Origin of the sequence: Maribacter sp. PR66, from assembly GCF_028464205.1 — a bacterium.
Classification (GTDB): Bacteria; Bacteroidota; Bacteroidia; order Flavobacteriales; family Flavobacteriaceae; genus Maribacter; species Maribacter flavus.
The window spans coordinates 115,344-173,014 of record NZ_JAQPCH010000003.1; the positions used below are offsets into that span (position 1 = coordinate 115,344).

The window sequence follows — 57,671 nt, forward strand, 5'->3', positions numbered from 1 at the left end:
AAAACAAATAGGTTCTACCGCCGGTAGAATTACCATATTACTATGTTTTCCATTGCTGGATATCATTGCGCTCTCCAAATGCCGTATCTCATGGGCATCTTCCTTGCCGTTAAACCTATGGACAAAACTGGACTCTTTGTTATAGATAATTTCCAATGGTTGCACCAAAGATGGGTTGAGCTCAAAACGAACCTCCTCCTTTAATCGCACATCTAAATCCATCAATGCCACCCCATGGGAAAATGACATGGCCATGATGGTACCTGTACCGGATTCCTTTGGGATATCAATACAAATCTCATTGTTTTCGGTTTCGTAATCAACTTTTAAACGACCTGCAATATCCTTGACAACGTCTACTAGGCTAAGTTCCTTAAGTTCTTTTTTTTCGGCCATTAGTATTATGTGATATGCGTACAAGATAAAACAAATTTTAATCATGATTCGCTTATCAATTCAACTGTAATGAACAAGGTTAAAGGGTGACCAGCTCCAAAATAAATCTCTCAAAACACCAAAATAAACTATTATTTGAATGAGTCAAGGATAACGTTTATACAACAAAGACTATCAGACAATTAGTATCATCTTTGGTTATGGAAAAAGGGAGTGACCTTTTAGTACATTAACCAATAAATACACATATTATGTTAAAATGGACAATTATATTTATAGTACTAGCCATCATAGCAGGAATTTTAGGATTTGGCGGTATTGCGGCAGGAGCCGCGGGTATAGCGAAAGTACTTTTCTTTATTTTCATAGTACTTTTTCTTATTTCACTTATTAGAGGAAAAAAAGTGGTTTAAATTACCTAAAAACAACCTTTAACAGATTAATAACCCAAAATTAAAAACGATGAGAAAGTCATTATTAATGTTCCTGTTCTGTCTAATGACGGTTGGAATTGCATTAAGTTGTCGAGAAGAAAAATCGGCTGGTGAGAAAATTGAAGATGGCGTAGAGGAATTAGGCGAAGATATTGAAGACGGAGCCGAAGAAGTGGAAGATGCCGTAGAAGATGTGGCCGATGACCATTAAAATAAATTCACAAACTTAAAAGAGGGCCATGCCCTCTTTTTTTATGCCCTTTCACTTCCTTTTCCCACTTCCGGTAACCACATCAATTAAACCATCTTCCAAACCGATCCATAAATAATTGAAAAAAGACTTGTTCCGATTTCTTTCCACTTCCATTTTTCCATGTCGATAACCATCGTCATCAACCTTGGAACCGTCATTGATAAACAGATTACCTATAAATGACATAATCTTTTTTACGTGGCTTCGCTCTTTGTTCAAAAGTTCCAGTTTAAAATCCTCGTAGTTCATTTTGATATCGCCCTGTGCCATAAAATCCCCGCCACTTAAGGTAAAAAACATCTGATCTATGGTTCCCTGGGCCCGTAATCTGGCATTTGGCACCAAAAAATCGTTTAAAGTGGAAGTTTCCATATTGCTCAATCCGCCAGAAATGATGAAAGTCTCCTTAGGGTCAAAGACATCAAATTTCCAGTCGAGGTCCAGTTCCCCATTTCCCATAAAGTTGGCGTTGATTCTAATATCCACGGTTTCCCCTTCATTTTCCGTATTTGAAAAATTACTAATATGCGCCCCAAGGTTTTCAAATGTAAGGACACCCGGTCGTACATTGTTTGGGGCATCTTCTTCATAGCTGAGAAACCCGTTGGCCAGTTCAATACCCTTTATTTGAAGTTTTATGGGCAACTGCCGGATAAGTTGGGAATATAATGGCCTTATTTTTGGGTTTTCCATAAGACTTTTGTCCCTATAAACATTAAGAAAGGGCTCATAAGCCACCACGGTATCCATTTGCAATTCCAGTACTTCATCAATGACGGTTAGGTCGTGATTTTCTATTCTTATTTCGGGAACCTTTAATGAAACATGGTCCCTTTCGTAACTGATCTTTTCGCTGAGTTCCCTGCGTGTATATTTCGTTTTGAATTCAAGCTCCATAATTTCTATAGACTCGTTATCCATTTGATAAGACCCCACCTCAAATTCCTCATATTCCCCGGAAGGTCCACTTATCTGATTGAATGAAAATTGGTATTCCCCAAACTCCATAGGGATATAGTCCTTGATTTTTTCTGTATCCGTAGCGACTTCCTTTATTACAAAATCCAGGGTGCCCACGTTCAACAATTGCTTTTCCCCGTTGGAATCCCAAATTTCCATATGGCCATCCTTCAAAGTGATAGTGTTTACGGATATCGGCTTTAATAAATGAATGGGCGTATTCCCTTTGGACGCGGTCGTAGTATCTGCAGGGCAGGTCTTAAATGTAAGATTGGGTTTGGACAAAAGGATTTCGGTCGCATGGATCTCACCCTTATGGAACAAGCGCCAATAACTGAACCCCTTGATGGCTATTTTTTCCATATTCGCTGAAATCTCACAAGAGGAGGTTTGCCTACCCAAATTGTTCACGACCGGATTTTCAAAATCCAGATTTCCCTTTATGAGGCTTATATCCAATTGATCATAGGAATATTGGACATGGGAAGGCACTTTCCGTTCCAAGAATTCTGCAATCGCCTTCTTCATCTGCCATTCAGCGAAAAAATAGAGTCCGATCGAAAGCATTAAAAACCCCAATAGCCAAATACTGATTTTTTTAACGTTCATTCGCTACTGGGTTGAAGATTTAGGCGAAGGAGTAACCGTTCACCCTAATAAATTAAAATAATCAGGATTCCTTTAATCCGGCACTATCCGGAGCAATGAATTTTTTAAAACTCGCCGCATTTTCCAATACTATGTACTTTTCCCCGTTAACCGCAATGGCGTGCTTAAGAAGATGTGGTTCCTTTTGAAGGATTTTTATACAATCGTTTTCATCCAGGTCCTGTCCCTGTTCCCCATAGACATTTAAAAAATCCGGATGGTCCATAGCGATCAAATCCTTGATATCCTTGTTCAGACCATCGGCCAATTCTACCCATTGGGTGCCTGTGACCTCCGTTTTTGAAATATCTACGGCTAGATTCTTTTTTTTCGAAGACTGAACATAAGCGTGTATTTGTTTACCAATAGTATTTTCAGAACTATAGTATAAAGTAATTTGTCTTTTATCCATTGCGATGGTGCCCATTTTCTTTAATTTTTAAATTTAATATCCTATCCCGCCCTTGCTTGACCCATTTCAAATAAAAAGTGTCGGTTATGCTATCAGGGCCAAAAAACACTTAAAAAATACATTATATTGTTGATTCCTTTAAAGATACAAAATGAACACCTTTCTTTGGATAGGCTACTTTACCGTAACCATTTGGAGTATTGTCAACATTATATTCTATGGTCAGCGTTCCACGAAGATGATCAGTTGGTCCCTTGCCGTCATCATACTCCCCTTTTTAGGCCCCATTTTATACTACCTTTTTGGTATAAACCGCAGGAAATTTAAACTGTTCAAGCTTAAGCAGACTGAAAAGCGCAAGCTGTATTCGGAAACATATAAGGAGCTTAAAGGCGGGGAACAGAGTGTTCATGATTTTTCGAATTACAAACATGATAAGATTGCCTCCTTAATAAGAAAGAACAGTTATTTTGCCCCATATGAAAACAACACTATAGAACTCCTGAATGATGGGGAATCGGCATTTGGGGCCATTTTTGATGCTATAGAAAAAGCGGAAAAGTTTATACATATCCAATACTATATTTTGGAAAAAGGAGACCTTTTGGATAGGTTTTATGAACTATTTTCCAAAAAAATAACCGAAGGGGTGGAAATTCGCATACTTTACGATGCTTTGGGAAGCCATTCCATACGCGGGAAGGTCGTTAAGCGATTTAAGGATATAGGGGTCAAGGTTTTCTCTTCTATGCCCATAAGATTTGGCAATCTGCTGTTTACCTTAAACTATCGTAACCATAGAAAAATAGTAGTCATTGATGGAAAGGTAGGTTTTACAGGTGGCTTTAACGTATCGGACAAATACATCAAATCCATATCGGAACTGGGGGTGTGGCAGGACCTACATCTTAAATTACAGGGACCCGTAGTGAATAGCCTGCAACGGGTTTTCATCAAAGATTATCACTTTGCCAGTGATGAGGACCTTTTGTTACAGGACAAATACTTTCCAAAATTTGACGGTAAAGGGGAAAGTATCGCCCAAGTGGTATCCAGTGGTCCGGATTCCAAATATCCCGCTATCATGCAGCAATATCTGGCAATGATCAATAGCGCGAAAAAAAGCATATGCATAGCCAACCCCTATTTCATTCCTGGGATGCCCGTTTTGGAGGCCCTACAAATAGCCTCGCTCAGTGGTGTGGAAGTAAACCTCCTGACCCCCAAGGTTTCTGATTCGTTGTTGGCAAAGTACAGTATGTTCTCCGGTTTCGAGGCACTGCTTAATGTTGGGGCGAACATTTATCTGAGGCCTGATTTCTCCCATAGCAAGGTTATTATCATTGATGGCGAAATCGCATCGGTGGGATCTGGAAATTTTGATTACCGAAGTTTTGAGCATAACTTTGAAACCAATGTCCTAATTTATGATAAGGATATAGCCAAAAAAATCGAGGAAATATTCTTTGGCCATTGCAAAAAGGACATTCAATTGGAATTGGTTTCCTTTAAAAAGCGTTCCATTTTCATCAAGTTTATGGAGGGTCTCGCTAAATTCTTTAGCCCATTACTTTAATACCGAAATTTTGAACTTTATAGCCGCACTAGTACCGATCCTATTTATGCAAGCCACCCAGCCACACATCATACCCGAGGAAATTAAAGAGGAAGCCCTGATAGCCTTGTCACACTATCCAGAACTAGCGAATACACCCATCGAGTTCAAGTTCAAAAAACATATTGAAAAATCTACCATGCAGGCGCAGCCCGCTTTTTGGAGTGTTTTTAGGCAAAAAAAGAAAAGGAAGTACAAAATTTTAATAAGCGAAAAAATCAAAATTGCCGATAGTGTCTATCTCACCAAGGACATTCCCTCTAAAATCATGATTGGTTGGCTGGGCCATGAATTGGGCCACATCATGGATTTTAGAAATCGCAGTGGACTCAATCTCATTGGTTTTGGTATCAGATACCTATCATCCAAAAGATACATTCGGAAGGCGGAGCGTAGGGCGGATTCCTTTGCCGTAATCCATGGTATGGAGGATTATATATTGGCGACCAAGGAGTTTATTCTGGAAAAGGCCGGACTCACTGAAAGGTATGTTAATAGGATCAAACGCCTGTACTTAAGTCCGGAAGAAATCATGCTATTGGTTGAGGAGCGGGATGCCGTTGTTGATTAAATCGAAAACTATCGTTCTTTTTGGACAAAGTCCTCCCATTCTTGGAATTTGTCCTCGTCCATGACACGCTCCATTTTAACCTGTCCGCCCTTTTTCTTGTTCCGGTCGTTCCATTCATAAAAAACATCGGGTTTCACGACAAATACCTTGACCCCTTGCAAGGCCTTTGAGCGTGCCACCTTATAGTTTTTGTTCGCATTTTTTAAAGACTCGTCCAGGGTAGCTGCCGCTTTCTTAGGGTCCAGTTGGGCATCGGTTCCCAAATACCACGTATGATAAAATCCGTCGTCGTACTTTTTTGCACAAAGCGTATATTCCGGTACCTCCACATCAAATGCATCCTCCAGTTCCTGCAGGGCATCGTCCAATTTATTAACCGATAGTTGGGAACCAACGGTATTTAGAAAAAACTTGGTCCGGCCCGTAATCTTGATTTCGGCCCGTTCCACATCGGTAAATTCTATAGTATCCCCAATAAGATAACGCCAAGCACCGCTAACGGTACTAATGATCAACACATAATTTTGACCTTTTTCCACCTCAGCAAGCGTCACCGATTTCGCTTCTTGGCTTAGTGACCCATCTTCTTGTATCAAATCTGGGTCAAAGGGAACAAACTCGAAATAGATACCGTTGTCCGTCACCAACTTCATGGCATCCGTTTCCGGTCTCGCCTGGAAAGCGATAAACCCTTCAGACGCTAAATACGTATCAATAACCGTTATTGGGCGACCCATTAAGGCATTGAAACTCTTCTCATAAGGACCAAAAGCGACACCCCCAGAAGTGTAGACCTCCAGATTGGGCCAAATCTCATGGATGTTTTTGAGATTATGGGCCTTTATGACCTCTTTCAACATCAACTCTATCCAGGAAGGGATACCGCTAAGTCCTCCAATATCCCAATTGGGAGCCTCGGCTACTATTTTTTCCACGCGTTCGTCCCAATCTTCTATCTTGGCGATTTCCTCACCAGGTTTGTAATAGCCCCGGAACCATGAAGGGATATTACTGGCACTTATGCCACTGATTTCACCTTCCAAATGGTCCTTTTGTTCAATAAGGTCTGTGGAGCTACCCAGCATCAAAATACCCTTTTCAAAAAAATCAGATGGAAAATCAAAATTACTCAGGGCCAATACCTGCTTGATACCGGCCCAACGAATTGCTTTGATCATTTCTTCCGTTACGGGAATCCGCTTACTGGTCTTTCCCGTGGTTCCGGAGCTTAGTGCGAAGTAATCCGGATTGCCGGGCCAAGTGACGTTTTCCGCGCCTTTATGGAGCTTTTCCCACCAATTGGCACTAATGGAATTGTAGTCAAAATAGGGAACGGTTTCCGCAAAAGTGCGCTGAATGTCCTCGGAGGAAAGGATTTCAGGAAATTTATAGGCGGTTCCAAATTGCGTTTCGGCTGCAGACTCCAATAGGGATTTAAGAACTTCCTTTTGTTCCGCAACAGGATCGGATTCTCCAGAAATTGTACCGGTAACATCTATAATACCTTTAATAACACTTCCAATGATTGGCATAACGTATACTTTTGGTTATTGATAAAATTAACACTCCTCCATCATCGAGCTTCCTCAAAAGGACTTTTGTTTGACTGCTTTGAAAGTTTGTTTTTTATTCATTATGAATCACCCTACTTGACAAAACGTTGATTATGTAAGCCCTTAAAGGAATACCATACAATCTTTTAAAAACTAGACCCCAAAGGTTTTTGAAACCTTTGGGGTCTTTTATATCAATGGATTATCCCGCTACCTACGGATTATGAACTATATCCCTACTGAATACACAAAAGCGCCAGGGCCTCCTCTGTCCGATTCTCGTCCAGCCATTGCTGGGCCAACTTATGGATTTTTACGGTATCCATGGAGCTTTCCAACAGTTCCTTGATTTTGGGTAAAGCCGCAATCCTATCGATGGATTCCTGTGTGGGAAGGGCCTCCAGGTTCCCCAATCGGCCTAAATTATTTCCCGTTAAAACGGTACTGTTCCGTACTTTTTCGGGTAGTTGATCCACGCCGATTCCTTGGTTTCTGATAGGTTTTGGAATCTCAAAAAGCGATGTCCCACTGGAACGTGTATACCAATTACCGCCCATGCGGCCCACAAGATCCAATTTTTGGGTATCCAATTGGGCGTCCTTGTCCAGATAGGCCTCGTTAATATGCACCAATTCCACTTTTGCCAAAATCAGGTTTCCGGCTCCCGGGGTATCGGCCAGTTCAATGACTTCCGTGACCGAACATTCAATGGCCACCGGCGCCTCCCCTACCCTGGGCGGTTTCACCTTTTCGCTGGGGACCTCCGTAAATCCCGCCTTCACAAATTCATTGACGCCCTTGTCGTACGAAGTACTGGCCAAGGACATTTGCTCCACCATGGGGTAGTTGACAATATTGATCACCACCTCCGGCACTTCCAGTACATTCTGATGGGAATGCTTCATGGATCCGTCACGTCCGCTTCGATTGGGTGAAAAAATCATGATGGGCGGATTGATACTGAAAATATTGAAATAACTATAGGGGCTTAAATTGACATTGCCATCTTTATCCACCGTACTGGCAAAACAAATGGGACGTGGCGCTACGGCCGATAAAAGATAGGCATGTAGTTCCTGTTGGGAAACCTTATTTGGATCTATGGTCTTTATCATATATTATTTTTTAGCGGGAAGAATTTTTCCCGAAACTTCACCGAAACCTACCTTAAGAAAATCCCTTTCCGCACCCCCTTTTAGGGTAATGGTGTCGTTGTCCTCCAAAAAGGTTCGGGTGTGTCCGTTTGTTAGTTGAATTGTTTTTGTGCCGCCCCAGGAAAGTTCCAAAAGCGAGCCGTAGGCCGTTTCGTCCTTCCCGGAAATGGTACCCGAGGCCATCATATCGCCCACTTTCACATTACATCCGTTTATGGTGTGATGCGCCAACTGCTGGGCCATGTTCCAATACATGTATTTGAAATTGGAACAGCAGATGGTTTGGGTTTCCGAATGTTCAGGCGTGAGGGTCACTTCCAAATCGATATCATAATTATGGGCACCCTCGATTTTTAAATAGGGAAGCACTTCCGGGTCTTGTTCGGGTCCCGATACCTTAAAGGGTTCCAAGGCCTCTAAGGTCACGATCCACGGGGAAATGGACGAAGCAAAACTTTTGCCCAAAAAAGGTCCCAAGGGAACATATTCCCATTTCTGGATATCGCGGGCGGACCAATCGTTGAACAACACCATGCCAAAGATATAGTTCGATGCCTTATCCACAGGAATGGATTCCCCCAATTGGGTTTCCTTGCCAACGATAAATGCCATTTCCAGTTCAAAATCCAACCGACCGGAAGGTTTAAAAACGGGTGTTTCTGCTCCTCTTGGCAATACTTGGCCTTTGGGTCGATGTATGTCAGTACCGCTTACCACAATGGACGATGCCCTACCGTGATAGCCCACAGGAAGGTGTTTCCAATTGGGAAGCAGCGCATTTTCCGGGTCACGGAACATTTTGCCTACATTAGTAGCGTGCTCCAAACTGCTATAAAAATCGGTATAATCCCCAATATGGACGGGAAGATGCATTGTCGATTTGTCTTGGGGCACGAAGGTATCGGGCCTATTTTTTAGGGGAGAATCCTCCTCCATCAGCAACCTTTGTACATCCAACCGAACCTTGTTGGTAATCGGTTTGCCGAGGGCAATAAAATCGTTCAGAGTAGATTGCAAGAAATAGCGCGGTTCCACCGCCAATAAATTGGCCTTGGCCAATACGGAAAGGTCCACGATCTGTTCGCCTATGGCCATACCGGCCCTAGGGTTTTTTCCATCGGCAGAAAATATCCCGAAGGGCAAATTATAAATAGTGAAATCCGAATTTTGTGGTACGTGTACCCAAGTGGTCAACGGCTTCATGTACGTGCTGTATTTATGAATTCAACCAAGAACGGTAGTAATCCCCGTCGTCCAGTTTTAGGGCATTTTCCGTAACCATCAAGGGCCTGAAGGTGTCTATCATTACGGCAAGCTCCCCAGAACCTTTTTGGCCGATGCTTCGCTCCACGGCACCAGGATGCGGACCGTGGGGAATACCGGCCGGATGCAAGGAAATATTGCCCGGGGCCACCCCGTTACGGCTCATGAAATCACCGTCAACATAGTACAGCACCTCATCAGAATCTATGTTGGAATGGTTGTAGGGAGCCGGAATGGATTTTGGATGATAGTCGTACAATCTGGGCACAAAGGAACATATCACAAACGCCGATGTTTCAAAGGTCTGATGCACCGGTGGCGGCTGGTGAATCCTGCCCGTAATCGGTTCAAAATTATGGATCGAAAAACCGTAGGGATAATTGTAACCGTCCCATCCCACGACATCAAAAGGATGCCCTTCGTAGATCATTTCATGCAGCGTTCCCTGCTTTTTGACCTTTATGAAATGATCCTCCAAATCCGTGAACGTTTCCAAGTCTTGGGGGAGTTTATAGTCCCGCTCGCAGTATGGGGAATGTTCCAACAACTGCCCAAACCAGTTTCTATACCTTTTTGGGGTGTAAATGGGCGTGAAGGACTCCGCGTAAAATATCCGGTTGTCCTCAGAATCAAAATCGATTTGATAAATAACCCCTCTAGGAATGATCAGATAATCGCCATATTCAAAAGGAATGTTGCCAAAAATGGTTCGCAGCGTACCCGTACCTTTGTGAATGAACAACATCTCGTCCGCATCGGCATTTTTATAGAAATAATCAGTAATGGATTTCCGTGGTGCCGCTACGCCTATATGCACATCGTTATTGACCAACAGGGGTTCCCGTGCCTCCAGAAAGTCGTCCTTGGGTTCCACATTAAAACTCACCAATTTTAGCGAACGAATGTGTTTTTCCAGGGCGATTTTCGGGGCCATATCCGTGCTCTTTACAATTTCCTTGACCATAGTGGGCCTATTGTGGTGATAGAGCAGCGAGGACATGCCATCAAAACCTATGGTGCCGAACAATTGCTCCGAATACAGTTCCCCATCCGGCCTACGGAACTGCGTGTGCCGTTTTGGGGGTATGTTTCCTTGTTTATGATATATGGGCATCGAATTTTATTTTAATTGTTCCTTACTTTTAAAGTTAGTCATTTTAGTACATGTGGCATAAAAGCGGCAAAAGCCGTAAATCAGGACTTTACCACGATTCACTTTGTACTGAATGTTGTGCCGACGAAGTCGGTATGGCTTTTGCGCCGGATAAGCGATGCCAAAGCCCCGAAATTCAGCCAGGCATTGGCATGGCGTGGGGTTTGGCGAGCGGTTTTTGACTTGCTTAAAGTCAAAAATCCCACTCAAAAGTGTCGTTTGTTTTGGTTCGTTTTCTTTGGACAAGCAAAGAAAATGAACAATTTTATACTATGACCTTCACACTTACAACCACAATACTTTTATCCCGAGCATTGGTTTTACAAAGTACCCCTCAACTCTTGCTCCCGCTCAATGGCCTCGAACAATGCCTTAAAGTTTCCTTTTCCAAAGGAAGTAGCTCCTTTTCTTTGAATGATTTCAAAGAACATGGTGGGCCTTGCCTGTACCGTTTTGGTGAAAATCTGTAACAAATAACCTTCATCGTCACGATCCACCAAAATTCCCAGTTTTCGCAGGGAATCTATATCCTCGTCTATTTTACCCACCCTTTCGGTTAGCACATCATAATAGGTGGTGGGAACGGTCAAAAATTCCACCCCCCTACTTTTAAGGTCGGATACCGTTTTCACGATATCGTCCGTAGCTACAGCAATATGCTGTACCCCTTCGCCTTCGTAAAATTCGAGATATTCGTCCACTTGGGATTTTTTCTTTCCGGGAGCCGGTTCGTTAATAGGGAATTTGATACGCCCGTTACCGTTACTCATCACCTTGCTCATGAGGGCCGTGTATTCTGTAGAAATATCCTTATCATCAAAGGAAAGAATCTGTTTGAAGCCCATGACATCCTCGTAGAACTTCACCCAATAGTTCATTTTTCCCTCTTCCACATTTCCTACCATGTGGTCCACAAATTTGAGTCCGGCGGACTCTGGCTTATAGTCTGATTCCCATTTCCGATATCCGGGCAAAAAGACCCCGTTATAATCCTTTCGTTCCACAAAGATATGGACTACCTCTCCGTAAGTGTGAATTCCGGAACGCACCACTTTTCCGTGATCATCTTCCTCCACTTGGGGTTTCATAAAGCTTTTGGCACCGCGTTTCACCGCCTCCTCAAATGCATAGGTAGCATCATCTACCCAAAGGGCCGTTACCTTAACGCCATCACCGTGTTTATCGATATGCTTACCTACTTCCGTACCACTCTTTAAAGGGGATGTTAATACCAACCGAATTTTGTCCTGTTGGACGACATAGGACTCAAACTCCCTACTCCCGGTCTCCAAGCCTTTGTAGGCCAAGGATTCGAACCCGAAGGCGGTTTTATAAAAATGGGCCGCTTGTTTGGAGTTGCTCACATAGAGTTCCAAATAATCCGTGCCATTAATGGGCATAAAATCAGTTGCTTTATCCTGCTTTTTCTCTGCTGCTATGGTTGTTGACATATGTTTCTATTTTATTGTTATTAATGCAACATAGTTGCTTAATTTTTTACGTTGTTACTTCTTTTTGTTTGATGACCGCTTCCAAGGCATCCAACATAGCGTTATTTGCCGCCCGCATACCGAATGAGATACGGACTTTACCAGGGGCACCAAAATTACCCACAGGCCGTACCATAATTCCTTTTTGTTCCATCTGTTTTACCAACTCGGTGTCCGATATTGGGGGTTGGATCATGACAAAGTTTCCCTGGGTGGGCCAATATTTAATATGTAATTCCTTCAATCCATGCAACACAAAAGCTCGTTCCTTTCGAACCAAATCCACGGTCTCTTGTACGAATTCCCCATCTTCTAATGCGGCTATAGCCCCTTCCAAGGCCAAGGTGGACAATAAAAAAGGTTTACATATTTTTCGGATGTAACTGCTGATGTGTAACGGTGCATAGCAATACCCTATACGAAGTCCGGCCAACCCGTAGGTCTTGGAAAAACTGTTGATTGCGATGATATTTTTGTTCTGTTTTACAAAGGGAAGCCCTGTCACATAATCCGGGACCTCGGCAAAATGCCGATACACCTCATCCAGAACCACGATTACATGTTCCGGAACTTTGTTCATAAAATCCTCTAAAACGTCTTTTGGAATATAGGTTCCCGAGGGATTGTTGGGCGAAGCCAAAAAGACCAATTTGGTACTATCGGAAATAGCCTTCAAAATACCCTCAAAATCATATTCAAAATTCATGGTCATAGGTACATTGATTGCCGTTGCTCCCATCCACCTTGTAAACGCAGTATAGGGTAGAAAGCACGGCTGACTCACAATGACGGTATCCCCTTCCCCAAGAAAGGCCTTTGAAATTAGGTCGATAATTTCCGAACCGCTGTTCGTCGTTATAAAATGATCTTCAGAAAGTGCTTGGTCAAAATCCTTTACCAAGGCCTGGCGCAAACGAATATCCGTATTGTCCGGATATTGGCTCAAATCATCAAGCGAAGCCATGAGGGCTTGTCTCACCTTTGGCGAATACCCCAGTGGATTTTCGTTGGAGGACAATTTATGGACTTCAATACCTTGGGGCATTACAATTTTCTTGCTGCCACCTTTATAGGTGCTGTCTTCTAAAATATATGTTTTGAATTGTATCGACATGATGTTTACTTGGTTCATCAATCCAGTCTAAATCTACAAAAAAAATTCCATTTTGTTGCATTAACAACAATTTTAACGATTTTCTATGTATTTTTGTTCGACGAAAGGCGAAATATGGACCGTACCGAAGGATTTGGCGTGTACATTGACCGTACCCTTAAAAAGGTGCAAAGTACTTTTTTACAAGTGTTCGATGATAATGATATTGACCTGACCATTGAACAGTGGGTCATTCTCCAACGGGTGCATTTAGAAGGTACCGATGCTTCCCAGGCAGACATTGCCAAATCCAATTTTAGAAATAGGGCGACGACCTCCCGCGTCATCAGCGGACTTTGCAAAAAGGGTTTGTTGAAAAAATCCCGATTTAGGGACGATCAAAAGCGCTACAAATTGGTGATGACAGAAGAGGGCCAAAAGCTCATGAAAAAAGTACTTCCCTTAATTCAGGATTTAAGGCGGGTCAGTACCATTCATATTTCAGAAGAAGCCTTTGAAACCTTCTATCAGGTCCTGGACCAGTTATACGATAACTTTGATAAATACGACGGATACAAAAAAACTTGACCCAACCCTTCACCATTACCGTATTATCTTTTATTGATTTTGGTTTTAACAATATGGATTTTTTACTAAATTTGCACCCACATTTAAAAAACCCATTCTTTTAAATGTTCTATGGTCGCGTAGCTCAGCTGGATAGAGCATCTGCCTTCTAAGCAGACGGTCACACGTTCGAATCGTGTCGCGATCACTACACTCGAGAACCACGCCAATTGGCGTGGTTCTTTATTTTTAGGAGAAATGCAAACCTTGTTGCCAGTTCGGACAAAAATAAGGGCCCGCAGCGGTAGCTGCTAGGTTTTGTATTGGCAACTTTGAATGCAATCGTGTCGCGATCACGAGTAAATCTAAACAAGGTTGTAAACAAAGTAAGCTAAAACATAGCTTGCCTTTATTTTTTTGTAAGGATATTATAGCTAGCCACACTTGATTTTATAAATATTCATCAAAAGAAATGCAAAGACCGTTCCCGAGAAGAATTCTTACTCGAAACGGACACTTTTAACCAAAAATTGTTGAATTTAGAGCTATATTAAATTGGGGAAGGTGTAATAAAGGTAAGTCCGTCTTTTAGGGAGTATTATCCTATAAGCACCCAAAAAAATTGTAGAGACTTGAAAAAATATGTTTTATTTTTTTTAACGTGCTTTTTTTGGCAAAGTTCTATCCTAGCTCAAATAAAGGACAATAAGGGAATTTCAGAGCTAATTTCAAAACTAAAGCAAGACATTCGTGGTCCCTATAAAGATATCCGTTGGTTCTGTACCGATGGGAGCATTCGCCAGCCGAAAGATCCCTGCCCTGATGAAATAGGCCCAGGCTGGCAACATGCCAGATATCGCGATGATGTTGTGGAGTTGGGCAAGTCAAACCATATTTATTTAGGTCAAATTCTTGCCTACACAGACCCAAAGGATTTTTGGGATGCTGAAAATGACCATGCCAGATTAAAACAATATCAGTTGGAGCAATACCTTAAAGGTGTCGATGATGGCTGGATTCTGCAAAAAGGACAGTATTACAGGGGTGCCGTTCAATCAGAAGACGAAGAGACTTGGGGAATTGATTTCTATAAAGATTTATTAAAAGATGATAAAAGTCTAGAGAAAAAATTCTTTTTGATTCGACAGTCATTAAAGGATGTGCCTCACAATGGCGATAGTAATATCGCTCAAAAAATGCGAAGTGAATCAAAGGTGTTGTCAGATGAATATGTCCCCTTTATGGAACTTCGCATCAAAATTCATGGACGTCCTGAACCTTCTGATATTCAAAAAGTGGAGCGGTTCATAATTAAACATCAAGATAAATTGACAGGTACCTTGAACGCTCAATTTAGGGAATTGCTTTCTACCATGCGTGAGTTTCACAGGCCTATTGATTTGGGCTCTCTTACCAAAAATATTGGTAACCTTCAGAATCCAGAACTGGAAACTTTCCTCAACCAATTCGCGAACAATGTTAATCTGGCCAATAATCCGACCGAATTGATTCGTGAGGCATCCGATTTATTGTTAAAACTTAGAGAGGGAATTTTATTGGAGACAGATTCACAAGTTCGCTTGGAACTTTTGGATGTTTCACTAAAACTGGAAGGTTTGGTCTTTAAAAATGCATTGAATTGGGAAACCGATAGCTTACAATCCCTCTTGGAAAAAATATGTCACTTAGGTATGGCTTCCGCTGGTGCGGGATTTTTGGAGATATGGGAATGGAATCAGCTGCAGGGCTATCTTTCAAACTACGAATCGGAATCCCTTTCATTGGCCGAATTGACCGAAACCCTGCAACAAGCGCGAAGTGGGGTGGAGTGGAGTGCCAGCATGGTAAAGGCCAATTATGACGATGTTGTCGAAACCTACGTAGGATTTGAGCCCATGGCGTCCGGTTTTATCGATGATAAAATCAGGGGTTCCGTAGCTCTACACTTGGGTAATGCCGTGGGTGAGCTTGGTAGTTTTATCGCTTCGGAATCCTCATTGACCAATCAGGTTATGGACGTTTCCAACCAAAGTACCGTTCGGGGGTTAAATCCTGGCTATGCTTTTGGAGAATTGGTCGTAATCGGAGGCAGTTCAGATGATATCGAAGTATCTTCGGATAAAATCTATGTGTTTCAAAGTCCCCCTTCCGACTTGAAGCCTGTGGCAGGAATTGCAACGGTAGCCGAAGGAAATATGGTTTCACATGTGCAATTATTGGCCCGCAATTTGGCAATTCCGAATGCGGCCCTATCCGATGAAAACCTACAACAATTGAAAAAGTATGACGGGCAACGGGTGTTCTTCGCAGTTTCTAACAAAGGAAATGTGATATTAAAACCCGAAGCGCAAATGAGCGAAATTGAAATAAACCTCTTTACGAAAAAAGAGCGAAAGGATGAACGGATCGAAGTGCCCGTAGGTCAAATTCGTTTGGATGAAAAGGGAGTTTTGGATATGCGAAGCGTAAATGCCGATGACTCAGGGAAACTATGCGGCCCTAAGGCAGCAAATTTGGGACAGTTGAAAAAAATTTTTCCAGATTATGTGGTCGAAGGGTTGGTCATTCCCTTCGGGATTTTTAGGGAACATATGGATCAGACTATGTCTGGGCAAACCGTGAGTTACTGGACTTTTCTGAATAATGTGTTCATTGAGGCGGACCGAATGCGTTCAAACTCCATGGGAGAAAAAGAGGTGGAAAACTACCAATTACGCCAGTTGGAAATACTTCGTGAATCAATCAAGACAATGCCTCTTAAAACAAAATTTGTAGAAGCCTTGAAGTTGGGATTTAAAAATGTTCTTGGTTCAGATATAGGTGAGGTTCCGGTTTTTCTACGGAGCGATACGAATATGGAAGATTTAAAGGATTTTACCGGGGCAGGACTCAACCTTACCCTTTTCAACGTGGTCGAGGAGGAAAAGATTTTGGATGGCGTTCGTGCCGTCTGGGCTTCCCCGTATACAGAGCGCAGCTTCAAATGGAGACAAAAGTATTTGTTGAACCCAGAAAATGTCTTCCCTTCCATTTTGGTGATTCCCAGTGTCGATGTAGATTATTCTGGAGTTTTGATTACCAAGGGAATCGTTTCGGGCAACGAAAATGATTTGACCATTGCCTTTAGCCGTGGCGCAGGTGGTGCGGTGGATGGGCAGGCTGCCGAACAATACCTTTTGAAGGAAAACGGTCAAAATATGTTGCTGGCTCCTGCCCGAGAACCGGATTACAACAGCTTGCCCAAAACTGGGGGAACGCTAAAAAAAAGTACCACTTTTGAAACGCCCGTGCTCAACTCCAAAAATCTCAAAGATATTCGTAGCATGGCCAAAACAATTCAAGAACGCATTCCAAAGGAAACCAAATCCGATTATCTGGGGGCATATGATGTAGAACTTGGTTTCAAGGATGATAAATTGTGGTTGTTTCAAATTCGTCCCTTTGTAGAAAATAAAAAGGCCCTGAGCTCGGATTACTTGGAATCGATTACCCCAAAAGTGGACTTGAACAAAATGATACCTGTTACAAAAAATCCCCGGCCATGAAAAAAATACTTGTTTTAATATCGATTAGTTTTCTAGTGATGGCCTTTGCTATAACGCCCTATCCTATTGACGGCTACGAACGAACCGGCATAAAACGGTTAAAACGGTTGGAACTCATTCAAAGTGGTGAACTAAAAGATGCGACAGCCCTCCCGTTGGGAGCTTTAAAATCCTGGGAAGCTATTTCGTTGAACCTGGCCTCAAGAAAAGATGATAGCCTGGAAACATTTTTTCATGTCGATCATGGACTCCAAAGGGAAATAGGTGGAATGTTTCGCGGACTTGACAGAAGCTATTCCATTGCAGTGCTTGATATTTCGAACCCTGACAGTACACGTTACGCACAGCGAAATGAAACCTTGGGCTACCAACCGGGAAGTGTTGGTAAGTTGGCAGTTTTGAATGCCCTTTTCCATCAATTGTCCAAGATATACCCTGACTCCTTTGAGCAGCGAATTGAGCTCCTAAAAAATAAATCTGTAAAGGCAGGGGTTTGGGGCCTTACCGACGAACACACCGTACCTATATTCAATATTGAGAAAAATACCTTAGTTAAAAGGCAGGTCATCGCCAGTGATGTCTTTTCGCTTTTTGAATGGGCGGATCACATGCTTTCGGTCAGTAATAATGGTGCGGCAAGTATCGTTTGGCGTGAGGCCTTGTTGATGTCTGTCTTTTGCGAAAAATATCCGGAATTGACCAAGGAGGAGGCTGATGCATATTTTAAGGAAACCCCAAAAAAGCTATTGACCGATATGGCAAATGATATTGTCAACCTTCCTTTACGGCAATTGGGTATCACCCATGAAGAATGGCGTCTGGGCAGTTTTTTTACCGGAGGGGCCAATACTTATGTTGGTGACAAAGGGGGCAGTATTGGCACCCCATTAGGATTGATGAAATTTTTGGTCCAGTTGGAACAGGGCAAAGTGATTGATGAGGCATCAAGTCTTGAAATGAAGCGGTTGATGTATATGACCGATAGGCGTATTCGATATGCACAATCACCGTCTTTAAAAGAAGCTGCGGTATATTTTAAGTCGGGCAGCCTGTACAAATGCGATCGAAGCAAAGGAGAGGAATGTGGTAAATACATGGGCAATGTAATGAATTACATGAACTCGATAATCATCGTCGAACATCCCGATAATTGTAAATATATAGTCGCCTTGATGAGCAATGTACTAAGGAAGAATTCGGCTTCAGATCATATGTATTTGGCCAATTTAATAGATAGGGCGATACGTAAAGGGTAGTTCGTTCAGCTATTGGTACATTTATAACTGTTCCGAGCCAATTGTTTCCAGCTTTAGACTGTCAGGCTGAATTATCGGACCACCGATACTGTCGAAGAAAACCTTCCGATTGATTGAATCTTGAATAATCGAATCTTTTATAAAAAGTTCTTTTAAATAAACAGAATCCGTAGAATAATGTGCCATGGCAGAAGCTGCATCCAACTCAGAGTACGAGGGGCAACCAAAATGTTCCTGATCAAACTCAAAGTTCGTTAGCATGGGTCTTTTCCAACTACTAAGACTCCTAAACACGGAAGCGACCATGGGCATGGCCGTTCTTGCTCCGGAACCATAGCCCATTTGTACCCTTTTGTCCAAGGTACCCACCCAAGAACCGATTACAAGTTCCGGTGAGCATCCAATGAACCAACCATCGGAGTTGTTCTGGGTGGTTCCTGTTTTCCCGATTATGTTAAAGGGTACCCCGTATGCCTGAAAACCTTTCCCCGTGCCCTCTTGGGTAACCTCGAGCATCATTTTTTGTAGCGTTTTTACATTTTCCGTTGCGGAAACCCGATTCCCTATATTTTTTTTATCTGCGGTAAAAAGGACCGTACCATCTTCCTGTTCTATTCGTTCAATGATATAGGGCGTAACCGAACGCCCCCCATTTGATAGGGAGGCATAGGCTTTAACCATTTCAAAAAGCGAAATTTCGGCCGTACCCAAAACAATAGATGGTACATCTGGTATTTCAGTATCGATTCCCATTTTTTTGGCCAGCGCAATGACATTTTGGTTACCCGTTTTCAACTGAAGTTCGACCGAAACGGTATTGATTGAATTTGCCAATGCGCCATGCATGCTATAACTGCCCCCATACCTGTGGTCTGCGTTCCTTGGTGTCCAATCTTCAAACTTGGAGTATTTTCTTAAAATGTTGTCGTAGAACGTACAGGCATTTTCGTGGGAGTTCAGGGCAGCGAGATACGTAATGGGCTTAAAAACCGACCCCACTTGTTTCGGTTCTTGAATATGGTCTTTTTGCGAAAAGCCGTAATCAAAACCCCCAAGATAGCCCATAATCTCGCCGCTCCCGCTGTTCAAGGCCAAAATACCCGTATGCAATCTGGTCACCGCCTTGATTATGGAATCTTTTAAAGATTGGTCCACGTCGACCCATCCCAAGCCAAGCTCCCAGTACTTTCGATTTTGAATTGAATTTACAAATTCATTCAACTCAGCCTCGGTCTTCCCCTGCTGCCTTAATTTTTTTACCTGCGGATGGTCGGCCAATAGTCGTTTTACCAAACCCTCTTTACCCCCTTCAACTGTGGCACTGGTCCAAGCCCTATCCATATCGGCCTGCAACCGTTTCATTTGTCGGGTCATGGCATTTTCAAGGTATCTCTGTATATTGGGATTGAGCGTGGTATATATTTTTAGACCATCCAACTCTACATCGTACTGTCCACCGTTACTTTTTGGATTTTCAAGTGCCCATTTATTAAATTCTCGGCGTATAAATTCTTTATAGTACGATGCAAAAGAGGATTGTTTTACAGGCGGCTGATAATTAAGTGCTAGGGGTTTTTTGGCCAAATTGGCTAAACTATCGTCGATATAACCATATTTAATCATTTGCTCAAGAACGATATTTCTTCTTTTTTCGGCTCTCTCGGGATGATTCCTTGGGTTGTAGAACGTTGGTGCCTTTAAAAGACCTACCAAAGTGGCACTCTCCGAAAGATCAAGATCTGTTGTAGATTTATTGAAAAACCGATGCGCCGCCTTTTCCAGGCCATATAGATTCTCACCAAAAGAAACCGTGTTGAAATAAAGCAATACCAATTCATCCTTGGTATAAATAGACTCCAGTCGTTTTGCAATTATGATCTCTCTCATCTTATTGATCGGAGTGGTCAAAAATCTTTGTTTTTTACGTCCGAACAAATTCTTCGCAATCTGTTGGGTTATGGTACTGCCGCCCCCTGCATCTTGACCTAGCAAAACCGACTTGATCAGAACCCGGACGTAGCTTCTATAATCGATGCCGCCATGGGAGAAAAAACGGACGTCCTCAGTTGCTACTAAGGCATTGATGATTTCATTTGTTAGCTCGACTTGCTCAATATTCGACCTATTTTGAAAAAAAAAGACACCTATCGGCTGTTCGTCTTTACCATAAATAGTAGAAGTTACCGGATTCTGAAGTGCTTTCAGTTCCTGTTTTGTAGGGATATGGCCAAATGCGCCAAAATAGGTTAACAGAAAAAATGATAATACAGCGCCAAGGCAAGATATAAAAAGGTATAGGGTAAATTTGATGGGGTGCTTTATAATAAATCCTAGGGAACTTAAAATTAATTTTTTGGATTTTCGCAACAAAATTATGACCTGAATCATTAATCTGTGGATGATATGTTCCACCCGTTCCTTCATTCGCTGCAAAAGATTAGTTTTCTGCATTTATCTCTGAAATGGCATTCAACGCAAAAGTCCTGATTTTTAAATCGTCTTGTTTTGACAAAGGCTCCAAAATAGGCAAATATTTTTTATCACCTTGTTTTCCAATAAGATAAAGTACTGCCAACTTCACCTTTAAATCGGGCATATTCAAAAGCAGTTTAAAACATTCCTTTTCAGAGGGGATTTTTGGTTTGATGCGCTGAATAGACTCTTCGGAAGAAAAATCCCTCATTACTTCTTCAATGATTGGAAAAAGCTGCTGTTTGAGGCTTCCGGTCAACAGATTGTCCAAAAAATCAATGGCAGTGGATCGAAGCTCTTCTTCATTACTTGTCAATCTTTCAAAGGCCAATAGGATATCCTCTTGGGTATATTTAAGCCCCAATAACTTAAAAATACGCTCCAAACCAGCATCCAGACGCCGTTCCAACAATTCTAAAAGTGAAGTTCTGGCATCCCGTTCCTTTTGCTGAACTTCTTGCCGGGGCCTTTTACGATTTCGGTACGAGATTATAATTTGGGTATGCATTGCGTTGAGGGTCTGGTGAAAAAGTTTACACTCTTCATAAATCTTGGAAGCCACTTCAAAACGGTTGAACTTTATTTCAGGATGCGATGAACGCAGGTTACTTAGTGAACGGATACTTTCCAATCGAACGCTAAGATCTACGTCATTGAACAATTGAAATAGATACTGTATGGATTCTTGGTTGCCAAACGTTTCAATAACCCTTGGTATGAACCTACGCGCTTCCAAGCTTACCTTTTGTTCTTTTACCATCCATACCAAAACTGGCATTACTCCAAGTCCATAATTCCTTAGGGAAGCTATTACTGGTCCTCGATAGATTTTTTTTGGAAGCAATTCCACTAAATTGGGAACAAAAGATGATTCCATGCTTAACCCCATTGCTTCGATGGCTTCCATCTGTAAATCCACATTATGGCCATTCAAGATTTGGGTGAGTAGGGAGTGGAATTTTGTCAACCCGGCAATACCTATGGTCTTTATTAAATAAGGAGACAAATTTTTATCCGATTCTTCCACAGCTTTTTGAATACGCTTTTCCAAATGATATCGGTTTCGCATCCTTTGGTTGTTTATAGACTCCCTAGCCAAAGAAAAAAGTGCTGCACCAGCGATATTTTTATCCTTATGGTCAAGATAGTATGAAAATATGGCCTCAGGTTCGTTTCTTGAGTGCAACAGCAAAAAATCCATAGCCGCCAAGTTCAAATCCTCATCACCGATAGAAAGTAATTCGTTCATGTTCCACGGCATGGATACACTATCCAAATAATAAAGATTTTTGATAGCCGATGTCTTTACCTTATTGGAAGGATGGTCCAATAGATTTCGAACATCGGGGGCGAAACGTTTATCATTAATTTCCATCAGCTTATCCAGCATAAAAAGGATTTGGTTTTCATTTCCTTCGGAAAAGACCTTGCGCATACCTTTCAAAACGGAAACCTGCTTGACCACAGGAGCTGCCAATTCTTCGTTGGTTTGTCCCCTCAAGTTGGCCCTGAAGGTTTCATAATAAGTTTTGCGGACTCTAAAGATGAAATAGGCCCATAGTAACACCAATGCGATAACCAACCAAGTGACCTGATAGCTTTGCCACTCAAAACCTTTTATCAAAAACACCAATAAAATTCCCGCAATACCGGTGGCCAAACTATCGATGACGACATCAATGAATGATTTGGTCCTATTTTTTATTTCAAAGGGTAGTGGTAATGCCAGCAATTCAAAAGCACTTTTGTTTATCGATTGTTTTAGAGCACCGTCCATAGCCTTAATGACAACAACCGCTGAAAGCTCTGGCAGAAAAAGGAAAAATATGCTGCCAAGCAAGATCCCCAATGGTAACAATAGTAGGGAAAAACCAACTCCCCAAACACCAACAATACGCTGTGTTAGAAATAACTGTAACGCTAAAGAGACCAGATTAAAGGTCGAGAACCAAAACCCAAAAAAAGAGGACAGTTCATCGGGGTCGGAAATGGCATCGGCGGCATAATCGCTGAACAAGTAATCCACTAGTTTGGCGACCAAAACGCTTATACCCACAAGCATGGCAAGATTTCTTAAATGTGGTTCCTTTTTCACCAGCTGAAAAGGTTTTTCCGAGATTGTCGGATACGTTTTGCTCTTTTTGAATTCATTTAATTTCGTGACGCGAAAGCTCCAGATTCTTTGTAGTAGTGGGAGCAACAGAAGTAGTAAAAAGGCCGCTAGGAGCATCATGGTACCATTTCCAAACCATGGGGCCAATAACGAAGTCAGGTAACCGCCAAAAAGGCCGCCCATGATGGCTCCAGAACCGATAAATCCAAACAACCTTTTGGCGTCCCTCACATTGAAAACCAAGTTTGCCAATACCCAAAATTGGGAGGCCGCCAAAACTCCATAAATGGCTACCCAGGTATAGACGATGTAAAGCATCCATCCTTTTAAAATATCCAAAAACACAAAAATTCCTGCTGAAATCAACACCAAACTTGAAAAAACAAGTGTGTATCGAATGATAGTTTTTAGTCTAAATTTTGAAAGTAATTGCGAGTACCAAAACGAACTCAGAATGGCACCTATGGCAACCAATAGATAACCGAATGGGAGCTGCTCTGGACCAAGTTCTGAAAGGAAAAGTGCACTTACCGTTGGTTTTAGTACTAAAAGTACCGCTACAACGATAAATATGTAGCAGAACATAAAAATAGAAATGCGCAATTCCCCCCTGCGAATATCAAAGAAGTCCGAAATAAATTTTTGGACCATTCGTAAATGTTGGTTACTTGTTCGACTTTATCAAAGAACGGGCTTTTTCAATACTTTCTCCACAGGTTTGACCAAGTCTCGAATAATCTGTTCCCCATTAGCGTCGTCAATCAAGGCAACTAATATATAACGCCTTTCAGGGTCCTTGCCCCAAACCAAAATAGAATCGGAGTGGTAGGTTTTCCAAGAACCTGACTTTCGGAAAAGTCTGGCATTTGGTGCAATCTGATCTAATGTATTGACAAACTTGTGGTGCAGTTCAGGGTTTTCCATAATGTCGAGCATCTGTTTTGAACGTCTTTCATTGACTAATTTACCGTGGGCCAAAAGATAGTAGAACCGGCATACTTGTGATACTGACGCGGCGTGGCTTAAGTTCTTTAACGGTTCACGATGCGTATCACCGCCGCCGCCATAACGCTTTCCTACCCAGAGACCGCCTCCAGTCTCCTCGTCATAAAAGGCATATTTGGAATCCGTCATAACCTCTTCGATTTTGTCATAACCCAAACGGTCAATCATTCGGGTAGAGGCCGCATTATCAGATTTACTGATCATCAGGCGCATATCTTTTTTAACTTCGATAGTTTCCTTTAATTCCCCTTTTTCAATGGCGTCCATTGAAGCCAACAATATGGCAATCTTTGGCAAGCTCGCCGCGTACATCATATGGGTACCATTGACCCTGGCAAATCGTATATCTTCAGGATTACTTAGGTCAACGATACCAACCGCCATTTTTTTTGAATCGATGAGTTGTGCCCAATCCTTATTTTTGGTAAGCTCGTATTCTAGATTATTTTGCAATGATGTATCCACCATTTTATAAAGTGGTTTTATACTCTTTTCCAAGGTTTGTATAGGAAGTTGGGATAGAGCATTGCAACTCCATCCAATAGCCATTACGAAAGTCAATAATCTTATTCTCATCAAGTTAATGCGAATTCAATAAATCTGTGTGAACAAAAAGGACTTAAGGACATGCCATTGAAATTTGGTTATCTAATATATCTTACCAAATAAAAAGTAGGTAAAATTATATAATCCATTTATGTACAATTTGTTAAATGTTGTGAATTGATAATATTTTGATGTGCCTAGTAGGTAACCTTTTAATGTATTAAAGAGTTTTGAAGGTTGTTTTTTTCTATCTCGACCTCCGGTCTTTATTTGAACATTCTATCAGATAAATCTTATAGTTTTCAAAGAAGTCTTTAATTGAAAATGTGATTGTTATTTAACTTTTTAGATAAATATTTAAATACGACCTATTGGATTCAATAATTGGACATACCGTCTAAAAGAGTCAATAAAATGAATGTAAACAATTCAAATGAGTATTTGGGCATCCTATAAAAGGAAAAAATATTCTACCTGAAGTATATCTTAATTTCAAGTCTTTCCTAATACATATCCATAATATGGGCGGGTAAATTCTTAATATAAATCTCCGTGGTCTGTAATTTACTATGTCCAAGCATTTTACTTAGCGCGTTGATTGGTACATCGTTCAGAATTAGATTAGTTGCCATGGAATGACGGCCGTCATAATTTGTTAGTTTTTCTTCAATACCACATAGTTCGGCAATTTCTTTTAACCGTTTATTGTACAGTTTTCGTTCCCATTGCACGTCATAATATTGATTCTGTAGGCTCTCCATTCGTATTTTTGGGAAAATGAAGTCAGATATCTTTTTTCCTTCAAGATAGTATTCAAGAATAGAGGAAAGTTGATTGGTTATTTTAACAACATAAGGCTTGGCTGTTTTTGCCTTTTATATTGGATTCGTGAGTCAATAACATTTTCCATTTTTAGAAATGCCATGTCTATAAATGAAATGCCGTTCATCAAGTATGAACATATAAAATAGGCTTTTGCGTGAATTAATGGAGTGTCCGGCTTAAGCTCCAAATCAAGAATACGTTTGATTTTATCCTTGCTAATGGCTCTTTTTGCCGTTGGTTCGGTTTTTATATTGTACTTCCTAAATGGATAACTGTCTGCCGATACGATTTCCTGACAAATGGCTTTGTTATATATAGCCCTGATGGTACGCATGAATATAGATAATCCATTGATGCTATTTTCCTTTTTAAGCAGGGCGATTTGAAATTTTTTGAGAAATGAATAATTTACATCTTCAAAACGCAAACTTTTCTTTCTATGAAAATTTCTTAAAGCGCCCAATACGCTTTTATAGGCCCTAGCATTTCCAAATTTTTGGGCTTCCTCTATTTCATCTATGAGTTCTTGTGTATATTCAAAAAAGGAAATCTTCTTGGTCGTTTTGGTAAGTATGCGCTTCAAATCAGAAATTCCCAAACCTTTCAACTGAATGTTTTCTTCCAATAGTTTAATACCGTCCCTCAGTTCGGTTTTCTTTTTTGTCTGCATATTGTTCAAACGAGTAATAGAAGATACTCCCTTATATGTTCCTTTTTCCTCTCGTTTTTTCGCATTCCAATATTCAGGGGGAACGGCAAATCCTGTAGAAATAGTAATTGTTTTTCGATAATGGCTCAGTCTAAAAATAATTGGAAATAATCCATCCTTTCTTTTTCGTCTAGTATCAATTGAGAGGGTTTTATTAGTCTTCATAAATTGAAGACATGAAAAATTTGCACTCAATTTGCACTGAAAATCGGGTATTATATGGTTTCATATGAATTCATATATTTTATAAAACATTGATTATCAGTTATTTTTAAATGTTTTTAGATAAACCCTAAAACCATAAATCCACCTTCTTCTAAACAGACGATCAAAGGTTCAAATCCTTCCGCGATCAAGAATGAGAAGTTCAATGAGAAAAAAACTCCTAGCCTGCTTGAGCGTTTTTTTTATTTGGACAATTCTCTATTATGAGTGTGGTATGATTATACATACCTATATCAACCACAACAAATAGAAATACAAATTTGATTTTAATTATTCTTATCATAAATATCCTTAAATACGGCCACTACCCTACCTTCTTCGTACGTTTTTAAATCATAGCGAATCCTTAGCTTTGTTCCATTGGGAGAGTAATAATAGATTATCCACGCATCTGCCTCCCTCGTGCCAATACATCCATTCGAATAGGCCTTTCCTAAAGTTTCAGGATTGGTGGTTGGATGTATCATTTGTCCATTTCTGATCCCGTTTATTTCTGTTTCGATCCAAGGGATTTGAGGCATGATAGTCGTTTTTCCATCATCACGTTTGGTAACATAAAACTGTTTGCCATTTACCGGATTGTAGAATTCAGGGTGCCTGACATAATCAATTATGGTCCCACTTCCTGTTTTGGTGCGCAAATCAGTAATACGGTCCCCAAATTTCAAGTAACGTTCCCTATTTTGTCCTACGCGAACGGGAAATGTATATAACAAAACAGAATCTTGAAATATTCTTAATTTGAATTCAGGAATATTCACATCGATTTCGGTTTTTGCAAATTGTCCTAGTATTTGATTGGCTTTAATCGAATCTGGAATAAAAAGTTGACTTCCTTTTGGGAGTACGGTCAATTGTCGCTGGTCATATACAAAGGAATCTCGGGAAATCATCCTGTAATAATCCGTATTAGCCAAAGTGTCAATTATCCATGGATTATTCCTTACAATAACATGTTCTGACAATTGATAAGATAATAAAGAATCGTAACGAATTACCAAAGAATCAATATAATCAAAATACTCCCCGATGGTAACATTTCTATTTATCGGCACCATTTTTGGCAGTTTGATTTCATCTCCACCGGCATATGAAATAATCTTTTCAGTCTGCCCTTCCTCTAAAGCATGAGAGTTTTTTGCATTACATGACGTCAAAATCAATAGTAGGGACCATATACCAAAGTAAACTAATTTAACCATATCTGTCGTTTTTCAGTAGAATTGTCTCTTTTCCCTTAAATATTTTTATAGTTAAAAGTAGTTCCTGTGACTACATATAAAAATGATCATAATCATGTTCTCTTAGATCTGGTCTCCCCAAACCACCACCTGGTTTCCATAGGCTTTTTAACAAGTCCGAATCTCTTAACAGCATATTCATTAAGGTGTTGTGTCATTTCCTCCACAGAATCAGTAAGAAACAAAAGGTTCATATCCTCCTGCGAAATACTTTCATTTTTGGCCATGGCCTGAATATGGTGATAGAGTTCCTTATGATATTCCTTTCCAAAAATCACAACGGGGAAATGGTGTATCATTTTAGTTTGAATCAGCGTCAATGCCTCAAAGAGTTCATCCAAAGTGCCTATTCCCCCAGGCATGACCACAAATGCATAGGAATATTTCAATAACAAAAACTTACGCACGAAGAAATAAGGGATATTAATCCATTTATGTAGATAAGGATTAGGTTTCTGCTCAAATGGCAATATAATATTACAACCAATGGAAAAACCATTATTGAGATAGGCACCCTTGTTAGCCGCCTCCATGATTCCCGGCCCGCCACCTGTCATAACTGCAAAACCCATTTCTGATAATGCCTTGCCAACCTCCTCCGCTTGTTTGTAATAGATATTGTCCTCCTCAAATCTTGCCGATCCAAATACTGTTACACAAGGTCCTATAAAGTGTAATTTACGAAAGGCCCTAATGAATTGATATTGAACCTTTAGTGTAAACCATAATTCTTTGAATCTACTCCTTGGACCATCTAAAAAAGTACGCTCCTCACTTAGATAAAAAGAATTCGAATCATTTTTTGACTCCTGTTTCATGATAAATTTTTGATCAATAAAAGTAACACCGATCTAAAAAGTAAAAGATGACAATTCTCATTACCAGCATGATATTGGTCATTTTAAAAAAACCCTTTTCAATCTATATTTGAGAATGGCTTACATTGTGAAACCGGTCTTTATTACTTCAAAAATGGTCAGCAGGATAAAGAAATTCTTTATCCAAATAGGAGAACTATCCTATTTTGCAGGTCGACTTTTCAAAGAGACATTTACACTTCCTTTTGAATTCAAGGAACTTTTACGCCAATGTTATCATATGGGAAATAGGTCGTTGGTACTGGTTGTCATGACCAACTTCATTATTGGTTTAGTGTTAACACTGCAATCAAGGCCTACCATGATTCAATTCGGGGCCGTATCAATGATGCCCAATATGGTAGGTATTTCCATAGTAAGGGAAATTGGCCCTGTCATAACGGCTTTGATCTGTGCAGGCAGAATCGCTTCTGGTATTGGGGCCGAATTGGGATCTATGCGGGTAACGGAGCAAATTGATGCCATGGAGGTATCTGGAACCAATCCATTCAAATATTTGGTCGTGACCCGAATTTTGGCTACGACGCTAATGATTCCGCTTCTGGTCATTTTTGGGGATTTGATCGCATTGTATGGTTCCGCCTTGGTTGAGAATTTGAAGGGGCAAGTATCTTTTCAACTATATTTTAATACAGTTTTTGATGCCTTGAGTTTTGGTGATTTGGTCCCAGCAACGATAAAATCCTTTTTTTTCGGTTTTGTAATCGGTTTAGTAGGCTGCTATAAAGGATATTATTGTAAAAAAGGTACGGCCGGTGTTGGTGTAGCGGCCAACACGGCCGTAGTAACGGCATCCCTCTTATTGTTTGTTGTGGATTTTATCGCAGTTTTCGTTTCAGATATTTTTTATGAACTCTAAATAAAAAAAATGCCTTTAATAGCTTCAAAAAACTTAATGGAACCAAAAAATGATAAAGGACGAAAGGTGGTCATCCGTATCGAAGATCTTCGAAAAAGCTTTGGAAGTAACCAAGTATTAAATGGTTTCAATATGGTGCTATATAAAGGTGAAAATTTAGTAGTCATGGGAAAATCGGGCTCGGGCAAGTCTGTAATGATTAAATGCCTTGTTGGATTGATGACACCAGATAGTGGATATATAGAGGTTATGGGTAGGGAGATAGGCGCCCTAGATCGTCAAAACTTGGACGAACTACGTTCAGATATAGGGTTTCTTTTTCAAGGTAGTGCTTTATATGATTCCATGACGGTGCGAGAGAATCTAGAATTTCCAATGCGTAGACACAAAGAGAAACTGGGTGTTGTCCAAGATACTACCCCTCTGGTAATAGAGGCATTGGAAAATGTAGGTCTGGGCCATACAATGGATTTAATGCCATCAGAGCTCTCTGGAGGAATGAAAAGACGAGTTGCCTTGGCGCGTACACTTATTCTCAAACCAAAAATTATTCTATACGATGAACCTACTAGTGGATTGGATCCTATTACGGCAAAGGAAATCATTGAATTAATGCGCAGTATCCAAAAAAAATATAATACCTCTTCTTTAATAATTACCCACGACGTAGACTGTGCCCGTGTGATATCCGAGCGAATGATTCTTTTGGTAGACGGTATAAACTACGCAGACGGTACTTTTTCTGAATTATCATCGTCATCCGATCCAAAAGTTGAGGCGTTTTTTAAAAAATAGGAATATGACAAAGACTAAGTTGGAAAATTTAAGATTAGGCGTATTTGTAGTCACAGGGACAGTCTTGCTGCTTTTTGCTGCTTTTCTAATTGGCAATAGACAGAATATGTTCGGGAAAACCTTCGGGATAAGTGCTATATTTAAAAATGCCACTGGTCTTCAAAATGGCAATAATGTTCGTTTTTCAGGAATAAATGTTGGTACTGTAAATGGTATTGAAATAATAAACGATACCACTATACGAGTACTTATGAGAATTGAGGATGACATGCGAAAGCATATTAAAAAAAATGCACTTGCAAGTATAGGCTCAAATGGTTTAGTTGGCAGTATGCTCATCAATATAACACCTGGCGAAGGGCCCAGTGAACTAATTGTTCCGGGAGATGAGCTACAGTCTAGAAGCAAAGTTGGCACACAAGATATGATGAGCACCTTGAATATAACAAATGATAATGCCGCATTGTTGACTATCGATCTTTTGAAAGTCTCAAAGGCACTTACCGAAGGTCAAGGTACGTTAGGAAGATTACTCAATGATACTATTTTGGCTGACCACTTGGAGCAAACATTACAAAACTTTAAGCAAACAAGTGAAAATGCAGATACTGCCATGGATGAGTTAAATCGCTTCGTCAGAAACCTTAATTTGGAAGAAAGTGTCGCAGGTGTGTTGCTCAGTGATACCATTTCTGGGGGTAGAATCAAAAAAATTATTCAAAACCTTGATAATTCTAGTTTCCAAATAGAGAAGATTACAATGGACTTAAATGACATTGTAAATGATATCAAAGTGGGTAATGGAGCAATTGGGTATTTATCCAAAGACACCGTTTTGGTGAACCAATTAGACAGAACCATGCGGAATATTGAAGAGGGAACGGGGCGTTTTAACGAAAATATGGAAGCACTAAAACATAATTTTTTGACCCGTGGGTATTTTAGGAAATTAGAAAGACAGAAGAAAAAAGAAGAAAAACGATAGGCCCAAATTGATGACCATATCCAAAACCCTTACTTCTTTATTTTAAACAAAGCAGTCCATTTTCACTTTTGAATTGAAGGAAAGATTAAAGATTAGAACGGGTAATCCCCGATTCTTAGAATAAACGTATTGGAACCGTATTTTAATAAAAAACTATAAATCAATTTGAATACTTTTTCTCCCATATTCTATGATTAAAAAAGCATTGTTTTATTTGTTTCTTATCGTGCTTGCAGCGGTTTTGTTTTTAAACACAAACTTTGAAACCATCGCTGTAGGTATTGCCATATTACTTTTCGGCATGATTATGTTGGAAGAAGGATTTAAAGGGTTTGCGAAAGGCCCTTTGCAAATAATCTTAAAAAAAGCAACTGACAAGTTATACAAAAGCATTGCCGCTGGTGCAGTAGTCACCGCATTAATTCAATCAAGTTCATTGGTGTCTGCAGTAACCATTTCTTTTATTAGTGCAGGATTGGTTACTCTCCAAGGTGGAATGGGAATAATTTTTGGGGCCAATATTGGAACAACGGCTACGGCTTGGATTATTGCAGGTTTTGGTCTAAAGATCAATATTGCAGCTATGGCCATGCCAATGCTTGTGTTTGGGATAATTTTTTCGCTACAAAAAAAACCGTATTTGAAGGGAATCGGAAATATTCTCGCGGGATTGGGATTTTTCTTCTTGGGAATACAATATATGAAAGAAGGTTTCGATGTATTTAAAGAATATATCGATCTTACCAATTATGCCCTTCCAGGTTTCTTAGGAGTTATTGTATATGCAGGTATTGGCATCATAGTTACCTCAATTCTTCAATCCAGCAGTGCGTCCTTGGCTTTGATATTAACTGCATTAGCTGCCGGACAAATACAATATGAAAATGCCCTTGCCCTAGCCATAGGAGCAAATATTGGCACGACCATAACAGCAATTTTGGGTTCTTTAAGTTCCAACGTTGCCGGTAAAAGACTGGCAGGAGCCCATTTATTTTTTAACCTATTTACAGGAGTCATAGCCTTGGCTATCATTTTTCCTCTTGCCAATTTTGTGAATTTCCTATCAGATATCGCCGGTGTCTCTAGAGATAATTTCACGCTAAAATTGGCAATGTTCCATACAACCTTCAACATTTTGGGCGTAATCATTATGATACCGCTTACAAAAAGAACCGAAAAATTTCTAATCAAATTTTTCAAAGAGGATGAAGAAAAGGGTATTGAACAACCAAAATATTTAAACGAGAGCATACTCCAGTTCCCAAGCACTGTGGTTTCAGCTTTGACCAAAGAATCCAAATATCTTTTTGAAAATGCGATTTTTGAAATAATAGCACATGCGCTGAATATTCATAGAGGGGACATAAAATCCAACATGGACCCTAGAGATATTTTAAAGAAAACCAAAGAGGATTTCAAAACAGATGTTCGAAACCTTTATTACAGTAAAGTAAAAACCATATATGGCGAGATCCTAAGATACGCTACTACCGCTCAAAGTACCTTGAAAATAGGCAAAGACCTAAATAATAGGATTACAGAAATCAAAATAGCCAATCGCAAAATGGTGGAAATCATAAAGGGTGTTTTGGAATTGGGATTAAATGTATCCCAATATAGAACCTCAGAAAATATTCATATGGTCGAGGAGTATGACAAGTTTCGTGAAAAAATAATTAGGGTGTTGCGCGTAGTATATTTGTTAAGGACGCAAGTTGATAAGCAAATCTATGATACCAAACTTTTAATACTTAAAAACAAAGCCAAGGATGGAAAATATCAAACCACCAAATCAATTAATAAGTTAATTAGGGATAATTTAATTACTCCCAAGATGGCATCTTCTTTGGTCAATGATAAAGATAATTTGAACGAAATCATTAAAAACCTCATAGAGGTTGCAGAACTTCTTTATGGAGAAAAAGACTCCCTATTGGAAAATACCGAACAAAAAGATGAGTCCATACGCTTTATAGAAAATGAATAGTATTTCTAATTTTGGTCTTATCGCCCAAATGACAGCTATTTTAGAAAAAGACTCCTGGCTATCTTTAATTCTTTTCACAAAAAGTGGCACATTCTCTATAAGCGATTCTCCTGTGATGTCATCCACTCCTTCCATCCTATACGAGCCTTCATCAGATGTTGTAAATACAACTATTTTGTCATGATAATTTTTTGTTCGTTCTATGAATGTTTTCATGGATACCAAAGCAAAATTCAGTCATTTCCTTACCTTATATGAGCAACTTATAGTCTTCTTAAGAATATATGTTCTTTTTTAGGTTTTTAAATATCCCTAATTAAATAAACATCGTTCCCATTTTTCCTAGATGACCAATGTCATATGGATTTCACTTTGTAAAAACTAGTTTTGGAAAAAGATAAAACCAAAGCTATGAGAAGAAATTTAGAACCTACTGAAAACCTTCAAATACTATCCAGCAACTATATAGGAAACTTAGCATATATATCGGGTACAAGTCCATATATAGTGCCAATGACCTATTATTATGATAGAGAAAGCCATACCCTTACTAGTTACTCTTCAGAAGGACACAAAATTGCAGCAATGCGCAAAAACAATACCATAGCTTTAATGGTGAGCCAGATTAATTCAGTAGCGAATTGGCAGACAGTTCAAGTACATGGCACTTTTCAAGAATTAAAAGGTATAGATGCAAAACATATGCTTCATGCGTTTTCAGAGGGTATAAAAAATATTTTGAGTCGCACTAAAGGGATGGAGAGCGAATACATCAGTGAATTTTCGGCCAAGATTGAATCGGAAGGTTCGCCCATCGTATTCCGAATTAATATTCATGAAATTACAGGTAAGAAAAGGGAATCTTAGAAACGTCCAACATAAGTTAAGGTCTCTTATGGAGAAATTTGGCAAGTTACCTCTATTAAATCCATAAATTCTCTTTGTAATGCTTATAAAAAAATTCAGTCATATTGGTATTACGGATGTATCAACGGTAGGAGGAAAAAATGCTTCTCTTGGAGAAATGTATAATCAATTGTTACCAAAAGGAGTACATATTCCTAATGGTTTTGCCAGTACGTCCACTGCTTTTTGGAACTTCTTAAAGGAAAATGATATACAGCGTGCCCTGGAAAATATCATATCAAGATTGGACAGAAACCAATACACAAATTTAAATCTGATAGGTACGCTGGCAAGGAACCTGATTCTTGAAAGCGAATTTTCCAAAGAATTTTCTAACGCCCTTATACGTGCCTATAAGGAACTTTGTGACAATGGTGAATTGGCCGTAGCAGTGCGCAGTAGTGCAACGGCAGAGGACCTTCCAGATGCTAGTTTTGCAGGTCAACATGATACTTTTTTAAATGTTAAAGGAGAGTTGGAGCTTTTGGGGGCCGTCAAGAAATGCTTCTCCTCTCTCTATACTGATAGAGCCATTAAATATCGAGAGGACAAGGGATTCAATCACAAAGATGTCGCCCTATCAGTGGGTGTACAGCTAATGGTACGATCAGATAAAAGCTGTTCTGGAGTGGGTTTTACAATAGAACCTGAATCCGGCTTTGAGAACATTGTATTACTCTCGGGGGTTTGGGGATTGGGTGAAAACATTGTACAAGGCATAGTAAACCCAGATGAGTTCTATGTCTTTAAACCCAGCATTAAGAAAGATATGTATCCCATAATTCAGAAAAAACTGGGCGATAAAAAACTGACCATGGTCTATGCTTCGGAAAAAGAAAAGGAAACAACCTTGAACATCGATACCCCATTAAAGCAACAAGAACAATATGTATTGACCGATAATGAAATTATTACTTTGGCCAAGTGGGCCCTACTAATAGAGGAACATTACCAAAAACCCATGGATATTGAATGGGCCAAGGATGGAATTACAAAAGAATTATTCATCACGCAGGCCCGTCCAGAGACGGTTCATCATACCAAGAATAAAAACATACACGTAGAATATCAGCTATTGAAGGAGGGCAAATTGCTAGTTAAAGGAGATGCCGTTGGATCTAAAATAAAAATTGGTTACCCTGTACTTTTAAATTCTCCCAATGAAGCTGGGCCTTTGACCAAAGAGTCCATTATTGTGACGGACACCATTACTCCGGATTGGGATCCTTTGCTCAAAAAGGTCGGTGGAATTATTACGAATAAAGGGGGCAGAACCAGTCATGCAGCCATCGTTGCCCGTGAATTGGGCGTCCCGGCAATTGTTGGGTGTGGCAACGCTACAGAAGAAATAGTCAACGGTGAAATAATTACTATGTCTTGTGCCCAAGGAAAGATCGGGTACATTTATAGAGGGGAACTTCCATTTAAGGAACGTAAAATCGATTTTACGGAAATCCATCTTCCAAAAACGGAAGCCAAAATGATTTTGGCCGATCCTGAAAACGCTTTCCAACTTTCATTTTATCCCAATAATGGAATCGGTTTATTACGGATGGAATTTATCATTACTCATTCCGTCCAGATACACCCTATGGCTTTGGTGAAATTTGAGGAAATAAAAGACTCCAAAGTAAAAAATAGAATAATGCAATTGACAAGCCAATATACCAACAGAGCTGACTATTTTGTTGATAAACTGGCGGAAGGAATAGCAGTTATAGCAGCGGCCTTTTATCCAAAAGAGGTCATCGTAAGACTAAGTGATTTTAAGACAAACGAATATGCGAACCTTATTGGGGGATCGGATTTTGAACCCTATGAGGAAAATCCTATGTTGGGTTTTAGGGGTGCCTCACGATACTATAGTGATTTATATAAAGATGGTTTCGCCTTGGAATGTACAGCTATAAAAAAAGTACGTGAAAAAATGGGGCTAACCAACCTTAAGGTGATGGTTCCTTTTTGTAGAACTGTCGAGGAAGGTAAAAAAGTGCTTACAGTAATGGAAGAAAATGGACTTAAGCGTACCGAAAATGGTCTGGAAGTGTATACCATGATAGAAATACCAAGCAATGTTATATTGGCCGAAGAATTTGCAAAAATCTTCGATGGGTTCTCCATTGGATCTAATGATCTGACTCAATTGACATTAGGTATAGATAGAGATTCCGAAATTATGGGAAAACTATTTGATGAAAATGATGAAGCCGCCAAACGTATGATTTCAATGGCAATTAAATCTGCAAAAAAATCAAATATAAAAATCGGATTATGCGGTCAAGCTCCCAGTGACTTTCCAGAGTTTGCAAAATTTCTTATTCAAGAAGGAATTGATAGCATTTCTTTTAATCCTGATGCTTTACTACAGGGTATCAAAAATATCAACAAGGCCGAACAACAGAAAGTCACTTTTGGAACGGCAGAAAGTAGCAAATAGCACTAAATCTTTATTATGGAAGCTGGTATTTGCCCTATCTTCACTAAGATCCTATGAAAAGGAATTTCAATCTAGAACGTATATTAAAAGATTTCTTCTTTTGTTTATAAAGACTAAATGGGTTAATACTAAAGAATCCCATAAATTTGTTAGCCACAAACCCCTTTACCTGTGAGCAAAGCCATTTATATTGCCACCACTGAACCAAATAGTGGAAAATCGATAGTTTCTTTAGGTCTAATGCAACTCCTACTGGGAAAAGCCGCAAAAGTTGGCTATTTCCGGCCAATAATAGACGACTTTGAAAAAGGTACCATGGACAGCCATATCCATACTATTATTACCCACTTTGAGTTGGACTTGGAATTTACGGATGCTTACGCTTACACTAGAAGTGAAGTTGTAAAACAAAAAAATTTAGACAGGGACGATGAAATTCTTGGTCACATAATACATAAATACAAGGCAATAGAGGACCAATTTGATTTTATTCTTGTCGAGGGAACAGATTTTTCTGGTGAAGGGGCAATAATCGAATGGGATATCAATGTGCTTGTGGCCAAAAACCTTGGTATTCCTACAGTGATTATTGCAAGCGGAACCGGTAAGACTTTGGATGAACTCATCGGCAACCTTTTTATGGCCTATGATTCCTTTAAAGAAAAGGGTGTAGAAGTGTTAATGACCGTTGCCAATAAAGTTGATCCAAAAAATATGGATATCGTGAGTGTTGGATTGCAAAAGAAACTTCCCAATAATGTATTGGTGGGTGTCATTCCAATAAATCCGCTGTTAGGGAACCCTACTGTCAAGGAAATCTCAAAAGAACTGGAGGCCAAGGTCCTTTTTGGAGAAGAATTTTTGAACAATCAAGCAGGTGGCTTTAGTGTAGGGGCAATGCAATTAAGAAATTATCTCACCCATCTTAAAAAGGACAGCTTGGTGATTACTCCTGGCGATAGGGCAGATATAATATTAGGGGCTTTACAGGCGAATATTTCTGCTAATTATCCCAATATTTCTGGAATTGTATTAACGGGCGGATTGTTGCCGGAGAAATCAATTGTCAAATTGATTAAAGGACTGTCCGATATTGTACCCATCCTATCCGTACAGGGAGGTACTTTTTCCGTAACAAACCAAATTGGAACCATTCGACCCAAAATCTACGCTGAGAACACCGTAAAAATCAATACATCCATACAGGAATTTGAGAAACATGTTCCCACCACCCAACTGGCGGAACGGTTAATAACGTTTAAGCCTCGTGGTATAACCCCCAGAATGTTCCAGTACAATCTCTTAAAAAGGGCGAAATCGGAAAAAAAGCACATAGTACTACCAGAAGGTACGGATGAGCGCATTCTGCTCGCCACTAAAAAGCTCATAGATGCAGATGCCGTAACCCTTACACTATTGGGAAACCCAGAAGAAATCAAGAGTAAAATCATTGAATTGGATATAGTTTTGGATGCATCGGCCATAAACATCGTAAATCCAGCGGAGTCACCACATTTCTTGGAGTACGCAACTACCCTTTTTGAACTAAGAAAGCATAAGAACGTTAATCTGGCCATGGCAAAAGACTTGATGGAAGATGTTTCCTATTTTGGCACAATGATGGTGTACATGGGACACGCGGATGGCATGGTATCCGGAGCCGTGCATACCACACAACATACCATAAGGCCCGCCCTGCAATTTATTAAGACAAGGCCAGGGGTCTCTATTGTTTCCTCTGTATTCTTTATGTGCTTGCCCAATAGGGTAACTATCTTTGGAGATTGTGCCATCAATCCCAATCCTACCGCAGAACAACTTTCGGAAATTGCCATCTCATCTGCGGCTACCAGTATCGCTTTTGGCATTGAACCCAAGATAGCCATGCTATCATATTCATCGGGAGCATCTGGCGTTGGTGAAGATGTAGATCGTGTAAGGAAAGCAACCGAAATCATCAAGAAAAAAAGACCGGAACTAAAAGTGGAAGGTCCAATTCAATACGATGCAGCCGTTGACAGCAAGGTAGGTCTCGCCAAACTACCCGATTCCCAGGTAGCAGGCCAGGCAAGCGTCTTCATTTTTCCTGATCTCAATACAGGAAACAACACTTATAAGGCCGTACAACGGGAAACTGGAGCACTGGCCATTGGTCCAATGCTACAAGGTCTTAATAAACCGGTTAACGATCTTAGCCGCGGGTGTACGGTAGAGGACATCTACAATACGGTTATCATTACGGCAATACAGGCCCAAGGTTTTTAATAAAAAACGAATAATGAAAATACTTGTTCTAAATTCTGGAAGCTCCTCTATTAAGTTCAAACTTTTGCAAATGCCTTTAGAAAAGATAATTTGCTCCGGAATGGTGGAACGTATTGGTTATGAAGATGCTATACTGCGCTTTAAAAAGGATGATATCAATGTTCAAGAAACCGTTCCAATAAAGACGCATCGAGAAGGGTTAAGTATCCTTGCCAACTATTTGACACATCCGCAAAAAGGGGCAATTAAAAATCCGCAAGATATCCATGCGGTAGGTCACCGTGTCGTACATGGTGGCGATTCCTTTGCGGAAACGACCCTTATAAACGGAGATGTAAAGAATGAAATAAATTACTATTCCGCATTGGCCCCATTACACAATCCACCTAACCTGGAAGGTATTGAAATTGCAGAAAAATTATTTCCAACGGCTAAACAGGTGGCTGTATTCGATACGGCCTTCTATCAAACCATGCCCATTAAGGCTAGAAAGTATGCTATACCCAATACATTTTATACAGAGGATAACATAAAAGTTTATGGATTCCACGGTACCAGTCATAAATACGTGTCCGAAAAAGCCATAAAATATCTTGGCAAGGAAACCTCAAAAATAATATCCATTCATTTAGGAAACGGATGTAGTATGACGGCTATAGTTAACGGTACAAGTGTGGACCATAGTTTGGGTTTCGCTCCTTCCAACGGACTGATCATGGGGTCAAGAAGTGGAGATATAGACCATTCCGTTATATTCTACTTGGCGGAAAGTTTAGGATACTCCCTAAACGAGATAAAACAATTATTGAATAAAAAAAGTGGAATGCTAGGACTAACGGGATCTAGTGATTTACGGGATATACAGGCAAAAGCTGAAGAAGGGGATAAAAACTGTCAATTGGCAATTGACATGAACGCCTACCGAATTAAAAAATATATTGGAGGGTATGCCGCGGCAATGAATGGGCTCGATGCTCTTATATTTACTGCAGGTATTGGGGAGAACTCCAGTTTAATCAGAAGACTAGCCTGTTTGGACATGGATTATCTAGGAATCCAATTGGATCTAGTAAAAAATGAAAAACAGACAAATGAATTACGAGAAATTAATACCGATTCCTCTCAAGTCAAGATTTTAGTCATTCCTACCAATGAAGAATTAGAGATTGCAAAACAAGTATTAGAATTACTTTCTTAGTCATTCATTATTTCTTCTAACTGTTCTATTGCTCCTTCCCCTATTTGTATTGTTTTCTTCATGATATCTACTAATATTGTCGTCGCTATAATTTTGAATTCTTTCATAACCCGAGTGCATTAAATTGGCATTATTGTATCTTGATGGCAAATCATTCCTACGCAACCAAATACCTCCCTCTAAAAAAATATAAGCTCTTGCGAATAAATCATAATATATACTAAACTCAGGAAAATAGACATATCGAACCACTTCTAGCCTATTTGGATAGAACCACGGCGGCAGCGGATTATTCCCTCTTGAAGTTATTACGACCGGACCACAACTGGCAATAAGTAAAAACACAATCGTTTTTAGTATCGATTTACTTAATTTTCTCCGCTTCATAAACTCGATTTAAGAAGTAAATAAAAGAAAAGTTGAAAGCTATAAACATGACCTAAATCATTCTTATATGATTTTTATATAAATGCAGTAAACACATTATTACAATACATGGAATGTCCTAATTGTCTATAGAATGGAAATTCAAATTTTAGATTAAGAGTACTCTCTTAGATATTGCTGTAATAGGCCAACCCGAAAATCACCAACTGCAGATAGTTCAACATCTGCATTCATAAGGACTAGCCCATAGGCCAAATATGAAAGTTTGCAGTCACTAATAATTTCCTGGTTTAATCCAATGTATATGGGCTTGAAGTGTTGCCCAATTTACATTCCAGATGATTTCCCAACATTTATTGCACCCACTAATGCATCAGAAATCTAGTCCACAAATCAAACAGAATGCATTCTTTATTTTATTGTTGATATGGTCTTCTAAAAAAATCCCTTTTGATCAAAAGCTATATCCTCCTCATATGATGCTTACCAAAAATGTAGAAATTAAGAGAATAACTTGGCTATCCTTTACAACTTTAGGTCTTTAAATATCACAGCGCAATCACCTAATTCAAGGAGCATGACCAAAGTCATTTCACGTACATTATTTCCTGCATATTTTTAGATAGAAAATTTAATGAACAAAGTAATTTTAAAACCAAGATTATGACAAACGATAGCGGAAATGTTTTACTGGCACTATTAACAGGAGCCGCCATTGGTGCGGGAATAGGAATTCTTTATGCTCCCGATAAAGGCGTTGAGACACGCCATAAAATTAAAAGGAAGGTTGATGATACCGCTCACGATCTTGCAGAGCGTATCTCTCACGCCAAAGAAGAACTTACAAAATCGGCAAACGAAAAAAAGGACGCTTTTGATAGAAAATTGGATGAAGCCATCTCAACCATGAGCTACAAGGCAGATGATATTATCGAAAATCTAGAGCGGAAACTCGAAGAGCTTAAAAAGAAGAACGCCCAACTACAAAAATAGCGGCTATGGCTTTTGACGAAATCAAAGAAGAACTCATGGGTGCGGAAGCCGAAATGAGGTCTTATGTGGAAACTAGCGAAGAGTATCTGAGACTCAGGATATTTAAGATTCTCATGCTCTTTGTTACCTCCATCACTCAATCGCTGCTCATTGGTATTGGTTCCGTTTTTGCTTTACTCTTTTTATCGTTCGCCGCCTGTTTGGCAATATCAGAATCGTTGGGCAGTTATTATGGCGGTTTTATCATAATTGGTGCTTTTTATGTACTCCTAGGGATTATGCTCTATATTTTCAGGAAGAAACTTAACGCTCCTATACTAAGGAAATTCTCCAACTATTATTTTGAACAACGATGAAAAGGGAGTACGGTTCATTTGAGGAGTTGGATACCCGCTTAAAGATTTTAAAATTGCAGCGGGAAATAAGTCAAGAAAGCCTTAAATTTCATTATCAACGAGCTAAAAAAGATTTATCTCCTTTGAATTTAATTAAAAGCCTAGGGTCGAATATTGGAACCAGCGGTGGGTGGAAAAATTTAATCGTGGCATATCTTGCCAAGAAAGTAATGGATTTTTTTTTCGATAGGAGCCAATCATAAATTCATTTTTATCCGGAATCCGCAACGGTTTCTAATTCTTTCTTGTTCATAATAACAATTCTTCTGCTGCGATCTGTGATGATTAAGCCTTCATCCTTAAAATCAGAAAGGGTACGAATGGCCGTTTCCGTTGCTGTACCTATCATGCCGGCAAAATCCTCACGGGGAATAGACTTACCATCTTCTGGTTTATCTTTGATCAATCCCTTGTCATATAGCTCCAAAAGAGCCTTTGCGGCACGTTGTCTCACTGTTGCAAAGGCCATGTCTACTAACTGTGTTTGAACGTCAATTAGATTATTTGAAATGATATTTATGAATTTTTGGGATACCATAGGGTTTTCGTATAACAGTTTTAGGAAGTCCTTTTTGGGTATCGCACCAATTTCAGCATCCTCCAAAACAACTGCATTCTCTACATATGTCCCAGCCACATTGAGCAGTGATAATTGTCCTATAAAATCACCTGGGCCATAAATTCCAGTGACAAGTTCCTTTCCGGATTCGGTACCTTTATATGTTTTTATGGATCCAGCTACAATGAAATAAAGAGACTGAGCATTATCGCCTTCCCAAAAAACCATTTCCTTTTTCTCAAAAGGCCTAGCGGTGCGGTTTTTAGAAAGTCCTTCCAAATCAACATATTCTGAAGCCTCCACTAGAAATGAATGGATACCCTCTAGTTTTTTTGTAATTTCCTTTTCTAAATTATCATGCTTTTTTAAACGACAAGAAATCGCATCCAATAACTCTTCCTCTTCAAACGGTTTGGTCAAATAGTCGTCGGCACCAAGGTTCATCCCCATTCGTCTATCAGACCTATCTGTTTTTGCCGTTAGAAAAATAAACGGAGTACTTGATGTTCCACTATTGTCGGTTAAAGACCTCAGCACCTCATATCCATCCATTTGTGGCATCATGATATCACAGATAACTAAGTCAGGTAAAAATTCCTTGGCCTTTTCCAATCCAATTTTTCCGTTCTCTGCGGTTATTACGTTATAATTGGCCAAAGATATTATCTCTGCCGTATTCTCCCTTACAGTTTCATTATCCTCTATCAATAGAATTGTTTTCATTTTCTTCTAGCTTTTTAGGAATCTATTTAATTAAAGTACATCTATGTTGTTTTTAATGGCTTAACAAATACTTCATTTGGTTAACACGCTATGCATTTGATTCTTTACATCCTAATTCCGGCTATTACCATTTCACTGATTAGGAATATACTTGGCGAAGAACTTGTTGTAAATTGTTAAATAAATATATTACGGATATAGAGGGAAAGAAATGATTTCGGTCATACCAATACTAATAAGACTAAATATGATGATTGTCATTTTAACCAAGGAGCTAACAAGGTATTTTTGCGCGAGCTTCAATTAAAAACTATATGAATGTTGGTTTGGTACTATCAGGAGGAGGCGTTAGGGGCGTAGCTCATATTGGTGCCATCAAGGCACTCGAGGAATTTGGTATCCACCCATCCCATATTGCCGGAACCAGTGCAGGAGCCATAGTTGGCGCACTATATGCCGGGGGTAGCAATTGGGAAGAAATATTGGATTTTTTTAAATCAACACAAATTTTCAGCATTAAAAAATATGCACGTAGCAAACCTGGTTTTGTGGATATTGAAAAATTCTATGATCATTTAAAAGCCTATCTTCCAGAGGATAACTTTTCATCCTTAATGATATCCTTACATGTTACCGCAACCAACCTTTTGGATGGTACCTTAAAAATTTTTAACAAAGGTGAGTTAATTAAACCCATTTTGGCTTCTGCAGCCGTACCTGGTTTATTTGCACCTGTTCCTTTTAAGAACGGCTATTATGTTGACGGTGGCACTTTGAACAATTTCCCGGTCGATCTTATCAAAGATTTTTGCGATCAGATTATAGGAATCTATGTGAATCCTTTTGAAAAGATGAAGAAAACAGAGTTGAAGCATGCCCATAATGTATTGGAGCGAGCATACCATATAATGGTTGCCAACGAAACTGTGCTAAAATTTGGTCAATGTGATGTTCTGATACGCCCAGAGCGCATGGCAGAGTTTAGTATGTTTTCCCTAAAAAATATAGATGTTCTTTTTGAACTGGGGTACAAATCCGCCAAAGAGGCCTTAGGGAACAGTAATCTTGTTAAAGGTCCTAAAATCTAGTTGGTTCAAATTTAGACTAGAAATCGATTTAATATTTATCAGGAATTAATACACCTTTATGAAACTGTCCTTGCTAAAAAATAGAGGCTGAAAAGATGAAAACTTTCCAAACCTAACACATATATAATTTCAAAATAAATAAATGAAAGCCCTTCCCAAATGAATCCATTATAAATATTTACTAATGGATTATTCGAGAGGGGATTACTTTTGATAAAAGTTTATCAGGAAAATTTATTTATGAAATCTGTACCTTTTTGGGAGGTGTTTTTTTTGCTTCTTCCTTTTTAGCAAGGGTAAAGCTTAAAATACCGTCGTTATATTTGGCTTTAATAGCTTCTTGTTTTACACTTTCAGGCAATTGCAACGAGCGTTGAAAAGCGTTGTAACTAAACTCTTTTCGAGTATAATTTTCCTCCTTCTCCTCATCAGAAACAGACTTTTCAGCGGAAATATTCAAACAACCGTCTTCAATGGTAACTTCAAAATCTTCTTTGGCAAAACCAGGTGCCGCCAATTCAATTTCGAACGTGTCATGGTTTTCCTTAATATTCAAAGCAGGTTGAGATATCTTACCGTTCCAGAATTGATCGGGCATCATATTCCTTACCCAATTACGGTTGTCAAAGAAATCGTCCATATCAAAAAAATCTTGGGTAATCAAATTACCAAAAGGCCTTCTTTTAAATTTTACGAGTGACATAACATTTTTATTTTTAAGGTGAAACATTAGTTTTATAAATCGAAAATAGTTGCTATTAGCACTTATCAAAATGATGTAGGTCAGTCCCATCTATTTTTTTGCCTATACATTTGAGCAAACAAAAAACGGTATGTCCGCAAGTAAATTTGACATTAAAGGATTGACAGATTTGGAAGTTGAGACTTCAAGAAAAAAATACGGATCAAACACCTTGACCTATAGAAATGAAAATGGCTTTATTGATGCACTAAAAAGTTTAGCCAAGGAGCCCATGGTCATCTTACTTTTAGTAGCCTCGTCCATCTATTTTATGAGTGGAAATGTAGGGGATGGTGTTTTTTTGGCGGTAGCGATTGTTTTAGTAGCCTCTATTTCACTTTATCAGGATTCTAGAAGCAGAAAGGCACTTGATAAGTTAAAAGCACTTACACAACCTAATTGCAATGTTGTAAGGAATGGAGAGGTCATTGGAATACCCAGCGAACAGGTTGTTATTGGAGATAGTCTTATGGTCGAGGAGGGTACTTTAATCCCTGCTGATGGAACCATTATCCATTCCAATGATTTTTCCGTTAACGAGTCTATTTTAACAGGAGAATCCCTTGCTGTTTTTAAGGACTCCAAAAATGACGATAATTCCATTTTTAGCGGTACAACGGTAGTGAGTGGCTTGGCCATTGCAACCGTAGTGGCAATAGGGAATGATACGGAACTAGGGAAAATAAGTAAAAGTCTGGAGGCTATCCAAGAAGAAAAAACACCCCTAGAAAGACAAATCTCAAATTTTGTCAAAAAGATGTCCGTCTGGGGGGTGGTCGTTTTTTTATTGGTATGGGCAATGAACTATAATAAATCCCTGGATTTGATGGATAGTCTACTAAAAGCCCTTACCATTGCAATGAGTATTCTACCAGAGGAAATACCTGTAGCTTTTACAACCTTTATGGCGGTGGGTACATGGCGCCTAATGAAAATGGGGGTATTGGTAAAACAAATAAAAACTGTTGAAACCTTGGGCAGCGCCACGGTAATCTGTGCGGACAAAACCGGTACCATTACAAAAAACAAAATGAGTTTGGCAAAGCTTTTTGTATTACAATCTGGAGTAATATCAGATCCCAGAAATGAAATGGGCCAAGCTGAGAAAGAATTGATTACACTGGCCATGTGGGCAAGTGAACCAATTCCCTTCGACCCTATGGAAGTCGCACTCCATAATGCTTATGGTCAGTTGATAGATGGTGATGAGAGATTAGATTACCATATGGTTCATGAATACCCAATTGGAGGTAAACCGCCCATGATGACACATCTTTTCCAAAATGCAAATGGCCATCGAATCATTGCGGCCAAAGGAGCTCCTGAAGCATTTTTTGAAATTTCGAATTTAACCATTCGAGAAAGGTCCCAAATAGAGGAGACCATAAAAAGTTTGGGGAAACAGGGCTATAGGTTATTAGGGGTGGGACAGGCTCACTTTATGGGTATGGAATTTCCTAAAAAACAACAAGAATTCAAGTTCGATTTTAAAGGAATCGTAGCCTTTTATGATCCACCTAAAGAAAATATATCCAAGGTACTGACCTCTTTTGATAAAGCTGGAATAGATGTGAAATTGGTTACCGGAGACAATTCAGAGACCGCAATTGCCATAGCGAAGGAAATTGATTTTATTGGATATGAACGATGCATGTCCGGCGATGAATTAATGCAATTAAATGATGTTGAATTAAGGGAAAAAGTTAAAACAACCCAGGTTTATACACGTATGTTTCCTGACGCCAAACTCCGAATTATCAATGCCATTAAAGCAAATAATGAGGTGGTAGCCATGATTGGTGACGGGGTAAATGACGGCCCTGCTTTAAAAGCGTCACATTTTGGAATCGCTATGGGTAAAAAAGGAACGGAAATTGCCAAACAGGCCGCATCGTTAATATTAGTGGACGATGATCTTTCCAAATTAGTAGATGCCATAGCCATTGGAAGAAAAATTTATACAAATCTTAAAAAAGCCATTCAATATGTTATCTCCATCCATATTCCAATCATATTGATGGTATTCATCCCTTTAGCGCTAGGGTGGCTCTATCCAACGATTTTTTCACCTTCCCATGTTATATTGTTAGAATTGATTATGGGCCCCACCTGTTCCATCATCTATGAAAATGAGCCTATGGAAAAAAACACCATGATTCAAAAACCCAGACCCTTTACCACCACCTTTTTTAAGTTTAGAGAGTTGGTAACAAGTATAACACAAGGACTCGCCATTGCCCTTGTTGCTCTCCTGGTGTATCAATTCGCCGTGGCGGAAGGCTTGAACGAATCTACTACAAGAACTATGGTTTTTATCGTACTTATTTCAGCCAATATCTTTCTCACTCTTGTCAACCGTTCCTTTTACTTTTCAATCCTTACCACATTGAAATATAAGAATTATTTGGTGCCGCTGATTATTGGTATTACCATCGCCATCGTAGTATTGTTACTTTACATTCCTGCATTTACCCGTTTTTTTGAATTTGAAATGCTAACTCCAAAGCTATTATGGATAAGCGTTCTTTCAGGATTTGGATCGGTAATCTGGTACGAATTGGTTAAATGGGGCAAACGAATAAGTTGATTCAGGATTAACAAACACTTACAGTTTCATTCCAAAAGCCAAATCACCTGCATCTCCTATTCCAGGAATAATGTACCCCTTACTATTTAGTTTTTCGTCTATGGCGGCAATCCATAAATGCGTATTTTTAGGAAAAATTCTTGTAATATGTTCGATTCCAGATTTTGAGCCTATTACGGAAAGGATATGAATCCGATCTGGTCTACCATGATCCTTCAAGGCCTCAAGAACATTTTCCAAGGTCTTCCCTGTAGCTAACATAGGATCCGTAAGCACCAAAGTTTTGCCGGACAAAGAAGGAGCGGCAAAATATTTCACAATAACTTCAAAAGCATCCTCATCGCCCCTATGATGACGATAGGCCGAAATAAAAGCATTTTCGGCACCATCAAAATAATTCAACATACCTTGATGTAACGGCAAACCGGCCCTTAGCACTGAACATAATACCAGTTTATCCTTTGGCAAGGATATTTCCTTACTTCCAAAAGGTGTTTGTACCGTGGTATTGGAATAATTCAAATTTTTACTCAACTCATAACTTAGAACTTCCCCAATCCGTTCTATGTTGCGCCTAAATCGCATGGAATCCCTTTGGATGCCAACATCCCTGATTTCCGCAATAAATTTATTTAAGAGCGAGTTTTCCTTGCCAAAATGATGTACGGTCATTGTAGAAATATTTTACTTTAAAGGTACAGATTTGAATAGGATATATTCGCCAATATTGGTCCTATCAATGACCCCTACCAACATACCATCATCCATAACCGGGAAAAAATTTTTCTTTTCTTTTGCGAACAGTTCCAACACTTTTACTATTTCCATTGACGCATCTACCGTCTTAAAATCTTTATCCATTACATCCTTCACTACAAGGAACGGGGTGTTTGCATGTTTTAGGACATGCTTTTGGGTAACTATTCCAACTATTTCATCCTTATCCATAACAACAAAATCCTTTTCGGCACCAGCGAGGGTGATATCCATGACGTCCTTTATTGTATGGACGGGATTTATCAATGTGATATTCGTCAAAGTCGCTTCCCTGACCAAATGCCCTTCCAATAATGAATTTTGCTTTACCATTTGGTTCTCGCCATAAGCGCCAAAAAAGATGAAAAAGGCGATTAGAATCAAAAATGGATTAAATAAAAGTCCAAGAATAAAAAATAGAATCGCTAGGCCCTGACCGATAGAAGAAGCTATTTTAGTAGCTTCTACACGACCTAGTTTAAAGGATAATAATGCCCTTAATACCCTACCCCCATCCATTGGAAACGCAGGAATTAAATTAAAGACCACCAACATTACATTGGCAATAAAAAGATAGAATAAAAAATTTTGGAATGTGGTTTGGTACAAAACTTCCTCCAATACGATGGCATCAAAGTTAAAGTATCGTTTTACGGGAACTACCAAAAAAATTAAAACGGCAATAACCACATTAACAGCTGGTCCGGCAAGGGCAACCAACAGTTCCTGCCTAGGTTTTTCTGGCATCTTTTCCAACATGGCAACTCCGCCAATAGGTAAAAGTGTTATTTTTTGGGTGTTGATATTGAATTTTTTTGCCGTTAATGCATGACCTAATTCATGAAGTATAACACAAATGAATAGTACTACTATGAGGGCTTCATTAAGTAGTATTCTATCCAAATTAGATCCTCGCTGTATCTCCAGGAAAGCGACCCAAAACAACAATAGGGTAAACGTCCAATGTACTTCTATCTTAATCCCAGAAATACTCCCCAATTTTAGAACCCCTTTCATATTGTTTTGTTTTTAGACGAAAGTATTCCAGAGGTACTTTTTCAACAATGACATTGGTCATATGAGGCCATTTGACATACTATTATATTTGAGAAAACACAGTTAAAATAACCCACAATATGAATAGGATAATAACATTAACTGTCAACCCGGCCATAGACAAAAGCACTACTGTATCTAGAATAAAACCAAATAATAAATTAAGATGTAGCCATCCCGTCTATGAAGCTGGTGGGGGGGGTATTAACATTTCTCGAGTGCTTCTCGAACTAGGCGGAACCTCCTTATGTATGTATTTGGCAGGAGGACCAACTGGAAGCCATTTAAACGATATGTTAGTTGATTTTGGTATTCCACAACTAGTAGTTCCAATAGAAGGGCGGGTACGTGAAAACTTTGCGGTAACAGATACTTCGAATAATGAACAATATCGTTTTGGGATGCCCGGACCCTTGATCAAAGACCAAGAATGGAAAAAGACTTTGGAGCAATTGGAAGCCGTACTTGCGGAAGGAGATATTTTGGTGGCCAGTGGAAGCCTATGCCCTGGCATGCCTACCGATTTTTTTGCCAGAATTTCTAAAATTGCCGGAGATAAAAAAGTGAAATTTATTCTGGACACCTCAGGGGAAGCCTTGTTGAAAGGTGCACAGGCCGGAGCCTATCTGCTAAAACCCAATCTAGGAGAACTCGCTACACTCTGCGGAGTAGAAACGATCTCTTTTCTGGAACTGGAATCTATCGGCCAAACTTTTTTAAAGAATAATCCTTGTGAAGTATTAGTGGTTTCAATGGGACCTCAAGGTGCCGTAATGTTTACCTCTCAATCAATTGATTACATTTCTGCACCCGTAGTATACCAAAAAAGTACTATTGGTGCTGGTGATAGCATGGTTGCAGGAATGGTTCTTGCACTTGCCCAGGGAAAATCATTACTGGAAATGGCCCAATATGGGGTTGCTTGTGGAACTGCAGCCACTATGACCGATGGCACCCAATTGTGTAAAATTAAGGATGTGGAGGAATTAAATGATTGGATATGCTCCAATTCCAATTCATCTCAAAAAATTAAAATCAATGCCTGAAGCAAAACATATTCAAAACAACTACCATGGGAACATACCAAGTAGAAAAAATTGATAAAGATTCTAGAGCAAGATTCATTAAAAATTTACTGAATGATATTCAGGCATTAAAAATCATGCTTAGAGATGGTATGATTGAAAGTGAGGTTATGCATATTGGTTCAGAACAAGAGTTTTGTTTGGTTGATGAGAACTGGCGTCCTACCCAAGACGCAATAAGAATCCTAAGGGCTATTGACGACTCCCATTTTACGAACGAAATTGCCCGTTATAACCTTGAAATCAACTTGGATCCTGAAGAGTTAAAAGAGAATTGTTTCTCAGTGATGGAAAAAAAACTTACGTTATTACTAAACAAGGCAATGCAGACCGCTAGTAATTATGATAACAAGGTTATATTAACTGGTATACTGCCAACAATTACCACACAAGAACTTTCCATGGAGTTCATGACACCAAACATCCGCTATGAACTCTTAAACAATGCCATAAAATTACTACGTAAAAAAGATTTTGAAATGCACATTCGTGGAGTAGACGAACTTTCCATTCACCATGACTCAGTTTTGTTTGAGGCTTGTAATACCAGTTTTCAAATGCATCTCCAAATTGCTCCAGATGATTTTGTAGCCAGTTATAATTGGGCTCAGGCAATATCAGGCCCTATACTGGGTATAGCCACCAATTCTCCTCTTTTGATGGGGCGCGAACTTTGGAGCGAGACACGAATTGCCTTGTTCCAACAGAGTATAGACACAAGAAGTTCTTCCTATACACTTCAAGACAAACTGGCCAGGGTTACCTTCGGTAATTCATGGGTATCAGGGTCCATCATAGATATTTATAAGGAAGACATCGCCCAGTATGAAGTTATGTTGACCAATAATGTGGAAAAGGATTCTCTCTTAGAATTAAAAAAGGGAAATATTCCAAAATTGAATGCACTCAATTTGCACAATGGCACTATTTATCGCTGGAACCGTCCTTGTTATGGTGCTACTAAAAAGAATGCCCATATCCGGATTGAAAACAGATACCTTCCTTCAGGACCTACAGTTCTTGATGAAATGGCAAATTTTGCGTTTTGGGTAGGACTTATGAAATCCAGACCCGCGGAATTTGACGACATTACCAAAGTCATGGACTTTCAGGATGCTAAGGATAACTTTATTAAGGCGGCCAGAAATGGGGCTGCAAGCATAATGCTATGGAAAGGAACTGAGATACCCATACGAGATTTAGTTATCAAGGAATTACTCCCACTTGCGTATGAAGGATTAAAAAAATGCAATATCAATCCGAATGACATCCATCGTTATTTGGAAGTCATAGAGAAAAGGGCCAAAGGAAATAGTGGTTCAAGATGGAGTGTTCTAAGTTACCGTCAACTCAAAAAGAACATGAAACAAGATGATGCGGTTATTGCTCTAACGGAGGCAATTTATGAAAACCAGCAAACATTAGCCCCTGTTTCAGATTGGCCAATAATTCCTAAAGGATTTAAGGTTCGATCCAGTGCCAGACTGGCAAAACACATAATGTCCACCCAATTGCTCACCGTCAATGAAAACGATATGGCGGATATGGCCACTAGCATTATGAATTGGAAGAATATTCACCATGTTCCAGTATTGAATGACGAGAATGAACTTTGTGGACTCTTGACTTGGAGCCATATGACCGAATATCTAAAAGAGCGGACGGATTTTACCACCACCAAAGTAGGTGATCTGATGGTAAACGAAGTAATCTCAGTAGCTCCAGAAACCGATTTGGAAACCGTTTACGAGTTACTAGAAAAAAATCATATAGGCTGCGTACCCGTAGTAAACAAAAGCTCCCTTATTGGTATTATTACTTTGAAAGATATGACCGAAATATAAAATGGTAAAGGTTTATAGTAAGGCACTTGTTCAATCCATTGAAATAAATCGAATCCTTGGACGGTTGGAGGGTGATACAGCTGGGCCCACCATAATTTTCACGGCTGGAATTCACGGTAATGAACCATCTGGCGTTTTCGCATTGGTCAAGGTGCTTGATGACATTAAATCAAAAAATATTGTTGTAAGAGGAAAAATATATGCCATTGCTGGCAATCTTTCTGCCCTTCAACAGGGTGTACGATATAACCGAGAAGACCTGAACCGTATGTGGAATGAGGAAAGGGCCGAATGGCTATTAAAAGAAGACAAAATCATTAAAAATGAAGAAGACTACGAACAATACCAACTTTATACAATAATTTCTCAAATTTTAGAAATAGATAACGGACCCTTTTATTTTGTTGATCTCCATACCACTTCAAGCCCAACAAAACCCTTTATTACGGTTAACGACACACTCCTTAATCGGAAATTCACAGAACAATATCCGGTACCTTTACTTTTAGGAATTGAAGAATATCTGGAGGGAACCTTATTAAGTTACATCAATCAACTTGGCTACGTAGCCTTTGGATTTGAATCTGGACAGCATGATGCTCCTTCTTCTATAGAAAATCATATCGCATTCGTATACCTCACATTAATTTATACTGGTGTCATTCTAAAAGTCGGGGTAGATTACGATACCTACTATACTATTCTTAACCGTTCAACTGAAGATTTGAACCATGCATATGAAATTGTACACCATCATAAAATAGGACAAGATGAAGATTTCTACACAAAACCGGGATTTTCAAATTTTGAGCAGGTAAAAAAAGGGCAACAAATCGCTACCAGTAATTCGGTACCTGTATTAACACCTTTAAAAGGAAATATCTTCATGCCCTTATACCAGAAAAAGGGCGAAGATGGCTTTTTTATTATAAGGCACATACCTTCTATTTTTCTCTCACTTTCTTCATTGCTTAGAAAATTGCAAGTAGATCGTATGCTGGCAATTTTACCAGGCGTTTCATGGATATCAGACCAGAAAGATGCATTAAGGGTGGATTTAAGGGTAGCGAAATTCTTGGCAAAAAAATTCTTTCATTTAATGGGGTATAGAAGTAGACGCATTAATGAAAATTTCCTAATAGTGAAGAACCGGGAGGCGGTCTCAAAAAACAAAGAGTATAGGAACACTACTTGGTATCGCAACTCATATTAGGCAACTTAAAACCTCATCTTACTTAATTTACTAGTTATTCCAATATGATATAAATCATTAATCAAAAACCACACAATCAGTAACTTGACCCACTAAACCACTAATATACAAGTATTCAATACGATTCCTATTACACAAATCATGTCAATAAAACAGTAAATCAATGGGCTACTATTTTTCTACCGAATTAAAAAACATAACATTTGAGGAAGCAATTTCAAAAACAAAAGAGGCCTTAAAAGAGGAAGGTTTTGGAGTTTTGACTGAAATAGATATGAAAACTACCCTTAAGCAAAAACTAGATGTTGACATCTTAAATTATAAAATTCTTGGGGCCTGCAATCCATCTATGGCTTACCAGGCGCTTCAGGCAGAAAATAAAATTGGCACCATGCTACCTTGCAATGTAATAGTACAAGAGATTAAGGAAGGTAATATAGAAATTGCGGCCGTAGATCCAGCTGCCTCCATGCAAGCTATTAAAAACGATGACCTTGTTTTGATAGCGAAAAAGGTACGTGCAAAACTTGAACAGGTAATTCAAAATCTGAACAATGTCTGAATTAAGCCCAAACGACAAACATTAGTTGGATAGATACTATTTTTTAATTTCTAGATAATAATAGTCATATTTCTCTTTCAGAAATGAAAATGCTACTTACGTAAAAAGTGATAAGGCCATGAGACTTTTGGGGAGGAAAAGACACTAAAATTCTCATGAATCTATTTTCCATATTTAATCAAAATTGCCATCTGACCGGCATGATGGTTGGTATGGGATACAATTCGCCCAAAAGCCTCCGCTTTTGTCTTTGTGCCGAATTCTTTGGTGGTCACCAGGGTTTCCCAATCCATTTCCTCTTGCTGTTCCACAATAGCTTTTAGTGTATTAAATGAATAATAAACATAGTCATTAAGTTCAGAAAGATTGGTCCATTCACCCGTATCGGTTGAGGCTATTACCGTTTTGGCTATTACCTTAACTCCAGATGCACCAAAAACGTTCTTTGCAAAGAGCAGCTCTACGTCACCAATATGCCTAATAAGAAAACCGACACTATTTACAGAAGGTGGCAGCTTCTTCTTCAAATCTTCCTCTTTGAGTCTTTCAAGTTGATTGGTAAAACGTGTTCTTGCTTCCATCCAAAGTTCCAGGAATAATTGTGTTTTTAATTTCATCTAGTATGCACTAAATATCCCTTATACTTTTGAAGCCCTAAATTAACCATCTGAATAGCGGCCGCACTAGTTATTGTAGCCCCAGAGATACCATCGACATATACACCATCATCCATCCTTTTCTCCATATTTTGTTGAAGGGTAAAGGAATTTTTATCTAAGTCTATTTTTGTTCCTACAAACTGATTTTCAAAAGTACTTTGTGTCACTTCCGATCCGTAGCCATATGTTTCCGACTTGTGGTCAAATTCAATCTTTTTGATTTCCAAAGTCTTTATATCAACCAAAACCTTTGCCCATATAGCTCCTCCAAACCCCTTCCCCTTTATTGGTAAAATAGCTGAATTTGTATTTTTAACTTCAAATATGGGCAACACTTCTACAATATTGGATTTTATCAATTCCTTATACAATAGAATACCTTCATTCATGTCAATATCCGTTGTAATTCCTTGGACATCAATTTTTTTAAATGCAATTAATGCGTCCATATCCACGCGACCGGAAAAAGTAGAATCGGCAAAATTCAGTATTTCCTTTTGAACGGGGGATAAACCTTCATTCTTAGGCAAATCTTTTATAGTCTTTTCGCTATCGGGTATAGTAACCTTTGGTTTTTCTTTACAACTAAAAAATAAAATAATAAGCAATCCAATAATCCAAAATACTCTCATAATTAAGCTTTTAGATGTTTAAAAATGGCCATCAATTCTATTATCCTTTTTTTGAGGAAATAATTGCTGTCATAACAAGTCCCAAACCTATTCCAGATAAGATGCATGCAACCATTTACAATGGTGAGGTCTGTAAAAAGGCAAGTCCGACACCCACGCCTACCATGGTCATTCCACCTATTGCTCAAGTACTCCTATCCTCTTTCTTGTTTTTCACGATACATTGGATGAATACTAAGTTTTAGTTGGTCAACATTCCTCCATCGACTATGTGCATACAACCTGTAATCATTTTACTATCCTCAGAGGCTAGGAAAAGGGCCATTTGAGCTATTTCATTTGAATCCACATATCGACCAAAAGGAATCGTAGTTTCAAAACCTTTAAGAACCTCCCCTGGGTTTTCAGGTGAAATATCTTTTTCTATCCTCCTCATCATATCATTGTTTACCGGTCCCGGATGAATGGTATTTACTCTTATTTTGTTTGAGGCGAATTCCAGGGCTGCAACCCTCATTATGCCAATTATAGCATGCTTGGTGGACACATAGGCACCCAATCCAGCAAAACCTTTCAGTCCAGCAACGGAAGATGTAATCATCACACTACCACCAGCCTTCATTTTAGGAATTACATATTTGCAGCCATACCATACCCCTTTTAGGTTTACGTCAATAACACTATCAAAAATATCATCGGGATATTCCGCAATGGGCTTTGAGGTTCCCTCTATACCAGCATTTGCAAAAAAGATATCTATCCTATTATGAACATCCAAAGTGTGTGCAACCATCTTTTCATTATCCTTCGGTTTGGAAACATCCACAACACAATACGACAAATTTTCGTGATTTATTTCCAAACTGGCCTTCTCCAATGCTTCTTTACTAATGTCAGCAATGACCACCATGGCCCCTTGGTCCAGAAACAATTTTGCAGTTGCTATTCCAATACCACCTGCACCACCAGTAATAATGGCTACTTTATCCTTTAATCGACCCATATTTTATTTTCCTTGGAAACTGGTTTAGTTATATTATTAAGAACTTCTTATTTCAATTTTTTATTGCTAGTTTTCGTATTTCCCAACCTTGATCTTTACCATAAATCGCAACAAGATTTTCCGCTAAATATTTTGCCCCAATTGTAGGCACTTGATACCGTTTTTTGGTCATAAGGATATTATGCCGACGTTCAAAATATTCGTCTATTTCACCAGAGGCATCCAGCAACACATCAAAAAACTTAAACTCGTAGATATCAAGTTTGAATTCGTTTTTACCTTTCAATGCCTTATCGAATAAGACGCCAGTGGTATAGCCATTCTTAAAAGGGAATACGTTCAAAAACTGGGGTTCTATGATTGTCTTTCCTTTTGTGTCCATAAATCCATAAACAGCAATACCATCCTCCACATTCTTTGTAATTAAACATCTACCCTCTTGAAACATAGGATAACGCACTCCTGAAATATCGGACTTTGAGGTATCAGCATCATTGTTCCAATAAACATCATTTCTAAAGTCAATTACCAAAGTTCCGTTCTCATCAATGAACCCCCACTTTTCACCTTGCCGAACTGCTGCCAATCCCTCACTAAAAGGGGCTATTTCATCAATACCCTTTAGCTCTTGAGATGGCAATGCTAAAGGCAACATCAACAAAAAAGTCAATAATAATAGTTTCGTTCTCATAATTTCCATTTTAAGATTCGTTTAAAATTAATACTGTTACAAGCACCTGGAAATGACCAAAGTCATTATGCATTAAGGTGAAAACTTCTTTGCTGCTTAAAACATTATATTTGAATAAATCATGCTTTTTAATTCCTTTGGCAAGCTGCCACGTATATCTTCCAATTCACCCAACGATACATATTTTCTTATATAAATAAAGGTGGTATCAACATATCTTTCGGCAGTATCATCGCTATATTCAAAGTCATTGTACTGGGTGGGCCCAACATGAGCGCGAACCAAATCTAAAAATTCGGCCATGTTTTTAATTTTAGGCTTTTTCCTCTCCAAGGACCATCCGTTTACATAGACCGCCTTCAAGAACATAGGCAGTTGTGCAATAAACTGTAAAGATTCTTCAGCCGGAATAATATCTCTGAGCGCATGCATGATGGAAGCGAAAATACGCCCCGCTTTTTCCAGGTCATTGGGCATATTCATCTCCTTGGCATAATCCTTTAGAAAGGTATTGCCTTCTGTAGCGTATTGGTTAAAATTAAGAGCCATGAGAGTATATTTTAAAATGAAACACAAAATTTATAATTAGTGAACGACCCTGAAATGATTTAAATCATTTTTCCAAGAAGGAGGCAACTTTACCTTTGTTTAGGAATCAAAATATGTTTTTATGACTGTAAATATTCAATATATAGACATGCCGGAAAGTGAGTCCTTAAGTGAGATAGTAACTCGAAATCTTAAAAAACTAGCACATAAATATCAATTCATAATCCGTGGAGATATTTATTTTAAGTTAGGTCAATGTAAAGATGGAAATGATAAAATATGTGAAATACAGCTAAGTGCGCCAGGTCCCCGCATTTTTGCAAAATCCATTGAAGATA

The 57,671-nt window shown here is 39.2% G+C and carries 50 protein-coding genes and 1 tRNA gene (2 of these 51 cut by a window edge); 26 read left to right on the plus strand and 25 right to left on the minus strand.

The annotated features are described in order from the left end of the window. On the minus strand, positions 1–396 hold the 5' end (the start) of the coding sequence (locus PP181_RS08040) for a helix-turn-helix domain-containing protein (protein WP_272636686.1). 648 nt of this gene lie to the left of the window's left edge; 396 of the gene's 1,044 nt are visible here — the first part of the coding sequence; it begins with the start codon at positions 394–396; the stop codon falls past the left edge of the window. Positions 397–647: 251 nt separating this feature from the next. Here PP181_RS08040 and PP181_RS08045 point away from each other — a divergent pair, with 251 nt between their 5' ends. Together PP181_RS08045 and PP181_RS08050 are read left to right on the plus strand one after the other, a co-directional pair. Further along, a complete protein-coding gene (locus PP181_RS08045; protein ID WP_138257196.1) occupies positions 648–809 on the plus strand; it encodes a DUF1328 domain-containing protein in 162 nt (53 codons plus the stop codon). Positions 810–858: 49 nt separating this feature from the next. After that, complete coding sequence (locus PP181_RS08050; protein WP_138257195.1) at positions 859–1,041, plus strand: hypothetical protein; 183 nt, start codon at positions 859–861, stop codon at positions 1,039–1,041. A gap of 51 nt (positions 1,042–1,092) precedes the next feature. Here PP181_RS08050 and PP181_RS08055 read toward each other — a convergent pair whose 3' ends face one another. Next, positions 1,093–2,652 (minus strand): hypothetical protein, encoded by a 1,560-nt coding sequence (locus PP181_RS08055; RefSeq protein ID WP_272636687.1) that lies wholly within the window; start codon positions 2,650–2,652, stop codon positions 1,093–1,095. A 61-nt stretch (positions 2,653–2,713) separates the two neighbouring features. Beyond that, complete coding sequence (locus PP181_RS08060; protein ID WP_272636688.1) at positions 2,714–3,118, minus strand: arsenate reductase family protein; 405 nt, start codon at positions 3,116–3,118, stop codon at positions 2,714–2,716. 136 nt (positions 3,119–3,254) lie between these two features. Between PP181_RS08060 and cls the strand changes: the two genes are divergently transcribed. After that, positions 3,255–4,679 (plus strand): cardiolipin synthase, encoded by a 1,425-nt coding sequence (gene cls / locus PP181_RS08065; RefSeq protein WP_154918304.1) that lies wholly within the window; start codon positions 3,255–3,257, stop codon positions 4,677–4,679. A gap of 46 nt (positions 4,680–4,725) precedes the next feature. Next, positions 4,726–5,289: a hypothetical protein gene (locus tag PP181_RS08070; RefSeq protein ID WP_272636804.1), complete on the plus strand. Its 564-nt coding sequence runs from the start codon at positions 4,726–4,728 to the stop codon at positions 5,287–5,289. A gap of 8 nt (positions 5,290–5,297) precedes the next feature. Here the strand turns inward: PP181_RS08070 and PP181_RS08075 are convergent, their stop codons facing one another. From PP181_RS08075 to hisC, 6 genes are all read right to left on the minus strand, one after another. After that, positions 5,298–6,821, minus strand: a complete 1,524-nt coding sequence (locus PP181_RS08075; protein WP_272636689.1) for a GH3 family domain-containing protein — start codon at positions 6,819–6,821, stop codon at positions 5,298–5,300. Positions 6,822–7,078: 257 nt separating this feature from the next. Continuing rightward, a complete protein-coding gene (locus PP181_RS08080) occupies positions 7,079–7,957 on the minus strand; it encodes a flavin reductase family protein (RefSeq protein ID WP_272636690.1) in 879 nt (292 codons plus the stop codon). A gap of 3 nt (positions 7,958–7,960) precedes the next feature. Continuing rightward, positions 7,961–9,190, minus strand: coding sequence for a fumarylacetoacetase (gene fahA, locus PP181_RS08085; RefSeq protein WP_272636805.1), 1,230 nt, complete (start codon positions 9,188–9,190; stop codon positions 7,961–7,963). Between the two features lie 22 nt (positions 9,191–9,212). Beyond that, the gene (locus tag PP181_RS08090) at positions 9,213–10,373 is read right to left on the minus strand and encodes a homogentisate 1,2-dioxygenase (RefSeq protein ID WP_272636691.1); all 1,161 of its coding nucleotides are present in this window, start codon (positions 10,371–10,373) and stop codon (positions 9,213–9,215) included. Positions 10,374–10,732: 359 nt separating this feature from the next. Next, positions 10,733–11,863 (minus strand): 4-hydroxyphenylpyruvate dioxygenase, encoded by a 1,131-nt coding sequence (hppD, locus tag PP181_RS08095; protein ID WP_272636692.1) that lies wholly within the window; start codon positions 11,861–11,863, stop codon positions 10,733–10,735. A gap of 46 nt (positions 11,864–11,909) precedes the next feature. Further along, positions 11,910–13,034, minus strand: coding sequence for a histidinol-phosphate transaminase (gene hisC, locus PP181_RS08100; protein ID WP_272636693.1), 1,125 nt, complete (start codon positions 13,032–13,034; stop codon positions 11,910–11,912). A gap of 96 nt (positions 13,035–13,130) precedes the next feature. On the opposite strand from hisC, the gene PP181_RS08105 reads away from it, so the two are divergent. From PP181_RS08105 to PP181_RS08120, 4 genes are all read left to right on the plus strand, one after another. Beyond that, the gene (locus PP181_RS08105) at positions 13,131–13,583 is read left to right on the plus strand and encodes a MarR family winged helix-turn-helix transcriptional regulator (protein ID WP_138257186.1); all 453 of its coding nucleotides are present in this window, start codon (positions 13,131–13,133) and stop codon (positions 13,581–13,583) included. Between the two features lie 113 nt (positions 13,584–13,696). Further along, positions 13,697–13,770: transfer RNA gene (locus PP181_RS08110), tRNA-Arg, on the plus strand. A gap of 424 nt (positions 13,771–14,194) precedes the next feature. Next, positions 14,195–17,107: a PEP/pyruvate-binding domain-containing protein gene (locus PP181_RS08115; protein ID WP_272636694.1), complete on the plus strand. Its 2,913-nt coding sequence runs from the start codon at positions 14,195–14,197 to the stop codon at positions 17,105–17,107. Continuing rightward, entirely contained in the window at positions 17,104–18,363 is a 1,260-nt protein-coding gene (locus tag PP181_RS08120; RefSeq protein ID WP_272636695.1) for a serine hydrolase, read from the plus strand. The genes PP181_RS08115 and PP181_RS08120 overlap by 4 nt, the downstream gene beginning before the upstream one ends. A gap of 21 nt (positions 18,364–18,384) precedes the next feature. Here PP181_RS08120 and PP181_RS08125 read toward each other — a convergent pair whose 3' ends face one another. The 7 genes from PP181_RS08125 to PP181_RS08155 all read right to left on the minus strand — a co-directional run bounded on the left by PP181_RS08125 (position 18,385) and on the right by PP181_RS08155 (position 28,317). After that, a complete protein-coding gene (locus PP181_RS08125; protein WP_272636696.1) occupies positions 18,385–20,814 on the minus strand; it encodes a transglycosylase domain-containing protein in 2,430 nt (809 codons plus the stop codon). After that, positions 20,801–23,599 carry an Npt1/Npt2 family nucleotide transporter gene (locus PP181_RS08130; RefSeq protein ID WP_272636697.1) on the minus strand — a complete coding sequence of 933 codons (2,799 nt, stop codon included), beginning with the start codon at positions 23,597–23,599 and terminating at the stop codon, positions 20,801–20,803. Before PP181_RS08130 ends, PP181_RS08125 begins: the two co-directional genes overlap by 14 nt. Positions 23,600–23,629: 30 nt before the next feature. Further along, on the minus strand, positions 23,630–24,529 hold the full coding sequence (locus tag PP181_RS08135) for a serine hydrolase (RefSeq protein WP_272636698.1): 900 nt from the start codon (positions 24,527–24,529) through the stop codon (positions 23,630–23,632). Between the two features lie 473 nt (positions 24,530–25,002). Further along, entirely contained in the window at positions 25,003–25,341 is a 339-nt protein-coding gene (locus PP181_RS08140) for a tyrosine-type recombinase/integrase (protein ID WP_336297574.1), read from the minus strand. Further along, positions 25,338–26,198 carry a phage integrase SAM-like domain and Arm DNA-binding domain-containing protein gene (locus PP181_RS08145; protein ID WP_272636699.1) on the minus strand — a complete coding sequence of 287 codons (861 nt, stop codon included), beginning with the start codon at positions 26,196–26,198 and terminating at the stop codon, positions 25,338–25,340. The genes PP181_RS08140 and PP181_RS08145 overlap by 4 nt, the downstream gene beginning before the upstream one ends. A 326-nt stretch (positions 26,199–26,524) precedes the next feature. After that, positions 26,525–27,460 carry a L,D-transpeptidase gene (locus tag PP181_RS08150; protein ID WP_154918285.1) on the minus strand — a complete coding sequence of 312 codons (936 nt, stop codon included), beginning with the start codon at positions 27,458–27,460 and terminating at the stop codon, positions 26,525–26,527. A 92-nt stretch (positions 27,461–27,552) separates the two neighbouring features. Then, positions 27,553–28,317, minus strand: a complete 765-nt coding sequence (locus PP181_RS08155) for a TIGR00730 family Rossman fold protein (protein ID WP_272636700.1) — start codon at positions 28,315–28,317, stop codon at positions 27,553–27,555. Positions 28,318–28,432: 115 nt separating this feature from the next. Here PP181_RS08155 and PP181_RS08160 point away from each other — a divergent pair, with 115 nt between their 5' ends. The 11 genes from PP181_RS08160 (at position 28,433) to PP181_RS08210 (ending at position 41,787) form a co-directional block, all read left to right on the plus strand. Continuing rightward, positions 28,433–29,236: an MlaE family ABC transporter permease gene (locus tag PP181_RS08160; RefSeq protein ID WP_272636701.1), complete on the plus strand. Its 804-nt coding sequence runs from the start codon at positions 28,433–28,435 to the stop codon at positions 29,234–29,236. A gap of 36 nt (positions 29,237–29,272) precedes the next feature. Then, positions 29,273–30,031 (plus strand): ABC transporter ATP-binding protein, encoded by a 759-nt coding sequence (locus tag PP181_RS08165; protein ID WP_154918282.1) that lies wholly within the window; start codon positions 29,273–29,275, stop codon positions 30,029–30,031. A gap of 4 nt (positions 30,032–30,035) precedes the next feature. After that, a complete protein-coding gene (locus tag PP181_RS08170; protein ID WP_272636702.1) occupies positions 30,036–31,016 on the plus strand; it encodes an MlaD family protein in 981 nt (326 codons plus the stop codon). A gap of 190 nt (positions 31,017–31,206) precedes the next feature. Continuing rightward, positions 31,207–33,003: a Na/Pi cotransporter family protein gene (locus PP181_RS08175; RefSeq protein WP_272636703.1), complete on the plus strand. Its 1,797-nt coding sequence runs from the start codon at positions 31,207–31,209 to the stop codon at positions 33,001–33,003. A 387-nt stretch (positions 33,004–33,390) separates the two neighbouring features. Continuing rightward, positions 33,391–33,870, plus strand: coding sequence for a pyridoxamine 5'-phosphate oxidase family protein (locus PP181_RS08180; RefSeq protein WP_272636704.1), 480 nt, complete (start codon positions 33,391–33,393; stop codon positions 33,868–33,870). A 79-nt stretch (positions 33,871–33,949) separates the two neighbouring features. Continuing rightward, complete coding sequence (gene ppsA, locus PP181_RS08185) at positions 33,950–36,346, plus strand: phosphoenolpyruvate synthase (protein WP_272636705.1); 2,397 nt, start codon at positions 33,950–33,952, stop codon at positions 36,344–36,346. Positions 36,347–36,517: 171 nt separating this feature from the next. Beyond that, the gene (pta, locus tag PP181_RS08190; protein WP_272636706.1) at positions 36,518–38,611 is read left to right on the plus strand and encodes a phosphate acetyltransferase; all 2,094 of its coding nucleotides are present in this window, start codon (positions 36,518–36,520) and stop codon (positions 38,609–38,611) included. Positions 38,612–38,624: 13 nt separating this feature from the next. Further along, a complete protein-coding gene (locus PP181_RS08195) occupies positions 38,625–39,809 on the plus strand; it encodes an acetate/propionate family kinase (RefSeq protein ID WP_272636707.1) in 1,185 nt (394 codons plus the stop codon). A 1,050-nt stretch (positions 39,810–40,859) separates the two neighbouring features. After that, positions 40,860–41,189: a YtxH domain-containing protein gene (locus PP181_RS08200; protein ID WP_154918267.1), complete on the plus strand. Its 330-nt coding sequence runs from the start codon at positions 40,860–40,862 to the stop codon at positions 41,187–41,189. A gap of 5 nt (positions 41,190–41,194) precedes the next feature. Further along, positions 41,195–41,545: a hypothetical protein gene (locus PP181_RS08205; protein WP_154918265.1), complete on the plus strand. Its 351-nt coding sequence runs from the start codon at positions 41,195–41,197 to the stop codon at positions 41,543–41,545. Continuing rightward, positions 41,542–41,787, plus strand: a complete 246-nt coding sequence (locus PP181_RS08210) for a DUF6327 family protein (protein WP_154918263.1) — start codon at positions 41,542–41,544, stop codon at positions 41,785–41,787. The genes PP181_RS08205 and PP181_RS08210 overlap by 4 nt, the downstream gene beginning before the upstream one ends. A gap of 8 nt (positions 41,788–41,795) precedes the next feature. On the opposite strand, the gene PP181_RS08215 is transcribed toward PP181_RS08210, so the two are convergent. Beyond that, entirely contained in the window at positions 41,796–42,866 is a 1,071-nt protein-coding gene (locus PP181_RS08215) for a response regulator (RefSeq protein WP_154918261.1), read from the minus strand. A gap of 314 nt (positions 42,867–43,180) precedes the next feature. Between PP181_RS08215 and PP181_RS08220 the strand changes: the two genes are divergently transcribed. Next, a complete protein-coding gene (locus PP181_RS08220; RefSeq protein WP_272636708.1) occupies positions 43,181–43,954 on the plus strand; it encodes a patatin-like phospholipase family protein in 774 nt (257 codons plus the stop codon). A 238-nt stretch (positions 43,955–44,192) separates the two neighbouring features. Here PP181_RS08220 and PP181_RS08225 read toward each other — a convergent pair whose 3' ends face one another. Next, entirely contained in the window at positions 44,193–44,657 is a 465-nt protein-coding gene (locus PP181_RS08225; RefSeq protein WP_154918258.1) for an Hsp20/alpha crystallin family protein, read from the minus strand. A 130-nt stretch (positions 44,658–44,787) separates the two neighbouring features. Between PP181_RS08225 and PP181_RS08230 the strand changes: the two genes are divergently transcribed. Then, a complete protein-coding gene (locus PP181_RS08230; RefSeq protein ID WP_272636709.1) occupies positions 44,788–47,283 on the plus strand; it encodes a cation-translocating P-type ATPase in 2,496 nt (831 codons plus the stop codon). 18 nt (positions 47,284–47,301) lie between these two features. Here PP181_RS08230 and upp read toward each other — a convergent pair whose 3' ends face one another. Both upp and PP181_RS08240 read right to left on the minus strand, forming a co-directional pair. Beyond that, positions 47,302–47,955, minus strand: coding sequence for a uracil phosphoribosyltransferase (upp, locus tag PP181_RS08235; RefSeq protein WP_154918254.1), 654 nt, complete (start codon positions 47,953–47,955; stop codon positions 47,302–47,304). A gap of 12 nt (positions 47,956–47,967) precedes the next feature. Continuing rightward, positions 47,968–49,056, minus strand: a complete 1,089-nt coding sequence (locus PP181_RS08240) for a site-2 protease family protein (RefSeq protein WP_272636710.1) — start codon at positions 49,054–49,056, stop codon at positions 47,968–47,970. A gap of 119 nt (positions 49,057–49,175) precedes the next feature. On the opposite strand from PP181_RS08240, the gene PP181_RS08245 reads away from it, so the two are divergent. The 4 genes from PP181_RS08245 (at position 49,176) to PP181_RS08260 (ending at position 53,799) form a co-directional block, all read left to right on the plus strand. Further along, positions 49,176–50,141 carry a 1-phosphofructokinase family hexose kinase gene (locus tag PP181_RS08245; protein ID WP_272636711.1) on the plus strand — a complete coding sequence of 322 codons (966 nt, stop codon included), beginning with the start codon at positions 49,176–49,178 and terminating at the stop codon, positions 50,139–50,141. Between the two features lie 26 nt (positions 50,142–50,167). Next, positions 50,168–52,024, plus strand: a complete 1,857-nt coding sequence (locus PP181_RS08250) for a CBS domain-containing protein (RefSeq protein WP_272636712.1) — start codon at positions 50,168–50,170, stop codon at positions 52,022–52,024. Position 52,025: 1 nt separating this feature from the next. Then, positions 52,026–53,237: a succinylglutamate desuccinylase/aspartoacylase family protein gene (locus tag PP181_RS08255; protein WP_272636713.1), complete on the plus strand. Its 1,212-nt coding sequence runs from the start codon at positions 52,026–52,028 to the stop codon at positions 53,235–53,237. A gap of 163 nt (positions 53,238–53,400) precedes the next feature. Next, entirely contained in the window at positions 53,401–53,799 is a 399-nt protein-coding gene (locus PP181_RS08260; protein WP_272636714.1) for a DUF302 domain-containing protein, read from the plus strand. Between the two features lie 161 nt (positions 53,800–53,960). On the opposite strand, the gene PP181_RS08265 is transcribed toward PP181_RS08260, so the two are convergent. The 5 genes from PP181_RS08265 to PP181_RS08285 all read right to left on the minus strand — a co-directional run bounded on the left by PP181_RS08265 (position 53,961) and on the right by PP181_RS08285 (position 57,333). After that, complete coding sequence (locus PP181_RS08265; RefSeq protein ID WP_154918244.1) at positions 53,961–54,416, minus strand: DinB family protein; 456 nt, start codon at positions 54,414–54,416, stop codon at positions 53,961–53,963. After that, positions 54,413–55,090, minus strand: a complete 678-nt coding sequence (locus PP181_RS08270; protein ID WP_272636715.1) for an FMN-binding protein — start codon at positions 55,088–55,090, stop codon at positions 54,413–54,415. Before PP181_RS08270 ends, PP181_RS08265 begins: the two co-directional genes overlap by 4 nt. A gap of 241 nt (positions 55,091–55,331) precedes the next feature. Further along, positions 55,332–56,093 carry an SDR family NAD(P)-dependent oxidoreductase gene (locus tag PP181_RS08275; RefSeq protein WP_272636716.1) on the minus strand — a complete coding sequence of 254 codons (762 nt, stop codon included), beginning with the start codon at positions 56,091–56,093 and terminating at the stop codon, positions 55,332–55,334. 52 nt (positions 56,094–56,145) lie between these two features. Beyond that, the gene (locus tag PP181_RS08280) at positions 56,146–56,784 is read right to left on the minus strand and encodes a WG repeat-containing protein (RefSeq protein WP_272636717.1); all 639 of its coding nucleotides are present in this window, start codon (positions 56,782–56,784) and stop codon (positions 56,146–56,148) included. A gap of 96 nt (positions 56,785–56,880) precedes the next feature. Next, positions 56,881–57,333, minus strand: a complete 453-nt coding sequence (locus tag PP181_RS08285; RefSeq protein WP_272636718.1) for a DUF2267 domain-containing protein — start codon at positions 57,331–57,333, stop codon at positions 56,881–56,883. Positions 57,334–57,454: 121 nt separating this feature from the next. Here PP181_RS08285 and PP181_RS08290 point away from each other — a divergent pair, with 121 nt between their 5' ends. Further along, on the plus strand, positions 57,455–57,671 hold the 5' portion of the coding sequence (locus PP181_RS08290) for an HPF/RaiA family ribosome-associated protein (RefSeq protein WP_154918235.1). It continues 95 nt past the right edge of the window; the window shows 217 of its 312 coding nt (coding positions 1–217); it begins with the start codon at positions 57,455–57,457; its stop codon lies off the right edge, out of view.

Coding starts and splice junctions, on each gene's coding strand:
- PP181_RS08045 (WP_138257196.1), top strand. CDS start 648: ATGTTAAAATGGACAATTATATTTATAGTACTAGCCATCATAGCAGGA.
- PP181_RS08050 (WP_138257195.1), top strand. CDS start 859: ATGAGAAAGTCATTATTAATGTTCCTGTTCTGTCTAATGACGGTTGGA.
- PP181_RS08055 (WP_272636687.1), bottom strand. CDS start 2,652: ATGAACGTTAAAAAAATCAGTATTTGGCTATTGGGGTTTTTAATGCTT.
- PP181_RS08060 (WP_272636688.1), bottom strand. CDS start 3,118: ATGGGCACCATCGCAATGGATAAAAGACAAATTACTTTATACTATAGT.
- cls (WP_154918304.1), top strand. CDS start 3,255: ATGAACACCTTTCTTTGGATAGGCTACTTTACCGTAACCATTTGGAGT.
- PP181_RS08070 (WP_272636804.1), top strand. CDS start 4,726: ATGCAAGCCACCCAGCCACACATCATACCCGAGGAAATTAAAGAGGAA.
- PP181_RS08075 (WP_272636689.1), bottom strand. CDS start 6,821: ATGCCAATCATTGGAAGTGTTATTAAAGGTATTATAGATGTTACCGGT.
- PP181_RS08080 (WP_272636690.1), bottom strand. CDS start 7,957: ATGATAAAGACCATAGATCCAAATAAGGTTTCCCAACAGGAACTACAT.
- PP181_RS08090 (WP_272636691.1), bottom strand. CDS start 10,373: ATGCCCATATATCATAAACAAGGAAACATACCCCCAAAACGGCACACG.
- hppD (WP_272636692.1), bottom strand. CDS start 11,863: ATGTCAACAACCATAGCAGCAGAGAAAAAGCAGGATAAAGCAACTGAT.
- hisC (WP_272636693.1), bottom strand. CDS start 13,034: ATGAACCAAGTAAACATCATGTCGATACAATTCAAAACATATATTTTA.
- PP181_RS08105 (WP_138257186.1), top strand. CDS start 13,131: ATGGACCGTACCGAAGGATTTGGCGTGTACATTGACCGTACCCTTAAA.
- PP181_RS08120 (WP_272636695.1), top strand. CDS start 17,104: ATGAAAAAAATACTTGTTTTAATATCGATTAGTTTTCTAGTGATGGCC.
- PP181_RS08125 (WP_272636696.1), bottom strand. CDS start 20,814: ATGCAGAAAACTAATCTTTTGCAGCGAATGAAGGAACGGGTGGAACAT.
- PP181_RS08130 (WP_272636697.1), bottom strand. CDS start 23,599: ATGGTCCAAAAATTTATTTCGGACTTCTTTGATATTCGCAGGGGGGAA.
- PP181_RS08135 (WP_272636698.1), bottom strand. CDS start 24,529: ATGAGAATAAGATTATTGACTTTCGTAATGGCTATTGGATGGAGTTGC.
- PP181_RS08145 (WP_272636699.1), bottom strand. CDS start 26,198: ATGAAGACTAATAAAACCCTCTCAATTGATACTAGACGAAAAAGAAAG.
- PP181_RS08150 (WP_154918285.1), bottom strand. CDS start 27,460: ATGGTTAAATTAGTTTACTTTGGTATATGGTCCCTACTATTGATTTTG.
- PP181_RS08155 (WP_272636700.1), bottom strand. CDS start 28,317: ATGAAACAGGAGTCAAAAAATGATTCGAATTCTTTTTATCTAAGTGAG.
- PP181_RS08160 (WP_272636701.1), top strand. CDS start 28,433: ATGGCTTACATTGTGAAACCGGTCTTTATTACTTCAAAAATGGTCAGC.
- PP181_RS08165 (WP_154918282.1), top strand. CDS start 29,273: ATGGAACCAAAAAATGATAAAGGACGAAAGGTGGTCATCCGTATCGAA.
- PP181_RS08170 (WP_272636702.1), top strand. CDS start 30,036: ATGACAAAGACTAAGTTGGAAAATTTAAGATTAGGCGTATTTGTAGTC.
- PP181_RS08175 (WP_272636703.1), top strand. CDS start 31,207: ATGATTAAAAAAGCATTGTTTTATTTGTTTCTTATCGTGCTTGCAGCG.
- ppsA (WP_272636705.1), top strand. CDS start 33,950: ATGCTTATAAAAAAATTCAGTCATATTGGTATTACGGATGTATCAACG.
- PP181_RS08195 (WP_272636707.1), top strand. CDS start 38,625: ATGAAAATACTTGTTCTAAATTCTGGAAGCTCCTCTATTAAGTTCAAA.
- PP181_RS08200 (WP_154918267.1), top strand. CDS start 40,860: ATGACAAACGATAGCGGAAATGTTTTACTGGCACTATTAACAGGAGCC.
- PP181_RS08205 (WP_154918265.1), top strand. CDS start 41,195: ATGGCTTTTGACGAAATCAAAGAAGAACTCATGGGTGCGGAAGCCGAA.
- PP181_RS08210 (WP_154918263.1), top strand. CDS start 41,542: ATGAAAAGGGAGTACGGTTCATTTGAGGAGTTGGATACCCGCTTAAAG.
- PP181_RS08215 (WP_154918261.1), bottom strand. CDS start 42,866: ATGAAAACAATTCTATTGATAGAGGATAATGAAACTGTAAGGGAGAAT.
- PP181_RS08220 (WP_272636708.1), top strand. CDS start 43,181: ATGAATGTTGGTTTGGTACTATCAGGAGGAGGCGTTAGGGGCGTAGCT.
- PP181_RS08225 (WP_154918258.1), bottom strand. CDS start 44,657: ATGTCACTCGTAAAATTTAAAAGAAGGCCTTTTGGTAATTTGATTACC.
- PP181_RS08230 (WP_272636709.1), top strand. CDS start 44,788: ATGTCCGCAAGTAAATTTGACATTAAAGGATTGACAGATTTGGAAGTT.
- upp (WP_154918254.1), bottom strand. CDS start 47,955: ATGACCGTACATCATTTTGGCAAGGAAAACTCGCTCTTAAATAAATTT.
- PP181_RS08240 (WP_272636710.1), bottom strand. CDS start 49,056: ATGAAAGGGGTTCTAAAATTGGGGAGTATTTCTGGGATTAAGATAGAA.
- PP181_RS08245 (WP_272636711.1), top strand. CDS start 49,176: ATGAATAGGATAATAACATTAACTGTCAACCCGGCCATAGACAAAAGC.
- PP181_RS08250 (WP_272636712.1), top strand. CDS start 50,168: ATGGGAACATACCAAGTAGAAAAAATTGATAAAGATTCTAGAGCAAGA.
- PP181_RS08255 (WP_272636713.1), top strand. CDS start 52,026: ATGGTAAAGGTTTATAGTAAGGCACTTGTTCAATCCATTGAAATAAAT.
- PP181_RS08260 (WP_272636714.1), top strand. CDS start 53,401: ATGGGCTACTATTTTTCTACCGAATTAAAAAACATAACATTTGAGGAA.
- PP181_RS08265 (WP_154918244.1), bottom strand. CDS start 54,416: ATGAAATTAAAAACACAATTATTCCTGGAACTTTGGATGGAAGCAAGA.
- PP181_RS08270 (WP_272636715.1), bottom strand. CDS start 55,090: ATGAGAGTATTTTGGATTATTGGATTGCTTATTATTTTATTTTTTAGT.
- PP181_RS08275 (WP_272636716.1), bottom strand. CDS start 56,093: ATGGGTCGATTAAAGGATAAAGTAGCCATTATTACTGGTGGTGCAGGT.
- PP181_RS08280 (WP_272636717.1), bottom strand. CDS start 56,784: ATGAGAACGAAACTATTATTATTGACTTTTTTGTTGATGTTGCCTTTA.
- PP181_RS08285 (WP_272636718.1), bottom strand. CDS start 57,333: ATGGCTCTTAATTTTAACCAATACGCTACAGAAGGCAATACCTTTCTA.